This window comes from Inquilinus sp. OTU3971, from assembly GCF_038440215.1.
This window is the reverse complement of sequence record NZ_JASATH010000017.1, coordinates 1-54,260: the sequence shown is the minus strand read 5'-3', so window position 1 is coordinate 54,260 and position 54,260 is coordinate 1. Positions and strand designations below refer to the sequence as shown.

Here is a 54,260-nt window from a genome sequence, read left to right as displayed (position 1 = left end):
CGGGGGTCGGGCGCATCGCCATGGCGGTGCCGGCGCCGGACGGGGTGCTGAACCCGCTGGTGCTGGCCGCGGCGGAGCGCGCCGGGGTGACCGAGATCTGGCGCGTCGGCGGCGCCCAGGCGGTGGCGGCCCTGGCCTACGGCACCGCCAGCATCCGCCCGGTCGACAAGATCACCGGCCCGGGCAACGCCTATGTCGCCGAGGCCAAGCGCCAGGTCTTCGGCGCCGTCGGCATCGACATGATCGCCGGCCCGTCCGAGATCCTGGTGGTGGCCGATGCCGGAAACGACCCGGAGTGGATCGCGGTCGACCTGTTGTCCCAGGCCGAGCACGACACCCATGCCCAGTCGGTGCTGATCACCGACGACGCGGCCTTCGCCGACGCCGTGACCGCGGCGGTCGACCGGGTGCTGGCGCGGTTGCCGAAGGCGGAGATCGCCGGCGCCAGCTGGCGCGGTCAGGGCGGCGTGATCGTGGTCGGCTCGCTCGACGATGCGGTGCCGCTGATCGACCGGCTGGCGCCGGAGCATCTCGAGCTCGCCGTCGCCGACCCGGACCGCATCGCCGACCGGGTCCGCCATGCCGGGGCGATCTTCCTCGGCCGCCATGCGCCAGAGGCGGTCGGTGACTATGTGGCCGGGCCGAACCATGTGCTGCCGACCGCGCGAAGCGCCCGCTTCGCCAGCGGCCTCAGCGTCTTCGACTTCGTCAAGCGCACCACGCTGGTGCGCTGCGACGCCGCCGGCCTCGCCAGGATCGGGCCGGCCGCGGTGCGCCTGGCCCGCGCCGAAGGGCTGGAGGCGCACGCGCTGTCGATCGCCCAGCGGCTGAAGGGATGAGCGGCGCGGCCGGGGACGCGGAGAAGAGTGGGGCGGAGGAGGGGCGCCTCGTCGAGGTCGTGATCGACGAGAGCGCCGCCGTCCGCCGTTCGCCGGAGGTGGCGCATGAGCGCCGGGTCGCGATCCACGACCTGATCGAGCAGAACAGCTTCCGCCTGGTCCAGGGGCCCGCCGGCCCCTACCGCCTGCGCCTGCGCATGGAGGAGAACCGGCTGATCTTCGAGATCACCAGCGGGCAGGAGGGCGAGCCCGAGCGGGTGGCGCTGCCGGTGCAGCCGTTCCGCCGGATCATCAAGGACTATTTCCTGGTCTGCGAGACCTATTACGCCGCGATCAAGACCGCGCCGCCGTCCAGGATCGAGGCGATCGACATGGGCCGGCGTGGGCTGCATGACGAGGGCTCGGTCATGCTCGGCGAGAGGCTGGCCGACCGGATCGCGATCGACCACCAGACGGCGCGGCGGCTGTTCACGCTGCTATGCGTCCTGCAGATCCGCGGGTGAGCGATGGCGGGGCCGACCAGCGTCCTCTTCGCCTGCACCCAGAACGCGATCCGCTCGGCCATGGCCGAGGCGATCCTGAAGCATGTGGCGGGGTCGCGCATCTTCGTCGACAGCGTCGGGGTGCGGCCGGACGAGCTGGACCCCTTCGCCGTCGCGGTGATGAAGGAGATCGGCATCGATCTCAGCCGCCACCGGCCGAAGGGCTTCGACGACCTCGAGGACGACAATTTCGACCTGGTGATCTCGCTGTCGCCCGAAGCCCAGCACCGGGCGGTGGAGATGACCCGCACCACCGCCTGCGACCTGGAATTCTGGAACACCTTCGACCCGACCGCGATCGAGGGCAACCGCGAGACCCGGATGGCCGCCTTCCGCCAGGTGCGCGACCTGCTGCTGTCCCGCATCCGCGAGCGCTTCGGCGACCAGGCGCAGGAGCGGGCGTGACGGCGGGCTCTTGTGGCCCGATCTCAGGCATTCCATATTCCGACCAGACTGGTCAGGAGATCGCCCGTGGTTGCCCGCGACAAGCATGTCTCTTCGTCCGCATTGCCGGTCTGGAAGCTCGAGGACGCCAAGGCGCGATTCAGCGAGGTCGTGCGGCGTGCCCGGGAAACGGGACCGCAGCGCGTCACGGTGCATGGACAGGATGCGGTCGTGATCCTGTCGGCGGCCGACTTTGCCCGGCTGGCGCCGAAGGCGACCGTCAGCCTTGCCGCCCTGTTCGGCGAAGGGCCGTTTGCGGAAATGGACGAGTTCGAGCCGTTGCGCGAATTTTCGCCGGTGCGTGACCTGCCGTCCTTCTGATCATGGCGCGTGGCTGGCTGCTCGACACCAATGTGGTTTCCGAGCTGCGCAAAGGAGCGCGGTGCAATCGCGCGGTCCGGGGCTGGGCCGAAAGCGTGCCACCGGTAGCCTGCTATCTCAGTCGTGTGACCGCCGCCGAGATCCGGCTCGGCATCGAGCGAGTTTCCGATCCAGGCTTCCGAGCCGAGCTGGAAACATGGTTGAAGGATGGTGTCAGACTGTGGTTCGGCGATCGCATTCTTGAGATCGACGAGGAGGTCCTCCTGATCTGGCGCCGCCTGGTGCATGACGGACAGAAGGCCGGCTACACCTACGCCCAACCCGATGTGCTGATTGCGGCGACGGCGAAGGCGCATGACCTCGGTGTCGCCACCCGGAACGTCAACGACTTTCGGAATGCCGGCGTCCCTGTCTTCGATCCGTGGGCCAACAGGCCGTCCGAGACCTGACCCAACGACGAAGACATGGTGGAAACGCGGCCTGACGCCGAACAAATTTCTTGACCCGACAAGTCCGGTCGCCCACTTCTTGGGCGGATTCTCAACATGGCGAGTTTGGATGGCCAAGGAAGATTTGATCGAGTTCTCGGGCACCGTGACCGAGCTGCTCCCGAATGCGATGTTCCGGGTGAAGCTCGACAACGACCACGAAGTTCTCGCGCACACCTCGGGCAAGATGCGCAAGAACCGCATCCGGGTGCTGGCGGGTGACCGGGTCAATGTCGAGATGACCCCCTACGACCTGACCAAGGGTCGCATCACCTTCCGCTTCAAGTAACTGCCGTGCCCGATCCGGAAAGGACGGGCAGGACCGACCTGCTTGTGCTCGCCTCGGCTTCGCCGAGGCGTCTCGATTTGTTGCGCCAGATCGGCATCGTGCCGGACCAGGTCCTGCCCGCCGATCTCGACGAGACCCCGCTGAAGCGCGAGTTGCCCGGCCCGCACGCCAAGCGCCTGGCCCAGGCCAAGGCCGAGGCGATTCGGACCCTGGCGCCCGGCGCCTACATCCTGGCGGCGGACACCGTGGTCGGCTGCGGCCGGCGGATCCTGCCCAAGGCCGAGACCGATTCCGAGCTGCGGCAGTGCCTGGAGCTGCTGTCCGGCCGGCGCCACCGTGTCCATGGCGGCGTCTGCCTGATCGCGCCGGACGGCACCCTGCGCCAGCGGCTGGTGCAGAGCAGCGTGATCTTCAAGCGCCTGACCCCGGACGAGATCGACGCCTATGTCGCCTCGGGCGAGGGCCGCGGCAAGGCCGGCGGCTACGCCATTCAGGGGCGGGCGGCGGCGCTGATCCGCGCCATCGAAGGCTCCTATTCCAACATCGTCGGCCTGCCGCTGTTCGAGACCTCACAGCTCCTCGGCGGCGCGGGCTACCGCTGGTGAAGGCGGTCGAGATCACCGCTACGGACGGCGTGCTGCTGGCCGGCGTGGTGATCGACGGCCGCCTGACCGACTTGGCCGCCGAGCGCCTCTCGCGGCCGAGCCTGTCCGGCGCGGTGGTGCTGGCCCGGGTCGAGAAGGTCGACCGCGTGTCCGCCGCCGCCTTCCTCGACATCGGCACCGGCCGCAGCGCCTTCCTGCCGCTGCGCGGGCCGGACGCCGACTCGCTGCGCGCCGGCGCGCCGGTGATCGTCCAGATCGTCGCCGACCCCAGGGGTGAGAAGGGGGCGGAGGCGACGCGCGACGTGGCGCTGCCCGGCGCCGGGCTGATCCATCTGCCGTTCTCGTCGGCCATGGCGGTGTCGAGCCGGCTCGGGCCTGCGGCGAAGCGGGACTGGCAGCAGCGGCTCGAGGGTGGCTGGATCGTCCGCGCTGCGAGCGCCGGCATGGCGGTCGACACGGTGCTGGACGAGGCGACGCGGCTGGCACGGCGCTGGGAGGCGATCGCCGACCGCGCCGAGGCCACCCGGGCCCCGGCGCTGCTGGAGCCCGCGCCGGGCGCGGCGCGCCGGCTGATCCTCGACCATCCGGACGCCGCCCGAATCGTCGTCGACGGCGCCGCTTTGCTGCCGCCGCTGCAGCGCTGGGCGACGGCGGCGGTGCCCGAGCTCGCGCCCCGCATCGCCGCCGGCGCGGCGCCGCTGGGCGATGCCCTGGACACGCTGCTGAGCCCGACCGTGCCGCTGCCTTCCGGCGGCAGCATCACCATCGAGGCGACGCGGGCCCTGACCGCGATCGACGTCGATGGCGGCCGCGCGCCGGATCACGTCCGCGCCAACCGCGAGGCGGCGGTCGAGATCGCCCGGCAGCTGCGGCTGCGCAACATCGGCGGCACCGTGGTGGTCGACTTCATCTCGATGCGCCGCGGCGGCGACCGCGCGGCGCTGCTGAACGCCTTCCGCGGCGCGCTGGCCGACGATCCGCTGCGGGTCCAGCTCAGCGAATCCCTGTCGCCGCTGGGCCTGGCCGAGCTGGCGCGGGAGCGGCGCGGCCAGGCCCTGGCGGATGTCGTCCACACCTGATCACCAGCAGGCTTGAAGCCGCGTACCGAAGACCCGATTCTGAGAGCCATGAGCACGATCACAGAGACCAAGGGGCGCTGCCCGATCTGCCGCAAGCCGACGGTGCAGCAATACCGTCCGTTCTGCTCGCGCCGCTGCGCCGACATCGATCTCGGCCATTGGTTTTCCGAGGCTTACACGGTTCCGGCGAAGCCCGAGGACGAGGCCGAAGAAACATTGCAGCCGGATGAAGATCAGCGCTAGACAGCCGGCGTCCGGTTTCCTATAAGCACGGCCTCCGCACTGCGGAGCCAACGGCGCCCAGGTAGCTCAGTTGGTAGAGCAGGGGATTGAAAATCCCCGTGTCGGCGGTTCGACTCCGTCCCTGGGCACCATTCTCTCTTCTTCATCAAAAGCTATGGCGACGTGGCCGCAATTTCGGTCCGGCGGCCTATGCCCCCGGTGAGGGCGCGAAGAAGCAGCGGATCGCGTGGGTCGATTTGCGGCAGATCCAGTACTCGCCGTCCTCGCTGCTCTGGGCCTTGAAGCGCGGCACGAATTCGCCGGTCGAGCGGATCCGGTAGCCATCGCTGCTCTCCTCGATATCCGCGCGGGGCCAGGCCGAGCAGTCGTGGTCGCCGCAGCAATGGTTGACGGTGCCGTATTCGAGGTAGCGGCCGCGGTTGATCCAGCTGTCATGCGCCAGGGCCGCCGCGGGCTCCAGGCCGACCGCCGCCAGAATCGCCCATGCCGGCGCGCGCCGACGGTGTCGATCCCACAGGCCCATCCGTGCCCCTCCGTCCGCCGAGCGCAGACCATCCGACCAAGATACTCCGAAACATGCGCCGGCACAGCCGCAGGTGGCTGTCCGGACGAGCCGCCTCGTGCAGCAGCGGGCATGCGGCCGAAGCGGTCCGCGGCCGGCTCCGGTCGGTTATTCGGGGCCTGACCGCCTTCGTTCGGCGTCGGCAGCCGCTTACAGCCTGGCCCGCACCTGCGAGGCCAGTTCGGCGCCGTACCGGGCGAAGAACTTCTCGGCGACATAGCCCGAGCCTTCGGCCGTGAAGTGACCGTCATCCCAGAACATAAGGGTTCCGTCCTGGTCGATCCGGCACCGCGTCCCGGTGCAGAACAGCTCCTCCGGCCCGAAGAACTTCGCACCGGCGGGCTCCGCTACCGCCGCGATCAGCCGGTTGAGCTCGCCGTGATCGATCCCCTGGACCGGAGCGGAAGGGGTATCGCCGCGCATATTCTTGATGAACAGGGCGTAGGCCGGCGCGTAGAAAGTCGGCGACTGGCCGACGACGAAAACGTCGATCCCAAGCCCCTTCAGCGCGGCGATCGTGCCCGTCAGCTGGGGAATGTCCTGCCGGTCCAGCAGCTCCCATCGGGCGGACAGGATGACGTTCTTTGGCGGGCTGCGCTTGATCATCTCGAAAATGTGGTCGTTGAACGCGCCGCAGCCCGGCCAGATGTAGTTCGGCATGTTGAGGATCGGAGGGCAGGCCTGGGACGTTGCCTGGCCGACCCGCAGATGCGCCGGTGCGACGCCGCTGACCAGGCCGCTATAGAGATGTGCCCCGAAGCTGTCGCCCCAGATCAGGATGTCCGGCGCAGTCGAGCCGTAGCAATCCGCTTCCGGATACTGGGCGGCGGACTGGCTTTCGCGTCGGAAGCAGGTTCCCAGGCGGTACATGTCGGCATATGGGTAGGCGACATATTTGGCCATGATCGGGATCGCCTCGGGGAAGCGCTGCGGCAGGCCCTTGGTCAGGTAGCCGGTCATGCCGGCGGTCAGGAACAGGGCGGCTGCCGCCGTCGAGACGGTGAAGATCCACCGGCGGTTGAACCGGCTGCCCTTGCCGCGGAAGGGCTGTTCGACGTAGCGCCAGGACAAGGTGGCGGCCGCGACCGACGCGACGACGACAAGGCCGATCTCGGCGGGCGCAAGCTCGCGATTGATCGAGTATTTGACGAAGACGATGATCGGCCAGTGCCAGAGATACAGCGAGTAGGAGATCTTGCCGATGAAAACGACCGGGCTCAGCCCCAGCAGGCGCCCGCCGAGGCTGTCGCCGCCGGCGCCCGCCCAGATGATCAGCGCCGCGCCGATGCAGGGCGGGGCGGCATTCCATCCCGGGAACGGATCGGTCGAAGACAAGGTCAGCACGCTGTAGCCGATCAGGGCCAGCCCCAGCGCGGAAGCGAACTCGCGGACGCCGCGCCCGGTCGGAGCGGGGAGCACGTTCAGCGCCAGCAGGGATCCGAGCAGAAGCTCCCAGCCACGGGCCGGGAGGAGGTAGAAGGTGGCGGTCGGATGAGGGCGGACGCCCCAGATGTTGACCGCGAAGGACAGGCCGACGATGGCGAGCAGCGCCATATTGCGCGTCCGCTGCCCCGTCTTGGACAGGAGATACAGCAGGATGGGGAAGACGATGTAGAACTGCTCCTCTACCGCCAGCGACCATGTGTGGAGCAGCGGTTTGAGCTCCGACGGCGCCGCGAAATACCCCGACTCGATGTAGAACAGGATGTTCGAGGTGAACGAGACCGTGGCGACCACGGACCGCGAGAAGGCACGCAGGTCGAAGGGCAGCAGAATCGCCACGGAGACGATGATCGAAACCAGCAACATGAAGAAGAGCGCTGGAAATATCCGTCTGGCGCGGCGTTCATAAAAGCCGAGGATAAAGCCGAAGATCGAAGAGTCTCCTCGCCGGATATCGTCCGCCAGAATGGATGTGATCAAGTATCCCGATATGACGAAAAAGACGTCGACGCCGACGAAGCCGCCGCCCAGCAGGGTTATCCCAGCGTGATAGAGGACTACCGGAACGACTGCGACAGCGCGCAATCCATCGATGTCCTTCCGGTAGTCAATCGACATGGAGCACCGCAAAAACGAAAGGAGACTATCGACGCAGCTCTATCAAAGAAGCGGTCGTGGCGCCAGATTCGAGTTTCGAGATCCATGGCGCGAGGCCGGGTCCCGTGGGCGATCGGCAGGCCGGCAGGGTTCTCCGCCCGCCGGCCCGCCGTTCCGCCTCATTCCGCCGGGGCCCCGGCGGTCACGCGCCGCGGCCGCTCCAGGTCGGGCAGGAAGACGGTGAGCAGCCCGATCAGCGGCAGGAAGGCGCAGAGGCGATAGACGAAGCCGATGCTGGTCAGGTCCGCGACCTCGCCCAGCACCGCGGCGCCGATGCCGCCCATGCCGAAGGCGAAGCCGAAGAACAGGCCGGCGATCGTGCCGGTCTTGCCCGGCACCAGCTCCTGCGCATAGACGACGATGGCGGAGAAGGCCGAGGCCAGGATCAGGCCGATGATGATGCTGAGGATCACGGTGCCGGTCAGCCCTACATAGGGCATGGCCATGGTGAAGGGCAGCACGCCCAGGATCGACCCCCAGATCACGACTTTCCGGCCGAAGCGGTCGCCGATCGGGCCGCCCGCCACCGTGCCCACGGCGACGGCGCCGAGGAAGATGAACAGGTGGATCTGCGCCTGCTGCACCGACACGCCGAAGGTCTGGATCAGGTAGAAGGTGAAGTAGCTCGTCAGGCTGGCCAGGTAGATGTATTTCGAGAACACCAGCATGCCGAGGATGCCGAGCGACATCCCGACCTTGCCGCGCGACAGGGCGACCGGCGCGACGGGGCGGCGCGGCTTGGCCGCCCGGCTGCGCCGGTGCCGCTGGTACCAGGCGCCGACGCCGGTCAGCACCAGGATGGCGAGCAGGGCGGCGGCGGAGAACCAGCCGATGCTGGCCTGGCCGCGCGGCAGCACGATGAAGGCGGCGAGCAGCGGCCCGATCGCCGAGCCGATATTGCCGCCGACCTGGAACACCGACTGCGCCAGCCCGTGCCGACCGCCCGAGGCCAGCCGGGCGATGCGCGAGGATTCGGGATGGAAGACGGCGGAGCCCATGCCGACCAGCGCCGCGCCCAGCAGCAGCAGCGGGAAGGTCGGGGCCACCGAAAGCACGACCAGGCCGACCAGGGTGAAGCCCATGCCGAGCGGCAGCGAATAGGGCTGCGGCTTGCGGTCGGTGTAGAGGCCGATTGCCGGCTGCAGGATCGAGGCGGTGAGATTGAACACCAGGGTGATGAGCCCGACCTGGCCGAAATCGAGACCGAAATCCGTGGCCAGCATCGGATAGAGCGCCGGCAGCAGCGACTGCATCATGTCGTTCAGCAGATGACTGAAGCTGATCGCGGCCAGGATGGTGAACACCGTTCCGTCGGCTTCGGGCCTGCGGCCCGTGGTCAAAGTTCCGCTCGTCATTCCCGATCGTCCCGATGGCCGCTGAGCGACCACCACAGAGGCACCCGGAGGCGGGAATGCCTCCGGTTCGGGCAAAGATACGCCTTTCGCAATGCCCTGCTTTCGTGGTTTGGTCTTTTATCTTCGAGAGTGGGCCATGGTCCGCAACGCTACCCCGCCCGAATTCGAGGCCACGCCTCGCCCCGTCGTCGCCATCGGCAACGACTATCCGGCGAATTACGCGATCCTGCCGCACCGGCACCGGCGGTCGCAGCTGCTGTATGGCAGCAACGGCGTGCTGCTGGTCCGGACCGAGCAGGGACGCTGGGTGGTGCCGCCGGAGCGCGCCGTGTGGATTCCGGGCGGCATCACCCATGACGTGCAGCCGATCGGCGCGGTCAGCATGCGCAGCGTCTATGTCGAGGCCGACGCCATCCCCGGCCTGCCGGTGGAATGCCGGGTGGTCGGCGTGTCGGCGCTGATGCGCAGCCTGCTGATCGAGGCGGTCGACCTGCCGGTGGAATACGACCTCGATGGCCGCGACGGGCTGGTCATGGCGCTGATCCTGCAGGAGATCGCACGCATGCCGGTGCTGCCGCTGAACCTGCCGCTGCCGGGCCATGCGGCGCTGGCGGCGCGCTGCCGGCGGTTCCTGGAGGGGCCGACGCCGCACGACACGATCGACGACTGGTGCGGCGCGCTGGGCATGAGCCGCCGCGCCTTCACCCGGCTGTTCCGGCAGGAGACCGGATTGAGTCTCTCCGCCTGGCGACAGCAGGCCTGCCTGTTCGCGGCCCTGCCGCGGCTGGCGGCGGGCGAGGCGGTGACGACCGTGGCCCTCGACCTCGGCTATGACAGCGCCGCCGCCTTCACCACGATGTTCAAGCGCCTGCTGGGCGCGCCGCCCAGCCGCTACTTCGCGGCCGGGGCCGGCGCCTCGGGGCCGAGCCCGTAGGAGGTGACGCGCAGCGCCTCGTGGATGTCGGGGATCGCCGCCTCCGCCGCGGCGTAGCCGAGGTCGATCAACTCGGCCGCGCGGTCGAACTCGGCGGCGCCGATATGGCCGAGCCTGGGGTCGATCGCCACGTCCGGCGGCTCCGCCGCCAGGCGGATGCGGCCCATGCGGTCGAGGATGATGTTGAGCGAGGCCATCATCACCCCGAACAGGCTCGGCATGTCCGGGTCGCGTCGGAACAGCTTGCGGGCGACGCCGTTGATGCCGCCCAGCAGCATGCCGCCCGGCATCAGCTCGAGGATGTCGAAGCCGGCGATGCGGGCATAGCCGCCCTCCGGCACCCGGGTGCGGCCCATGATGTCGCCGTTGAGGTTGACCGCGATCACCACCTCGGCCCCGAGAGCGCGGCAGACCGAGACCGGCACCGGGTTGACCAGCGCCCCGTCGACCAGCATGTGGCGGCCGATGTGCCGCGGCGGGAACACGCCGGGCAGGGCATAGGAGGCCTGGAGCACCTCCGACACCCGGCCCTCGCGCAGGCAGACCTCGTGGCCGGTGAACAGGTCGACGCAGACGGCGCCGAAGGGCACGCCGAGATCCTCGACCCGCAGGTCGCCGAAGCTCTGGTCCAGGAGCCGCCCCAGCTTGCGGCCGCTGATCAGGGCGGGCAGGCCGAGGCCGAAATCGAGATAGGACACCATCCGCTTCCGGTCCAGCCCGCGGGCCCAGGCTTCGAGCATGTCGAGCCGGCCGGAGAGATGGGCGGCGCCGGCCAGGGCGCCGACCGAGGTGCCGCACACCACCTGCGGCCGGATGCCGGCGGCGTCGAGCGCCCGCAGCACCCCGATATGGGCCCAGCCGCGGGCGATGCCGCCGCCGAGCGCCAGCCCCAGGACCGGCGGGGCCGTGCCCTCGGCGTCGAGGGTCATGAGGCCCGCCGGATGCGGCCGTCGATCTTCGGCGCCACCGTCTTCATCGCGGTGACGTAGTCCATCACCACCGTCGCCATCAGCCGCGCGGCCGAGGCGTCGACCAGTACCTTGCCCTTGGTGAAGGCGGCATAGCCGTCGCCGCCGCCGGCCATGTAGTCGTTGGTGGCGACGCGGTAGACCATGGCATCGTCCAGCGGCTTGCCGTCGACCGTGACCGAGATGATGCGGCTGCCCACCGGCTTGGCCGGGTCCCAGACGAAGGCGAGGCCGGAGACCTGGGGGAAACGGCCGGCGACGGCCTCGACCTGGGACACGCCGTTCTCCAGCGCCGCGCGGATCTCGGCGCCGGTGAGTTCCAGCAGCACCGCGACGTTGCCGAAGGGCAGCTCGGTCAGGATGTCCTTGCGCGTCAGCTGGGTGCCGGCGGCGATCAGCCGGTCACCGCGGACGCCACCGCCATTGATGATGGCGATCTGCGCGCCCGTGGTGCCCCAGCGCACCCCGTCGGCGATCAGGTTGCCCATCGTCGTCTCCTCGGTGCGCACCGCGCCGCGCTGGCTGTCCAGCTCGACCGAGGTGGTGCCGATAACGATGCCCAGCGCTTCGTCCAGCGCCTTGTTGAAGGCGTCGACCTTGCCCTGGATCTCCGGGTCCGGCTCGACCCCCGCGGTCGGGCGCACCTCCCAGCTCGGCAGCACGGCGAGCACCGGCCCGTCCTTGGTGTCGCGGCTCGAAATCTCCAGCTCGACCACGCCGAGATAGTGCGAATCGTAGCCGGCTTTGAAGATCAGGACGTTGTTCTCGTAGAACATGATCGGGTCGTGGTCGTGCCCGCCCAGCACCAGGTGCAGCCCCTTGACCGACTGCGCCAGCTGCCGGTCCTGGGCGATGCCGAGATGGGTCAGCGCCACCAGGATGTTGGCGCCCTCGGCCTTCAGCGCCTCGACCGCCTGCTTCGCCGTGGCGATGATGTCGGGGAAGCTGATGTCCGGGCCGGGGCTCGACAGCACCGCCGTGTCCGGCGTCAGGATGCCGAGGAAGCCCACGGTGTAGTCGCCGACCTTGCGGGTGGCGGTGGCGACGCCGCCGCCGAACGGCTTGCCGTCCCTGCCCAGGACATTGGCGCCAAGCCAGGGGAATTTCGATTCGCCGATCCGCTGCGACGCCAGCTCCGGCCCGTAGTCGAACTCATGGTTGCCCCAGACCGCGTAGTCGACGCCGACGGCGTTGAACAGGTCGATCATCTGCGAGCCCTTGGTCAGGCCCGACATCACCGAGGGCGACAACGTGTCGCCGCCGAAGGTGGTGATGCTGTGCGGGTTCTCGGCGCGGGCCTGCTTCAGCAGGGTGGCCAGCTGGCCGAAGCCGCCCTGGCCGCGCACCGGGCCGATCTCATAGACGTCATTGACGTGCAGGAAGGTCAGGCGCAGCGGCGCGGCCGCCGCCCATCCGGGCAGCGGGGCGGCAGCGAACACGGTGGCGAGCATGACCTGGCGGCGCGACGGGCCCTGCATGGCTGGATCTCCCTCCGGATGGTCGTGCCAGAATGGACCGGCCCGCGGCCCGGTGTCATCCTCCGCCGCGTTTCAAGGCGGTGACAAGTGAGCGGATCGGATGACCCAGGACAGCTTCTATCATCCGGCCACCGCCGACACCTCTCGCACCGTGCCGAGCTACTGGGAGGACACCGCCGGCCCGGCACCCGAGGGCTGCGTGCCGCTGGCCGGCGACGAGGCCTGCGACATCGCCGTGATCGGCGGCGGCTACACCGGCCTGTCGGCGGCGCTGCACCTGGCCCGCGACCTCGGTGTCGACGTCCGGGTGCTGGAGGCGGGGCCGATCGGCTGGGGCGCCTCCGGCCGCAACGGCGGCTTCAACTGCGTCGGCGCCGCCAAGCTGTCCGGCCCGGCGATGCTGAAGCGGGTCGGCCGCGACGAGGTCCGCCGCTACTACGCCGCCCAGGTCGAGGCGACCGAGCTGGTGGCGGCGCTGGCCCGGGACGAGGCCATCGAGCTCGACCGCCAGGGCGACGGCGTCATCAGCGTCGCCCATAAGCCGAGCCGGGTGCGCGAGCTGGAGGAGGATGCGCGTTGGGACCGCGAGGTCTCCGGCCTGACCTCGACGCTGTGGAGCCGGGACGAGCTGCGCGAGCGCGGCCATGCCGGGCCGGAGGCGCATGGCGCGCTGCACCATGCCGCCGGATTCGGCCTGCATCCGCTGAAATACCATCGCGGCCTGACCCGCGCCGCCCTGGCGCGCGGGGCGAGGATCCATGACCGCAGCCGCGTCACCGGCTGGCAGCGGGAGGGCGGCGGGCACCGGCTGGTCACGCCGGGCGGCTCGCTGCGGACGAAGCGGGTGCTGATCGCCACCAACGGCTACACCACCGACGGGCTGCATCCGTATCTGGCGGGCACCTTCCTGCCGGCCCTGTCCAACATCGTCGTCACCCGGCCGCTGACCGAGGTGGAGCGCACCGCCCAGGGCTGGACCACCGGGACGCCGCTGTCCGACACCCGCAACCTGCTGTTCTACTTCCGGCTGCTGACGGACGGGCGCCTGCTGCTGGGCGCCCGCGGCGGCACCTGGGGCAGCCCGGAGGCGTCGGCGCAGTATCGGCGCTGGCTGGAGGGCCGGATCGGCATCGCCTATCCCGCCTGGCGCGGCGTCGAGACCACGCATTTCTGGTCCGGCCTGGTGTGTCTGTCGGCCAATCTGACGCCCATGCTGGGGCAGGTGCCGGACGATCCCGGCGTCTGGTACGCCCTGGCCTATCACGGCAACGGGGTGGCCAGCGCCGGCTGGGCCGGCCGTGCCGTCGCCCATGCCATGACCGGCGGCCCGGTGCCGGGTGTCGGCATCCCGGCGCTGATGGCGACGCCGCCGACGCGCTTCCCGCTCGGCGCCCACCGGCGCTGGCTGCTGAAGGCCGCGTACCTCAAATTCATGATCCAGGACGCCCTCTGAGAGCCTGGGCTCTGACGCCGGGGCCGCCCCGCATTCTCGGCATTTGGCGATGCCGCCGGCCGGACCGTAGCCTGCCTGCGGAGTAGCCAGCGGAGTGACGCCGTGAAGATCCTGACGCTGCAGAACAACGACATCTCGCCATCCGGCGCGATCGGCGCGGCGATCGCCGAGGCCGGTGGGGCCGAGGAGGTGCGGTTCCCGGAGCATGGCGACGCCCTGCCGGCGGACGCCTCCGGCCATGACGGGCTGCTGGTGCTGGGCGGCGTCCAGCATGCGGCCGACGATGTCGCGCATCCGCATCTGCCGGCGCAGATGGCGGTGATCCGCGCCTTCGCCGAGGCCGGCAAGCCGGTGCTGGGCATCTGCCTCGGCGGCCAGCTGCTGGCCCGCGCTTTGGGCGGGACGGTGCGCCGCCACCACACGCCGGAGGTCGGCTTCACCGCGATCGAGGCGACCGAAGCGGCCGCGGCCGATCCGCTGCTGCGCGGCCTCGGGCCCCTGCCGCGGCTGATGCACTGGCATTACGACACCTTCGACCTGCCGCAGGGGGCGACGCTGCTGGCGACCAACGCGGTGTGCCAGAACCAGGCCTTCACCGCCGGCCCGGGCCTGTACGGGCTGCAATTCCATATCGAGGTCACGGACCACATCGTCGAAGGCTGGGTCGATGCCTTCTCGGAGTGGACGCGCGACCAGTTTCCGGACTTCTTCGCCAGCTATCGCGACCAGCTGACCAACGAGCTGCCGGCCTCGGCCCGGTTCGCCCGCCAGCTCGGGCTGCGCTGGATGGAGATGGTGCGGGCCGCGCGGGCGGAGGCCCAGCGGGCGGCCTGACGAGGAGGGTGGCGATGACCTTCGACGATGTCTGCGCCATTGCCCTGGCCTGGCCCGGCGTCGAACGGTCGACCTCCTACGGCACGCCGGCGCTGAAGGTGAAGGGCAAGCTGCTGACCCGGCTGCGCGAGGATGGCGAGACGCTGGTGGTGCCGGGCGTCGGCTCCGACGAGCGCGAGATGCTGATCGAGGCCGAGCCCGAGGTGTTCCACGTCACCCCGCATTACCAGGACTGGCCGATCGTGCTGATGCGCCTGCCGAAGGCCGACCCGCGGGCGGTCGAAGCCCTGCTGCTCCGGCGCTGGCGCGAGGCCGCGCCGAAGCGGCTGGTCAAGGAGTTCGACGCGGCGAAGGGTTGAGGTGCCGAAGGGCGGGACCGCCTTGCGCGTCGCGGCTTCCAGCGCCGGCCGGAGACCGCCGCCGCGTGGCACGGGCGCAGCGTCGACAATCTCGGCGGCGTGCGCTGGAGAACCAGTGATGTCGCTCAGTCTCGGTCGGTCGTGAAGCGGTGGACGGTTGTCGACTTGTAGACGTCACCGGGCTTCAGGACGGTCGAGGGGAATTCCGGATGGTTGGGTGAGTCTGGGAAATGCTGGGTCTCCAGGCAGAAACCGTCCGACTGGCGGTACATCCCGCCGCTCGTGCCCACGAGTGACGCGTCGAGGAAATTGCCGGTATAGAACTGGATGCCGGGCTCGGTCGTCGAGATTTCCATGACGCGGCCCGTCGTCGGCTCGCGGACCCGGGCAGCCAGACTCAGCGCCCCGACACTCGGCTTGTCGAGCACCCAGTTGTGGTCGTAGCCGCGCCCGAACACGAGCTGCTGGTCGTCGTTGCGGATGCGGGCGCCGATCGGAGTTGGGATGGTGAAGTCCATCGGCCCGCCGGCGACCTTGGCGATCTCGCCAGTGGGAATGAGGGTCGCGTCGACAGGGGTGACGGCCGAGGCGTTGAGCATGAGCTCGTGGTCGAGAATGCTGCCCGAGCCCTCGCCCGCAAGATTGAAATAGGTGTGGTTGGTGAGATTGACGATCGTCGGCTTGTCGGTCGTTGCCTCGTAGTCGATCCTGAGCTCGCTGTTGCCGGTCACCATGTAGGTCACCTTGGCGGTCAGCGTCCCCGGATAGCCCTCCTCTCCATCGGGGCTGGTGTAGGTCAGTTCGAGGCCGACGCCATCCGCACCCTGAATCTCCTTCGCCTTCCAGACCTTCTTGTCGAAGCCCGCGAGGCCGCCGTGAAGCGCATTCGGCCCATTGTTCGCGGCCAGCTTGTAGGTCTGGCCGTCGAGCATGAAGGCACCCTTGGCGATGCGGTTGGCATAGCGCCCGGTGATGGTGCCGAAATAGGGGTTCTTGGTGAGATAGTCGTCGAGCTTGGCGAAGCCCAGCGCGATGTTGCCCAGCTTGCCGTCCCGGTCGGGAACATTGATCGCATGGACGATCCCGCCGTAGGTGAGGATATTGACACTCATCTTGCCGTTGGTGAGCGTGTAGAGTTCGACCGCCGCGCCGTCTGGCGTCGTGCCGAACGGCTTTTTCTCGATCGACGCCGCCAGCGCATGCGGGCTGGCCATGAGACCTCCGAGCAGAACCGCCAGGGCCAGTGGCCCGGCAATGAATTTCGTATGCATGGTCTCGCTCCTAGGTGGCTCTTTGCCTGCCGCCTCAACCCGCCCCGGCGCCCGGGTCAGTCGGGCGGCGGTTGGTCGCGGTTCCCGCGAGTGGACGTCCCGCGCGACATAGCCGGGCGCAGCAGAGTCCGCCGATCGCGCCCAGCCCGGAGCCTAGGGCCGCGGCCCCGACCACTGTCGCCGCGCCGAGCAGCAACTTGATGGGAAACCAGACCAGCCTCATGGCGACGAGTGTCGCATGATCGCAATTGCAGTGGCAACGCTTGAGCCTAGACTCCTTTTCCCATCAGGCTTGCCTCATTGCCCTCCTGGTTCGGCAATGAACAAGCAGTCCGATGGGCAGGCCTCGCCTGGACGCAAGTGAGGTCGAAACGGAAAATAGTCGCACAATAGGGGGTGGCGACAAGAATGGATCGTAGGCATCCGGGAGGCGCGCTCGGCAGCATCGTTGCAGATCTCCAGCCAGCCGTTGCTGGTGTAGCGCGTCAGCGCCGCCAAGCGCGTGGTGGAATAGCGGATCGCCACGGCGAGCTTGCCCTTGGCGCTGGTCCGCGCCAGCGCGTCGTCGAACAGCCGGCGCAAGGCCGCGAGGATCACTTTCGTGGTGCGCCCCCAAACGCCTCGCCAGACATCCCTCCACTTTGTGAGTCAGACATTCAGATGTCGGACGCCTCCGAACATCTTTTGTAAGGACTCCGGAGTGGGCAGTGCAGATTTACAGTTATGACGAACCTCCCAGACACATTCATATCGCACTATTGTGATGTTGCCACTGGACTTCCCTCCCATAAATCGCATGTCTATTCCTGGAGTGGCGAGCAGGGAGAACCGATCTCGTCGGATGGCGGCTGCCGGTCCGACATGACCGTGTCCGGTCTGCAGGCTGTCCTCCATTCACCTCGGCTCGCCCGGCTCCGTGACGCCTAGCGGCACTCCTCATTCAGGCGGAGGGAATTCAGCATGGCTGCCATCACTGGAACCCCAGGTGACGATAACCTTCTGGGCACGGATGACGACGATACGATCGTCGGTCAGGCAGGCGACGACATCCTTCAGGGTCTCGGGGGCGCCGACATGTTCAATGGCGGGCCCGGCACAGACACGGTGGTCTCCTCCTCTTCGCCTGGTGCCGTCACGATCGACTTGGCCACCGGCGTTGGAAGAGGGAGCGATGCTGAAGGAGATATCTATGTCGGCATCGAAAATGTGAATGGCGGCAGCTTGAACGACACCGTGATCGGCGGCCCCGGCAATAACACGCTCGGTGGGCTCGGTGGTAACGACACGCTCCGCGGCGGCGCAGGCCCCGACAGGCTCGACGGCGGCGGCGGCTCGGATTTCGCCAACTTCCAGGGCTCCACGGCCGCGGTGACGGTCAACCTGCTCGCCAACACCGCCTCCGGCGGCGATGCCCAGGGCGACGCGCTGACTGAGATCGAGAACCTGTACGGTTCGAGCCGGGACGACGGCCTGACCGGCAGCAACAGCCGCAACATCGTTGGCGGCGAGCTCGGCAACGACGCGATCACGGGGAACGGCGGCGACGACTCCCTCTCGGGCGAGGCTGGCAACGACAACCTCGACGGCGGCGACGGCAGCGACCGGCTCGTCGGCGGCGCCGGCGTCGACACCACCCGTGGCGGTATCGGCAATGATTCCGTCGATGCCGGCAGCGAGAACGACACCGTCTTTGGCGAAGCTGGCGACGACCTTCTCTATGGCGGCGCCGGCGACGATCAGCTCGACGGCGCCGCCGAGAACGATATTCTCGAAGGAGCGGCCGGGTCTGACACGCTGACCGGCGGCGCCGGCATCGATACCGTCAGCTACGCCGGCTCCTCCGCCGGCGTATCGGTGAACCTCGCGACCGGCGCCGTGTCCGGCGGCGATGCCGCGGGCGACACGCTCAGCGGCATCGAGCAGGCGATCGGCTCGGGCGCCGACGATACGCTGACCGGCGATGCCGGCGTCAACGCGCTGTGGGGCGGGGCCGGGAGTGACGTCCTCACCGGCGGGGTGGGGGCGGACCTGCTCAAAGGCGGTGCCGGCAATGACAGCTTCGTCTGTACCAGCATCGGCGCCAGCACCGTGGCCGCCTCGGGCAAGGACACGATCGCCGACTTCGGGACCGGCGATCGCATCGACCTGTCGGCGATCGATGCGGACGGCAACGCCGCCAACGGCGACACCGCCTTTGCCTTCGGCACCGGCAACTTCACCGGTCAGCCCGGGCAAGTGCGGGTCGTCGACTTCGGGGGCGGTCACCAGGGCCTCTATCTCGACACCACCGGAGATAAGACGCCGGATTCGATCGTCAACGTCTATTCCGACCACGCCCTGACCACGACGGATTTCGTACTCTGAGGCCGGTTGGACTATCCCGGCCGAGACAACCGGCTGCACCGCGACAGGCGCCATATGGTTCATCTCTGGCACATCACCCTCAACACGGGCGACATCCGCAGATCGCCGCGATGGGAGGTCTCCGACGCGGCACTGATGGGGGGCGTGCCCCACCTACGCAAAGCGCTTACGAGGCATCAGCCCGGCAGCATCCGGCGCAGCACGCCGTCGCGCAGCGCGTAGTGATGGATCAGCGCCGCGGCGGCGTGCAGACCGGCCAGGGCGATGATGGTCCAGGCGACGGTGTCGTGCAGCCCGCCGATCGTCTGCGCCAGGTCATGGTCGGGCGCGAAGGCCGGCGGCACGTCGAACAGGCCGAAGAACTGGAACGGCTCGCCCTGCGCCCAGCGGAACAGGAAGCCGAGCGTCGCCTGCGCCGCCAGCAGCGCGTAGAGGGCCAGATGGGCTGCACTGGCCGCCCAGTGCAGCAGGCCGGCGTTCGCCGGCGGCAGGCGCCGTCCCGCGCTGCCGCGCCAGAGCAGGCGTGTGACCAGCACGGCGGCCAGCAGGATGCCGAGGGAGATGTGGAGCGATTGGCCGGCTTTGCGGATGTCGCGCGGGACGAAGCCCCAGCCCTCGGCCAGCAGGAAGAGCGTGACCACCAGCCCGGCGGTCAGCCAGTGCAGGGCGATGGTGGTCCGGTCGTATCGGCTCGCCGTCTGGTCGGTCTGCGCCGCGATTGCGGCGGCCGGCAGGATCGTCATCTGGTTGCTCGTGGCTGTGTCTGAGGTAGGCCCTGGGCCTCCGAGCCTGTTCGTCTATACAGCCAGCAGAGATACGATCAATAAGTAAGACAATTCGACGCAGCGCACAGCGTCACAGCCGCGCCATCAGCATGGCGAAGCGGGTCAGGCCTTCCGGCCAGGGGCCGTGGCCGCTGGCACCGTCGAGGCCGCCGGCGTCGCCGGCATCGACGAACTGGCTGCCCCAGGCAGCCGCGAGGTCGTCGGCCACGGCCAGGGCGCAGCGCGGGTCGCTGGCGCTGGCGACCAGCAGGGACGGGAAGGGCAGCGGGTCGCGCGGCACGTCCTCGTAGCCGGGCGCGCCGGCCGGGTCCGCCGGCGCCACCAGCAGCGCCCCGGCGACGCGGCCGTTCAGCCGCGCGGCGGCAAAGGCGACGGCCAGCACGCCCAGGCCGTGGGCGATCAGCACGACCGGCTTGTCGGCGGCGTCGACCGCGGCGGCCAGGGCCTCGACCCGGCTGTCCCGGTCCGCGGGGTCGTCGGCGCTGCCGACCCAGCGCGCGGTCTTGAGCCGCGACTGCCAGCGCGACTGCCAATGGCTCTCGTCCGGCGAGGCCAGGCCTGGGACCATGAGGATGTGGGCGTCGGAGGATTTCATCGATCTGCTGCAGTGCCGGGCGGAGAAAAACCTAAGTGTGCCCGACGCCGTCCGGGGTCAAGCGCCCGCCTTGTCCAGCGCCGCGGCGAGGGCCCGGAACGGCAGCTCGACGCAGTCGTGCCGGCTGCGCACGGCGCGGACCGGGGTGAAGATCTCCAATTCCGGCCAGGGCGGAGCCGCGCCCTCGCGCAGCATCGGCTTGATCGCAGCGGCCGTCTGGCGCAGCGCCGCCGGGGCCTGGCCGATCGCCTGCTCGGCGATCAGCGCGGCCGATGCCTCGCACAGCACGCAGCCGCGCACCAGATGGCCCAGCGTCGCCACCTTGCCGTCCACCAGGGTCAGGTCGATGGTCACCCGGTCGCCGCAGAGAGGGTTGTCGATCATCGCCGACCCGTCCGGCTCGGGCAGGCGTCCGGCGCCGGTCGCGGCCCGCGCCTTCTGCAGGATCGCCTGGTCGTAGAGGGCATCGATCATCGCGTCGGTACCTTGGCGGCGGTCAGGGTCGACAGCGTCTCGGGCGTGTCGACGTCGAACAGCACGGCGGTGTCGCCGGCCTCGATCTCGACCATCTCGTCGGCATGCTCGCCGATCAGGTGGCGGGCGCCGACATCGCCGGCGACCGACGCCATGGCCGGGAAGAAGCGGCGGTCCCACAGCACCGGGTTGCCGCGCTTGCCCTGATGGGTCGGCACCACGATCGAGCGGCCCTCCGTCGGCGCGTAGGCGGCGACCAGGCGCTCGATCAACCGCGGGCTGATCCGCGGCATGTCGCCGAGGCAGACCAGCGCGGCGTCGGTCTCGTGCGGCAGCGCCGCCAGTCCGGCGGCGAGGGAGGTGCTGAGGCCCTCGGCATAGCGCGGATTGGCGGTGAAGGTGACCGGCCGGTCGGCCAGCGCCGCCTCGACCTGCTCGCGCTCATGGCCGGTGACGACGACGACCGGGCCGATGCCCTTGGTGGCCAGCACGGCGTCGACCGCATGCGCCAGCATCGGCTTGCCCTCGACCGGGGCCAGCAGCTTGTTCAGCTCGCCCATGCGGCGCGACTGGCCGGCGGCCAGCACGACCACGCCGACATTCGGCGCATGTGGCATGCCATTGCCGTCGGCGGCGCGGTCGCGGGGCAGGGGGCGGCTGGGGATCTCGGCCAGCAGGCCGCCGACGCCCATCGCCATGACATCGAGGCGGGTGACGGTGAGTCCCGCCGCGATGCGCTGCAGCACCCAGTCGAAGCCGTTCAGCTTGGGCGAGCGGGCGCAACCGGGCAGGCCCAGCACCGGCATGGCGCCGATGCGGCCCATCAGGATCAGGTTGCCTGGGTCGACCGGCATGCCGAAATGCTCGACGATGCCGCCCGAGGCCTCGATTGCCGCCGGCAGCACGTCGCGCCGGTCGGTGATGGCCGAGGCGCCGGCGATCAGCAGCAGGTCGAGGCCGAGATTCTGCACCATGCGGATCTCGCTGGTCAGGGCCGGCGCCTTGTGGTCCGACCGGCGCTCGCGCGCCAGCGTGCCGCCCAGCCGGGCCAGCCGCTCCATCGTCACCTGGGCGGTCTTGTCCAGCACGCTCGGCTTGGTGGTCGGCAGCCTGGTCTGGATCAGCCCGACCTTCAGCTGCCGGTAGCGCGCCAGGCGCAGCGCCGGCCCGCGCTCCGGCAGCACCGACATCACCTCGACCAGCGACACCGCGTCGGTCGGCGCGGCGAAGGGGATGATCTTGATGGTCGCCACCATCTGCTTCGGCGCGACCTCGGCCCATTCCGGCAGGGTGGCGATGGTGATCGATTCGTCCAGCCGGTTCAGCCGGTCGATCCGCTCGCGGTCGATCACCACGATACCGGCCCCCTCGGCATAGAGGTTCACCCGGCCGGTGAAGGCGGCGCTGGCGCTCAGCCCAGGCCCCTGCACGGCGGCGGCGACCCGCTCGGCCGCCTGGTCCTCATGGATGTCGCCGCGCTCCAGCCGCGCCGCCTGCACCTCCTCGACGCCGGCGGCCTTGAGCGCCGCGATGTCGGCCTCGCTCAGCCGCCGGCCCTTGCGGAACAGCGTGCCGGCAGCGGCGACGGTGTGGGCCAGGATGGCGCCTGCGGCCTCGGCGACAGGCAGGGAGCCGAAGATCACGCGGGGGCCTTTCCGTGCGGTCCGGCGCCGTGCAGCACCGCGATCATCTGCGCCATCACCGAGATCGCGATCTCGGCCGGGGAGACGGCGCCGAGGGCAAGGCCGGCTGGCCCGTGGATCCGGGCCAGCGCGTTGGCGCCGTGGCCGCGCGCGGTCAGCCGCTCGATCCGCCCGGCATGCGTCTTACGGCTGCCGAGCGCGGCGATGTAGAAGGCCGGGGAGCGCAGCGCCACGTCGAGCGCCGGGTCGTCCAGCTTGGGGTCGTGGGTCAGGGTGACGACCGCGGTGCGGCCATCCGGCTTCAGCGCGGCGAGGCCGTCATCCGGCCATTCGGTGCTGACCTTGACGCCCGGGAAGCGTTCGTCCGAGGCGAAGGCGCGGCGCGGGTCGATCACGGTGACGTCGTAGCCGGCCAGCGCCGCCATCGGCGCCAACGCCTGGGCGATGTGGACGGCGCCGATGATCGCCAGCCGCAGTGGCGGCACGAAGGCCTGGATGAACAACTTGCCGTCCGCGGCGGTGCGGCTGCGATTGTGCCGGACCGCCTCCTCGATCGCGCTCTGCAGCGTCTTGTCGACCGGCAGGTCGCCCAGCACCGTGTCGTCGACCACCAGGGCCTGGGCGCCGCTGGCCAGATCGGTGACCAGCGCGGCGGTCCGGTGCCCGGCCCGGGCCGCCTGCAGCGCATCGAGGATCTCGCGCTTCACGACAGCCGCTCGACGAAGACCTGGACCTTGCCGCCGCAGGCCAGGCCGACGTCCCAGGCCTGCTGGTCGGTGACGCCGAAATCGAGCAGGCGCGGCTTGCCGTCCTGCATCACCTCCAACGCCTCGCGCACCACGGCGCCCTCGATGCAGCCGCCGGAGACCGAGCCCTGCATCCGGCCGTCGCCGTCGATCACCAGCTGGCTGCCGGCCGGGCGGGGCGAGGAGCCCCAGGTCGAGACCACGGTGGCCAGCGCCACCGGGCGACCTTCGGCGGCCCATGCCGAGGCCTGGGCCAGCACATCGTCATGATCGGTCATTGCACCATCTCCTGCTGGGCGGCAGCAAGATGCCGCCACCTGGCCATGCGCCGGTCGCCGCGCATCGGGTCCTCGGCCAGCACATCCACCAGCGCGGCCAGGCTGGCCAGGCTGTGGACCGGTCGGAACTCGTCGACATGCGGCATCATGGCGCGCGCCCCCATAGATCTTGGCGCATAGCCGTCCCAACGCAACAGGGGGTTCAGCCAGATCAGCCGGCGGCAGCTTCGATGCAGCCGGTCGATCTCGTCCTCCAGCCGGTCGCCGGCGTCGCGATCAAGCCCGTCGGTGATCAGGATCACCACTGCGCCCTGGCCCAGCACGCGGCGGCCCCAGACCCGATTGAACTCGGCCAGGCAGGCGCCGATGCGGGTGCCGCCGCCCCAGTCCAGCGCCGCCCGGCCGACGCGGTCGAGCGCGTCGTCGACGTCGCGGCGGCGCAGCTGCCGGGTGATGTTGGTCAGCCGGGTGCCGAAGACGAAGCTGTGCACCCGGTCGCGCTCGGTCGTCACCGCATGCAGGAAATGCAGCAGCATGCGCGAATACTGGCTCATCGAGCCGGAGATGTCGCACAGCACCACCAGCGGCGGCGGGCGTTTGCGGCGGATGCGCCGTGCCAGGTCGATGGAATGGCCGCCGGCGCGCAGCGACTGGCGCAAGGTCTGGCGCATGTCGACCAGCGGCGTCGAATGGTGCGGGGCATAGCGCCGGGTCGGCACGTCGCGCACCGGCAGGCGGAAGCGCGCGATGGCGGCTCGGGCGCGGGCCAGCTCCTCGGCGCTCATCTGCTCGAAATCCTTGTGCTGCAGCTTCTCGCGCTCGGAGAAGGTCAGGCTGGCGTCGACCTCCAGCTCCGGCGGTTCCTCGGCATCGTCGGGCGCCTCGCCGCGGCCGGGCTGGTTGCGGTCGGCGAAGGCCTCGGCGACCCGACGGTTGACCGCGCGCTCCTCCTCCTTGCCGGTGCGAATCTGCGGCAGCATCAGCGTCATGGCGCGCTTCAGCATGTCCGGGTTGCGCCAGAACAGGTGGAAGGCCTGGTCGAAGATCTCGCGCTGGTCGCGCCGGTTCACCAGGGTCGCATGCAGCGCCCAGTAGACATCCTGCCGGCTGGCGATGCCGACCGTCTCCAGCGCCTCCAGCGCCGCCAGGGTGCGGCCGGGCCCGACCGGCAGGCCGGCAGCCCGCAAGGCACGACAGAACTGCATGACGTTGAGGGCGAGGCGGCCGCTCTCCGCCGGGGCGGGATCAGCCATGGCGGCCGCTCCACTCCTCGGCGATCAGGGCGTAGACGACGTCGTCGCACCATTCGCCCTTGGCCCAGATCGAGCGCCGGAAATACGCCTCGCGCCGGAAGCCCAGCCGCTCGAACAGGGCGATCGAGCGGGTGTTTCGCGGGTCGATCGACGCCTGCAGCCGGTGCCGGGCCTCCTCCGTGAACAGGCGGCGGATCAGCGCGTCCAGCGCCTCGGTGGCATGGCCGCGCCCCTGGGCGCCCCCGGCGAAGGTGACGCCCAGCTCGACCAGCCGCGGCTCCCCGGCCAGGACGTGGATGCCGATGTCGCCGAGCAGCCGGTCGTCCGTCCGGCCGGCCACGGCGATCTGGAACCACTGCCCCGGCAGGCCGTAGGAGGCCACCTCCATCCCGGCGACGAAGGCCTCGGCCTCCTCCCGGCTGCAGCCGTCCCAGCCCTGCCAGCGCGCGACCTCTGGATCGTCGCGATAGGCGCGGAACGCCCCGGCATCCCGCGCCGCGATGCGCCGCAGGACCAGGCGGTCGGTCCGGATCGGGGCGAAGCCGCCGTCGCTCATACCGGCATGGTCACCGCGGCGGCAGCCGCGGCGTTGATCTCTGCCCGCATCTCCGACAGCAGACGTGCCGCCTCGGCGCCCTGGATACGCTCGATGTCGTCCTGGTACTTCAGGATGGTGCCGAGCGTGTCGCGCACCACGTCGGGGTCCAGCTCCAGCACGTCCAGCTCGGTCAGCGCCTGCGCCCAGTCCAGCGTCTCGGCCACGCCCGGATGCTTGAACAGGTCCATCCGGCGCAGCTTCTGGACGAAGGCGACGATCTGGGCGCTCAGCGCCTCCGGCGTGCCCGGGGCCTTGGCGTGCAGGATGGCGCGCTCGCGCTCCGCATTCGGATAGTCGACCCAATGGTAGAAGCAGCGGCGCTTCAGCGCGTCGTGGATCTCGCGGGTGCGGTTCGAGGTGACGATGACGATCGGCGGCTCGGCGGCCCTGATGGTGCCGAGCTCCGGGATCGTCACCTGGAAGTCGGATAGCACCTCCAGCAGGAAGGCCTCGAACGGCTCGTCGGTGCGGTCCAGCTCGTCGATCAGCAGCACCGCCGGGCCGGCGACATCCGGCTCCAGCGCCTGCAGCAGCGGCCGGCGGATCAGGAAGCGCTCGGCGAAGATGTCGCTCGCCAGCTGGTCGCGGTCCTGCACGCCGCCGGCCTCGGCCAGGCGGATCTCCAGCATCTGGCGCTGGTAGTTCCACTCATAGACCGCGGCGGCGATGTCGAGCCCTTCATAGCATTGCAGCCGCACCAGGCGGCGGCCCAGCGTCGCCGCCAGCACCTTGGCGATCTCGGTCTTGCCGACCCCGGCCTCGCCCTCCAGGAACAGCGGCCGCTTCAGCCGCAGGGCCAGGAACAGCGCGGTCGCCAGCGGCCGGTCGGCGACATAGTCGCCGCGCGACAACAGGGCGAGGGTCTCCTCGACGGAGGCAGGCAGAGCGTTCATCGGACGAATCCCAATTTTCCGGCAGGATACGGGCATGGACGGGCAGGGGCCAGTGCCACCGCTGCCGCGGGGCGTCACGCGGTTGTCATCGACCCGTCGTCAATTCGTCGCCGCCAGCATGGTTCCTTCCGCGGTCTCGAAGAGGAGAGAGACCGATGATCGACACTGCCTTCGCGATCCGCCGCCGGACGCTGGTCGGCGGCCTGGCCGCCGCGGCCGCGCTGACCCGCGCAAGGACCGTCGACGCCGCCGTGCTGCCGGCCGCGCCCGAGGGGGCCGACCTGGCCCGGAACGCCGCCTATTGGGACGAGGTGCGCAAGCTCTATGCGGTGACCGGCGAGATCACCAATCTGGAGAACGGCTACTGGGGCATCATGGCCGAGCCGGTGCGTCGCGAGTATCTGCGCCTGACCGACATGGTGAACCGCGACAATTCCTTCTATGCCCGGGCCAAGTCGGGCGCGGATCTGGAGAAGGTGCGCCAGGCCGTGGCCGCGGCGGTCGGCGCGGCGCCGGAGGAGATCGCCCTGACCCGTGGCGCCACGGAGGCGCTGCAGCTGCTGATCGGCAACTACAACCGGCTGCAGCCGGGCGATACGGTGATCTATTCCGACCTCGACTATGATTCGATGCAGTATGCGATGAACGCGCTGAAGGCCCGGCGCGGCGTCGAGGTGGTGAAGTTCGCGCTGCCGGAGCCGGCGACGCGCTAGGCCGTGCTGGACGCCTATGCGCAGGTCCTCGCCGCCAACCCCAAGGCCCGTCTGCTGCTGCTGACCCACATCAGCCACCGCACCGGGCTGGTGATGCCGATCGCCGAGATCGCGGCCATGGCCAAGGCGCGCGGCGTCGACGTGGTCGTCGACGCCGCCCATTCCTGGGGGCAGATGGACTTCCAGGTGACCGACCTGGGCGCAGATTTCGTCGGCTTCAACCTGCACAAATGGATCGGCGCGCCGCTCGGCGTCGGCTTCCTCTACATCCGGAAGAACCGGATCGCCGACATCGACCGCGACATGGGCGACGAGGACTGGCCGGAGGCCGATATCCGCTCCCGCGTGCACACCGGCACGGTGAACTTCGCCGCCATGCTGACGGTGCCGCAGGCGATCGCCCTGCACCAGGAGATCGGCGCCGCGCGGAAGCAGGCGCGGCTGCGCTATCTGCGCGACTACTGGGTGTCCCGGGTGAAGGGCTTCAAGGATCTCCAGATCCTGACCCCGGACGAGCCCGGCAGCTATGGCGCCATCACCTCGTTCCGCCTGGCGGGCCGGATCGACAAGGCGGCCAACGATGCGATCGTGGCGACGCTGCGCGACAGCCATGGCGTGCTGACGGTGCGGCGGGCCGGCGTTGCCGCCGGTCAGTGCATCCGGGTGACACCGGCTCTGTTCACGCGGGAGGCCGACCTGGACAGGCTGGTGCGGGCGCTGGCGGCGGTGACCGGCTCGACGGCCGGGTAGGTCCAGGTGCTAGACTGGTCGGCATGACTGACTTGAAGAACCGGGCGGCCCTGGTCACCGGCGGCTCACGCGGCATTGGCAAGGCGGTCGCCCTGGCGCTGGCCGGGGCCGGGGCGGCGGTTGCCGTGAACTATCGCGAGCGCGGCCAGGAGGCGGAGGCCGTCGCCGAAGCCATCCGAGCAAGCGGTGGCCGCGCCGCCGCTTTCGGTGCCGACGTCTCGCTCCGCGCCGCCGTGCAAGGCATGATCCGCGACGTGGAGGACCGCCTCGGCCCGATCGACATCCTGGTCAACAATGCCGGCATGGCGTCGGTGCGCGGCCTCGACGACATCACGGAAGACGATTTTGACCGCGCCATCGCGGTCAACCTGAAATCCGCCTTTCTCTGCAGCCAGGCCGTCCTGCCGGGCATGCGGGCGCGGCGCTGGGGCCGGGTCGTCAACATCTCCTCGATCGGCGCGCGCATCGGCTCCGGCTCGGTCAGCATCGCCTATGCCGCCGCCAAGGCCGGGCTGGAAGGCCTGACGCGCGGCTATGCCCTGCGGCTGGCGCCGGAGGGCGTCACGGTCAACGCCGTGGCACCGGGCCTGGTCGACACCGAGATGGGCCAGCCGCTGATCGAGGCGGGAGTTGCCGCCCGCATCCCGGTCGGGCGCAGCGGCACGGCGGACGAGATCGCCCGGGCGGTCATGCTGCTGGTCGACAACGGCTACATCACCGGCCAGACGGTCGCGGTCAACGGCGGCTCGCTGTTCTCCTGAGGCGGGCTACGCCGCGTCCGGGATCCTCTCGCCGCGCAGCTCGGCGGCCGGGGTGAACAGCTCCTGCGGCTGCGCCACGCCGCGCAGCCGGCGACTGCCGGCGGAAACGAGGCGCACCGGGCTCAGCTCGGCGAAGCGGGCCGAGGTCAGGATCCGCCGGCCGACCAGCTTGGTCATCTGCTCGATCCGGGCCGCGCGGTTCACCTCCGGCCCGACCACGGTGAAGTCGAGCCGGTCGGGCGCGCCGATATTGCCGAAGATCACCTCGCCGACATGCAGCGCGATCCCCGCGTCGATCGCGTCCAGCCCCTCGGTGCGGCGGCGGTCGTTCATGGCGTCGAGGCCGGCGAAGGCGTCCAGCGCGCCGATCAGACCGCGGGCACAGGCCTCCTCCGCCGCCTCGCCGTCGCCGAGGCGGAAGATGGCGAGGATGCCGTCGCCCATGAACTTCAGCACCTCGCCGCCGGCGCCGTGCACCGCGCCGACGACGATGGTGAAGTACTCGTTCATCAGCTGCAGCAGCGCGTCGCGCGGCGTCGCCTCGGCCCGGGCGGTGAAGCCGCGCATGTCGCAGAACAGGATCACGGCCTCGAGCGACCGGGCGCCGCCGCGGACCACCTCGCCCTCCAGGATCCGCCGGCTGGCCTCGCGCCCGACATAGGTCTCGAGCAGGTGGGCCATCTTCTGCCGGTCGATCATGATCTCGCAGACGGCGCCGAGCGCGGGCAGGATGCGCTGCACCAAGGCGATCTGGTCGGCCGAGAATCCGTCCGGATGGTCCGAGACCATGCTGAAGCCGGTGGTCCGCGGCTCGTCGGTGCCGAAGCGCATCGGCATCAGCACATAGTCCGCCGCGCCCTGGTCGTGCAGCTCCCGCAGCAGGGGGAATTCCAGATCCGCCTCGGGGCCGACCAGCCGCCGGCGCACCATCCGGCCGGTGCGGTGCAACAGCCCCATCGGGCTGTTGTGATAGATCGGACCGTCCGCCCGCTCACGCTCAAACCGGATCTCGCGCACTTGGCCCAACGCCGGCCGCCATTCATAGGACGCCGAGCTGATCAGGGGGTGGAATTGCGGCAGCAGGAAGCTCAGCCGCCACAGCGGGAACCCGGCCCGGACCAGGCGCTGGGCCAGCTCCTGCAGCACCGGGGCCGGCGAGGGCAGGGCGCGCGCCGGCCCGAGCAGCCAGCAGATGATCTCGTCGGGATCGAGCATCAGTTCAGGATGGGATATGAGCGAGATTTCGGGAAGGGGGCAGAGCAGGCTTTAGATGTCCGCCGTCTTCAGGATGGCGATCCGATCTCACCGGCCGCTGCCTGACCGCTTCACCCGATGTCACGCTGCCGGCGCATCCGACGCTTGAAGGCTGCGGCGTCGAGGGGTGCGGGTTCCCCGCTTGCGACACCCTCCGTGATTGCGGTTTGCATCGCGGCGACCGCTTCTGTTCGCTCCCGATCCTTGCGGATCAGTTCCTGGATGTAATCACTGACATTCCCATAGCGGCCGCTCTCGGCCTGTCTTTCAGCCCATGCCTTCACGGCGTCCGGTAGGGACACATTGATTGTGGCCATGGCGCCCTCACGCGGTGACCCCGTCAGGATATGACAACGGCCTGCCCCCGTCTCCCGGAGACAGGCCGTCCATCGGGAGCACGAGGATCAGCCGGCGGCCTGGACCGCCCGCTTGGCCATCACCTTGACCAGATGGGCCCGGTATTCGGCCGAGCCGTGGATGTCGCCGTTCATGCCGCCGGGATCGACCGACAGCCCGTCCAGCGCCGCCGCGGAGAAATTGCCGGCCAGCGCCTGCTCGGCCTCGGCCCAGCGGAACACCCCGTCCGACCCGGCGCCGGTGACCGCGACGCGGATGCCGCCCGCGGTCTTCGCCACGAACACCCCGACCATGGCGTAGCGGCTGGCCGGGTTGTCGAACTTGATGTAGGCCGCCTTCTCCGGCTTCGGGAAGTGGATCGCGGTGATCAGCTCGTCTTCCGCCAGCGCCGTGGTGAACAGGCCCTGGAAATAGTCGTCGGCTGCGATCTCGCGCTTGGTGGTGCGCACCGTGGCGCCGAGCGCCAGCACCGCCGCGGGATAGTCGGCGCTGGGATCGTTGTTGGCGACCGAGCCGCCGAGGGTGCCGCGGTTGCGGACCTGGGCGTCGCCGATGTCGCCGGCCAGGGTGGCGAGGGCGGGGATCACCCGCTGCACCACGTCCGAAGCCGCAACCGCCGCATGGGTGGTCATGGCGCCGATGGTCAGGCCACCATTCTCCTCCTTGATCCCCTTCAGCTCGGCCGCGCCGCCGAGGTCGACGACGTCGGAGGGCGAGGCCAGGCGCTGCTTCAGCGTCGGGATCAGGGTCATGCCGCCGGCCAGGAACTTGCCGTCCGAGGCGGCGGTCAGCTTGGCCACCGCGTCGGCCGCGGAGGAGGCCTTGTGGTAGTTGAAGGCATACATGGTCGTCTCCTCACTCGGCGGCCAAAGCGGGGGTGTGGATCGCCCGCCACACCCGCTCCGGCGTCGCCGGCATGTTCATGTCGCGGCCGATCGCATCGGTGATCGCGTTCATCAGCGCCGGCGGCGACGCGATCGCCCCGGCCTCGCCGCAGCCCTTCACCCCGAGCGGGTTGGAGGGGTTGACGGTCTCGATCATGCCGACCTTGAAGCTCGGCAGGTCGTCCGCCCGCGGCATGCAGTAATCCATGAAGGATCCGGTCAGGAGCTGCCCGGTCTCCGGGTCGTAGGCGCAGTTCTCCATCAGCGCCTGGCCGATGCCCTGGGCCAGACCGCCATGGACCTGGCCTTCGACGATCATCGGGTTGATCACCCGCCCGAAATCGTCGACCGCCGAATAATTGGCGATGGTGACGACGCCGGTGTCGGGGTCGATCTCGACCTCGCAGATCTGGGTGCCGGCCGGGAAGGTGAAGTTGATCGGGTCGTAGAAGGCGCTCTCCTCCAGCCCCGGCTCCACCCCCGCGGGATAGTTGTGCGGGACATAGGCGGCGAAAGCGACCTCCTGGATCGTCTTCGCCCGATCGGTGCCGGCCACTGTGAACTTGCCATCCTTGAACTCGATGTCGGCCTCGGCCGCCTCGAGCTGGTGGGCGGCGATCTTCTTGCCCTTGGCGATGATCTTCTCCGCCGCCTTGACAATGGCGGAGCCGCCGACGGCGAGCGAGCGCGAGCCGTAGGTGCCCATGCCGAACGGCGTCTTGTCGGTGTCGCCATGCACGACCTCGACCTGGTCGGCCGGCACGCCGAGATAGCTCGACATCAGCTGGGCGAAGGTCGTCTCGTGACCCTGGCCGTGGCTGTGGCTGCCGGTGTGGACGGTGACGTTGCCGGTCGGGTTGAACCGGATCTTGGCCGATTCCCACAAGCCGACGCCGGCGCCCAGCGACCCGACCGCGGCCGACGGCGCGATGCCACAGGCCTCGATGTAGCTGGAGAGGCCGATGCCGCGCAGCTTGCCACGGCTGGCGCTCTCGGCCTTGCGGGCCGGGAAGCCGGCATAGTCGGCCAGCTTCAGGGCCGCCTCCAGCGCCTGGGGATAGTCGCCGCAATCATAGGTCATGATCACCGGCGTCTGGTACGGGTACTGGTTCGGCTGGACGAAGTTGCGGCGGCGGATCTCCGCCGGGTCCAGCTTCATCTCGCGCGCCGCCAGCTCGACGATGTGCTCGATGACATAGGTCGCCTCCGGCCGCCCGGCGCCGCGATAGGCGTCGACCGGCGCGGTGTTGGTGTAGACCCCGTCGACCTCGCAATAGATCGCCGGGATGGCGTACTGGCCCGACAGCAGCGGCGCGTAGAGGAAGGTCGGCACGCAGCTGGCGAAGGTGGACAGATAGGCGCCGAGATTGGCCGTGGTGTGCACGCGCAGGGCCAGAAACTTGCCGTCCTGGTCCAGCGCCAGCTCGGCATGGGTGACGTGGTCGCGGCCATGCGCGTCGGCCAGGAAGCTCTCGCTGCGCTCACCGGTCCACTTCACCGGCCGGCCGACCTTCTTGGCCGCCCAGACGCAGACCGTCTCCTCGGCATAGATGAAGATCTTCGAGCCGAAGCCGCCGCCGACATCGGGCGCGATCACCCGCAGCTTGTGCTCCGGCGCGATGCCGATGAAGGCGGACAGCACCAGCCGGGCCACATGCGGGTTCTGGCTGGTGGTGTAGAGGGTGAAGCTGTCCGAGCCGCGGTCGTATTCGCCGATCGCCGCCCGCGGCTCCATCGCGTTCGGGATCAGCCGGTTGTTCTGCAGGTCCAGCTTGGTGACATGGGCGGCACGGGCGAAGGCGGCCTCGACATCGGCCTTGTTGCCCAGCTCCCACTCATAGACCGTGTTGCCCGGGATGTCGTCATGCACCAGGGAGGCGGCGCTGCGGGCGCTGTCGGTGGCGACGACGGCCGGCAGCTCTTCGTAGTCGACCTCGATCTTCTCGGCCGCGTCCTTGGCCTGGTCCTTGGTCTCGGCGATCACCACCGCGACATGGTCGCCGACATAGCGGACCTTGCCCTGGGCCAGGGCCGGGTGCGGCCCGGCCTTCATCGGCTCGCCGTTCTTCGACTTGACCAGCCAGCCGCAGATCAGCCCACCGACCTTGTCCTTCGCCAGGTCGTCGCCGGTGAACACCGCCAGCACGCCGGGCGCCGCCTGGGCCGCGCTGGTGTCGATGCCGCGGATCCGGGCATGCGCCACCGGCGAGCGCAGGAAATAGGCATGCGCCTGGCCGTGGCGGTTGATGTCGTCGGTGTAGTGACCGTTGCCGGTCAGGAAACGATAATCCTCCTTGCGGCGCAGCGGAGCGCCGATGCCGTCGGATGCCATGACCGCGCCCCCCTCATTCGGCCGCAACGCGCTGGCCGCCGGATTTGGCGGCGCAGTCGAGAACGGCCTTGACGATGTTGTGGTAGCCGGTGCAGCGGCAGATGTTGCCTTCCAGCCAGTCACGGACCTCGTGCTCGGTCGGGTTCGGATTGGTCTGCAGCAGGTCGACCGCGCTCATCACCATGCCGGGCGTGCAGAAGCCGCATTGCAGGGCGTGATTCTCGCGGAAGGCCTCCTGCATCGGGTGCAGCGTGCCGTCGGCGGCGGCCAGGCCCTCGATCGTGGTCACCGAGCTGCCTTCGGCCTGGACGGCCAGCATGGTGCAGGACTTGACCGACCGGCCGTCGACATGGACGACGCAGGCGCCGCACTGGCTGGTGTCGCAGCCGACATGCGTCCCGGTCAATTGCAGGTGTTCGCGCAGAAGCTGGACGAGCAGTGTGCGCGGTTCGACCTGCCGCGTCACCGACCTCCCGTTCACCGTCAGGGTCACGGTGGTGGTCATCAAATCCTCCCAAGCTGGCGTCGGGCCGCCGGGCACCGGCTGCGGCTGTTGCACGCCGCTTGCAGTCCCCGATCAGGCCACCCGGAACGAAGGCTAGGTTTGGTCGGACGATCGGTCAAGCCGGCCGAGAGTACGGTTCCGCCTGCGTTACGAGCGCAGTCACAAAAACCAGTACAGCAGCACCAGCACGATCACGATCAAGGCCGTGATCCAGACCGCCGGGCTCAGGCCCCCGCGGCGCTCCTCGGCCGGGGGCGGCGGGGCGGGGCGGGGCGGCGGCGCGACAGCAGGCGCGGGCTTCGGCGCCGGCCCGGCCGCGGGCACCGACCCGGCCGCGGGCACCGGCTGCGGCGCCGGAATCGGCTCGGCGGTGGCGAAGCTCGGGGCCTCGGCTGGGCTCGGCGGCGTCACCACCGTTTCGGCCGGGACCGGAATCGGCACCGGGATCTCGGTCGCGGCCGCTGGAGTCGGGGCCGGCGCGGAGGCCGTGGCGGCGTCGCCGGCGCGCTGCTGCATCTCGGCGGCGAAGCGGGTGAAGAAGTCGTCGGCCATCTTCTTGGCGGTGCCGTCGATCAGCCGGGCGCCGAGCTGGGCCAGCTTGCCGCCGATATTGGCCTTCACGGCGTATTGCAGCAGGGTGCCGTCGCCATCCTCGACCAGCTTGACGTCGGCGCCGCCCTTGGCGAATCCGGCGGCGCCGCCCTTGCCCTCGCCGGAGATGGTGTAGCTCTCGGGCGGGTTCAGGTTGGACAGGGTGACCTGGCCGCCGAAGCTGGCCTTGACCGGCCCGACCTTGGCGGTGACGGTCGCCGTCATCTCGGTCGGCGAGGTCTTCTCCAGCGTGTCGCAGCCGGGAATCGACCGGCGCAGCACCTCGGGGTCGTTCAACCCCTCCCAGACCACCGACCGCGGCGCCGCGATCCGATGCTCGCCCGTCATCTCCATGGCACGATTCCTTGTCGTCTCGAGCCGGCCGGCTCCGTCCTGTCGAAGCTAGTGCGGCCCACCGGCCGCGACAACCCTACCTTGGAGGCGTGACGATCAGGTCGCCCGGAAAGGGTTGGCCGCCCACGTCTCGATCGCCATACTCCGGCCGCCTGAAGCGGGAACGAAGAAGGGGTATTCATGCCGGTGACTCGACAGGCCCGCCGCTGCGTGGGAGGCGCGGCGGGAGCGCTAGCCCTCTTGTCGATCGCACCGGCTCGCGCGGCCACGGAGGGCGCCCCGCATCTGGATGGATCGGGGCTCGGCCTGGCCTGGATCATCCCCTTTGTCGGCATCCTGCTGTCGATCGCGCTGTTCCCGCTGGTCCGGCCGCATTTCTGGCACCACCATTTCGGCAAGGTCGCGGCCTTCTGGGCTCTGGCCTTCCTGGTGCCCTTCGCGGCGGTCCATGGCGCCGAGCTGGCGCTGTACGAGGTGCTGACCGTCGCGCTCACCGAGTACCTGCCCTTCATCATCCTGCTGGCGGCGCTGTTCGTCGTCGCCGGCGGGGTACGGCTGAAGGGCACGCTGGTGGGCACGCCCGCGGTCAATCTCGGCATTCTTTTCGTCGGCACCGCGATCGCCAGCTGGATGGGCACCACCGGCGCCTGCATGCTGCTGATCCGGCCGCTGCTGCGCGCCAATGAGAACCGGCGCTACCGTGTCCACACGGTGGTGTTCTTCATCTTCCTGGTCGGCAATATCGGCGGCGCGCTAACGCCGCTGGGGGACCCGCCGCTGTTCCTCGGCTTCCTGCAGGGCGTGTCGTTCTTCTGGCCGACGGGGCACTTGCTGCTGCCGATGCTGGTCTGCGCAGCGATCCTGCTGGCGCTCTATTTCGCCATCGACACCGTGCTGTTCAGGCGCGAGCACGCGCTGCGCGAGGTGCCGCCGGAGCCGCGCGTGCCGTTCGGCCTGGAGGGCGGGATCAACCTGCTGCTGCTCGTCGGAATCATCGGCGCCGTGCTGCTGAGCGGCGTCTGGAAGCCGGGCATCGCGCTGACCCTGTATCACGTGCCGGTGCAGCTGGAGAATCTGGCCCGCGACCTGGCTCTGCTGGCGATCATCGGCTTGTCTTGGGTGCTGACCAGCCGGGACAGCCGGCGGCTGAACGACTTCAACTGGTTCCCGATCGTCGAGGTCGGCAAGCTGTTCGCCGCGATCTTCGTCACCATCGTGCCGGCGATCGCGATCCTGCGGGCCGGGCGCGACGGGGCGCTGGCCGATCTGGTCGACCTCGTCGGGGGCACCGGCGAGCCGAACAACCTGGCCTATTTCTGGCTGACCGGGGCCCTGTCCAGCTTCCTCGACAACGCGCCGACCTATCTCGTCTTCTTCAACATGGCCGGGGCCGACGCGCAGCACCTGATGGGGCCGCTGGCGACGACGCTGGGCGCCATCTCCGCCGGCGCCGTGTTCATGGGCGCCAACACCTATATCGGCAACGCGCCGAACTTCATGGTGCGCTCGATCGCGCAGGAGCGCGGCGTCGCCATGCCCAGCTTCTTCGGCTACATGGCCTGGTCCTGCGGCATCCTGCTGCCGCTGTTCGCGCTGGTGTCGCTGTTCTTCTACGCGGGGCCATAGGACAGCGGCGAGGCACGCGATGTATGACTACGACGCCCAGTACCGGCGCCTGCGGACGGCGGGAAAGCCCGGATGGGCCGGCGATCATTGCGAGCGCGCGGCAGCTAGGATGAGCGAGACGCTGGATCGGCTCGAGCGCGAGGGCGGCCTGCCAGCGCCGCCGGCCCGGATGCTCGAGCTTGGTTGCGGCAACGGGCTGTCCTCGTTTCTGCTGGCCGGAAAGGGGTACGAGGTCCACGGCATCGATATCGCCGGGACTGCCGTGGCCTGGGCGCGGGAGCGGTTTGCAGCGGCAGGACTCCTCGGATTATTCCATCAGGGTACCGTCTGCCGCATGCCCATCTTCACTGACGGCTCCTTCGACATCGTGTTCGACGGCAGCTGCCTGCACTGCCTGATCGGTGGTGACCGGGGCCTTTGCCTCGCCGAGATCCGCCGCATCCTGCAGCCCGATGGCGCGTTTGTCGTCAGCACCATGTGCGGAGAGCCCCGCTCCGACGACGCCCGGGCTCGCTTCGATCCGCAGATGTACTGCCTCATGCGGGACGGTCGTCCCTACCGGACTCTGAAGTCCCTGGCAGCGATCGAGATCGAGCTTGCGGAAGCGGGGTTCGCCGTCCGGGACCGCAGCGTGCGCGTCAACCCGTGGTGGGACCACGCCACGCTGGTCTGTGGCCGGGCCGGCTAGCCCGCCGGCCCCACATAGCCGAGATAATCGGCGATCTCCGGCAGCGGCGGGCGGGTCAGCAGCTCGGTCGCCGGGCCGGTGGCGGCAATGCGGCCATCCTCGATGAAGGCGGCCTGCACATCGATGCCGGGCAGGGCGTCGAGCTGGTGGCTGACCATCAGCACGGTCAAACCGCGCTCCTGCCGCAGCCGGTCGACCAGTTGCACCATCTCGCGCCGCTGCGCCGGGCCCAGCGCGGCGAAGGGCTCGTCCAGCAGCAGGATCGGGCGGTCGCGCACCAGGCTGCGGGCCAAAGCGACGCGCTGGCGCTCGCCGCCGGACAGCTCGGCCGGCCGGCGCGCCTCCAGCCCCGACAGGTCGACATGGGCCAGAGCCTCTTGCACCCGCGCCGTCTCGGCCGGGCTCAGCCGCCCGGGGTGCAGGCCCAGGGCCACGTTCTTCGCCGCCGTGAGATGCGGGAACAGGTTGTGGTCCTGGAACAGGGTGGTGACGGGCCGGGCCGCCGGCGGCAGGCCGAGCGCATCGCGCCCGAGCAGGCGCAAGCTGCCGGACAGCGGCGCCTCGAAGCCGGCGATCAGGTTCAGGAGCGTGCTCTTGCCGGCGCCGCTGGGCCCGAACAGCACGACGAAGGCGCCGGCCTCGACCGCCAGGTCGAAGCGCATCTCCATCGCCTCGTAGCGATAGGTCAGGCCCTCGATCTCAATCGCGTGTGTGGCCACCGAAGATCCTCTCGATCAGGCCGAACAGGGCCAGCCCCATCAGCACCAGCAGCAGCACGACGGTCGACGCCTCCTGCAGCCGGTAGGCGCCGAGCAGCTGCGCCACCAGCACCGGCAGGGTCTCGTTGCCGTCGCGGCCGAACAGGGCGGGGGCGCCGAGGTCGCCGAAGGCCAGGCCCGCCGCGATCGCCATGGCGAAGCCGGCCGGCCGGCGCAGCAGCGGCCATTCCACCAGCCTGAGGCGTGCCCAGCCGGACAGGCCGAGGCTGTCGGCCAGCCTGCCATGGCGGTGCTGGGCCAGCTCGGCGGCGCCGACCAGCAGGCGCAGCACGAAGGGCAGGGCCATCAGCGCGTTGATCACGGCGATGATCGGCAGCGCCCAGCGCCGCAGGTCGGCGGTGCCGAGCAGCATGACGAACAGGCCGGCGCCGAGCGCCAGCGGCGGCACCACCAGCACCACCGTGCCGCTCAGCTCGAACAACCGCGCCAGACGGCGCCGCCGGCGGCCGATGCGCAGCACGGCGATGCTGTGCGCCAGGGCCCAGCCCAGCACCAAAGCGAGCGTGGCGGCACCGAGGGCCACGGCCAGGCTGCGCCCGGCGGCGTGCCACAAGGCGGCGCTGGACAGGATCGGCTTGCCGATGCCGCCCAGGCCTTCGACCAGGATCGCCACCAGCGGCAGCAGCACGAAGCCGGCGGCCAGGACCAGCGCGGCGGTGTCGATCACTCGGGCCGCTGCCGTGTGTCCATCACCGCGCAGCACCGGGCGGCCGATTCCGCCCTCATCGGCGACCCGGCCGGTCAGCCGCATTGCCGCCAGCACCAAGAGGGCGCAGAGGGCGACCTGCAGCAGCGACAGGGCGACGGCGCGGCCGGGATCGAAGTCGAAGCGCAGCGCCTGGTAGATCGCGATCTCGATGGTGGCCGAGGCCGGGCCGCCGCCGAGCGTCAGGACCACGGCGAAGCTGGTGAAGCACAGCAGGAAAACCAGGGCAGCGAGGCCGGGCAGCTGGCGCCGCAGCATCGGCCATTCGACCAGCCGGAACAGGTCGGCGCCGCGCAGCCCCAGCATCGAGGCCAGGCGCCAGCTCTCGGCCGGGATCGTGCCCCAGGCCGCGAGCAGGACGCGCACGGCGAAGGGCATGTTGAAGAACACATGCGCCAGCAGGATGCCGGTCAGGCCGTAGATGTTGGGGCGGATGGTCAGCCCCAGCGCCGCGAACAGGTCGGCGAGCAGGCCGGACCGGCCGAATACGGTGAGGATGCCGAAGGCGCCGGCCACCGCCGGCACGATCATCGGCAGGCCGAACAGGCGCAGCAGCAGGGTGCGGCCGGGGAAGCGTCGGCGCGACAGGGCGCGGGCCACCGGGATGGCGATGGCGACGCTGATCACGGCCGACAGCCCGGCCTGCAGCGCGGTGAAGCGCAGCACCGACCAGAGATAGGGGTCGGCCCAGACGGACAGCAGGTCGAACTCGGACGCGGCGCGGAAGAGGCCGGTCGCCGCGGTGGCGATCAGCGCCAGGATGGCGAGCAGGGCCAGCAGGCCGGGAAGAGAGCTCATCCGGAGGGATCGGCGGACACGTCCGGCGCCGGCTTCCCCCTCACCCGAAATCGCAATGCGATTTCGACCTCTCCCCAAGGAGAGGAGAAAGGGGCGGCGCTCGGTTTCCCTCTCCTCGGGGAGAGGGAGGGGCCCGCCGCGTTGGCGGCGGGAGGGTGAGGAGGTGGCTCGGCCCAAGGGCTCTGTCTTACTTGCTGGTCGCCTGCAGCCATTCGGCGATCCAGGCGGCGCGGTTGGCCGCGACCTCCTCCGGCGGATACAGCAGGGCCTTGTCCGGGGTCGGCAGGGCCTTGTAGGCGTCGGGCAGGCCAGCCTTCGGCGTCACCGCCGGATACATCCATTGGGTGGTCGGCAGCAGGTCCTGGAACGCCGGGCTCAGCATGAAGGCGAGGAACTTGTCGGCCAGCTCGGGATGCTGCGACGAGGCCAGCTTGGCCGCGACCTCGACCTGCAGGTAGTTGCCCTCGCTGAACACCGCGGCGCCGACATTGCTGTCGTTCTCCGCGATCACGTGATAGGGCGGCGAGGTCAGGTAGCTGAAGGTCATCGGCACTTCGCCCTTGCGGAACAGGCCGTAGCTCTCGCTCCAGCCCGGGGTGACGGTGAGGATGCGCGGCTTCAGCTTCGCCCAGGCCTCGGGTGCCTTGTCGCCATAGACTTGCTTCACCCACAGCAATAGCCCGAGGCCCGGCGTGCTGGTGCGCGGGTCCTGGATGGTCAGCTCGAGGTCGCTGGCCTCGACCAGGTCGTGCAGGCTCTGCGGCGGGTTCGGCACCTTGGTCTTGTCGTAGACGAAGGCGAAGTAGCTCCAGTCGAAAGGCACGAAGACCGGGTCGGTCCAGGCCACCGGCAGCGACAGCCCGTCGAGCTTTTGGCCATGCGGCGCAAACAGGCCGGTCGCGGTGGCCTCGGCGGTCAGGTTGGTGTCGAGACCCAGCACCACGTCGGCCTGGCTCGACTTGCCCTCCAGCTTCAGCCGCGACAGCAGGGCGACGCCGTCCTCGACCGAGGTGAACTCGACCGTGCAGCCGCATTCGGCCTCGAAGGCCTTCTTCACCTGCGGCCCCGGCCCCCATTCGGCGGTGAAGGATTCATAGGTGTAGACCTTGAGCACCGGGGTCTCGGCCGCAGCCGGGCCGGCAACGGCGGAGGTCAGGGCCGTCAGCAGGACGGCGGCAAACAGGCGCATCGCGTTTCCTCCGCAGGGTCGAAGCGGGGCGGAGCGAGGGATGTGCCGATGCCTGAGGCGTCGTCTCTCGCTCCCTCCGCCGGCATGACCCGGATCAGGTTCGTCGGGTTGACGCTGACGCGCCTCTCAGCCCCGTTCGGGCACCCCGGCAAGACGCGCGCATCATCGTGGCGCGCTCTGTCTGTGTCAACGAGGTGACAGGCCCCCTGCGGCAAGGCTCCTGGTGACACCGGCCTCGCGACGGGGTAAAATTACACAATTAACGATAACTGGAGGTAAAAAATGGCCGGACCGCTCGCGATTGGTGAGGACGCGCCCGATTTCGAAGTCGAGACCACCGAGGGGCGGATCCGCTTCCACGACTGGCTCGGCTCGTCCTGGGGCGTGCTGTTCTCCCACCCCAAGGACTTCACCCCGGTGTGCACCACCGAGCTCGGCGCCGTGGCCAAGCTGAAGCCGGAGTTCGACCGCCGCGACGTCAAGGTGATCGGCCTCAGCGCCGACCCGGTCGACCGGCATGAGAGCTGGGCCCAGGACATCAAGGAAACCCAGGGTTACGCCCCAAACTTCCCGGTGATCGCCGATTCCGAGCTCGTCGTCTCCAAGCTCTACGGCATGCTGCCGGCCGATGCCGGCACCACCTCGGAGGGCCGCACCGCGGTCAACAACCAGACCGTGCGCAACGTCTACGTCGTCGGGCCGGACAAGAAGATCAAGCTGGTGATCTCCTACCCGATGACCACCGGCCGCAACTTCGACGAGGTGCTGCGGGTGATCGATTCGCTGCAGTTGACCGCCAAGCACAAGGTGGCGACGCCGGCCGACTGGAAGAACGGCGAGGACGTCATCATCGTCACCTCGGTCTCGGACGAGGAGGCCAAGCAGAAGTTCCCGGCCGGCTTCAAGACGCTGAAGCCTTACCTGCGCACCGTTGCACAGCCCAAGGACTGAGGCCGATCCGCAACGCCCCGGGCCCGACAGGGTCCGGGGATTGTCCACAAACTCTATGGCAGCTATCAGCGCTCGGTGGCTCGTTCAAACGCTTTCGCTTGGCCAATTCCGACCCTCGCCCAGTGCCTTGAACGCGTTTCGGATTGCTTCAGCTCGCTTGCGCAGGAAGGCTTGGTAGTCCGATCGGATTTTGCTCTCGCGTTCTGCGGCGGCCTCGATTTGTGCGTATCCACCGACCTTTAACTCATCAAAGGGCACCATGTGAGACCGCAGCCGATCGCGGACCACTGCCTCGCCAAGATCGGCTCGATCGACCCTTTCCGAAAGGTATTTCAAAGGTTCCTTGGCGGAAATGTTTCGGTTGGTGTTCATTGTGATCAAAATGCAGTTGAGTGCACGGCTTCGTTCCCATCCGGGAAGTTGGCCGTCATCGCGAAGAAGAGAGTCCGGGAAGAGGTGATGATATTCCCGGTTCGCTAGTCGCTGGCGCGTGGCTTGATTGCCGTCAGCAATGTCGAATGCGCCAGCCTTGATCGACGCAGCCAAGATAGCGCGCGCAAGAGTCTCTTTGCGTTTTGGCCATCCGGCCTGGATCAATTCGTCGATGGTCGGCAGCGGATAGTCGGTCTCGTTGAAGACCGGTACGGCATTCCGCAATCCGCAGCCGAGAAAGAAGTCCCGGAGGGCGCGATAGTCCTGAAGCGATCGCGTGGAAGAGGCGTTCTCATATCGAGCCGTGATGAAGGACCGCCATACATACGATCGTATCGCCGCTCTTGCGTTGCCGTATTCGTCAAGCTCTCTCGGTAGATACTTATACAGCGCTGCTAGGACCGGCATTATAGTCACGGTCGGAAGACGTTGGTCATCAAAGACGCATTCTTCCTCCAGGACCTGGACCGCCCACTTGATGCCGTCCGCGATCTCGTCCCATGTAGAGTCAATGTCCGTAAGGTCGAGCTGGAAGAAACTGGCTTGGGCCGGAACCCGGTCTGCCCTCAATGCAGCGGTTTGAAGCGCAATTTGCTCAGGTGAGACGTAGCTTTCCAACGCAGGGCACTTCTCCCGCAGATCTATCATGAGGGCATGCATCGACTTGCCGGTGCGCGCCTCAAATTGCGCGACGATGACGTCGAAAGCATTGAGCGGCACAGCGGACGTGTTCATCTTTACGAACACGTCCAACGCCGTAGGAGGCTTCGTTCCGACATCCAATACGAGCATCGGCAAATTGAAGCGCTTCATCTTGTCTTGCAGATCGCGAAGCGCGCCCTCCAAATTCCTGCTCGCCTGCAGGTCGCCATTCACGGCTTGATCGCACCACTGCTGCCGAACAGCGGAAATATCCGATGGCTGGAGCAGTGATACGGGAGCCATGCCGCGCGAATATACCTCAACGGTGTCATCCGCCCAAACTGGGAACCGGCGCTGATCCTTGTTTAGCCACCGCTTGACTCGGACAATGCGCGACGGCGTGACACCATCTTCGTCGGGTTGCGGCTCCTTGAGCTGAACGAAGAATGTCACGTCGGGATATAGATCATGAAGGCTGCGCCATAACGCCGTAAGTCGCTGTTGGCCATCGAGCAGATGTTCGGTGCATCGCTCAACAGGATCAGGGGCACCTGCGAGAGGCCGCGTAACGAATGGCTCCTTCTCACCAATTTCTAGAACGAGGGTTGAGCCGACCGGCAATTCCCGCAAGATCGAATCTATGAGAGCTGCGACGTTCTCATACTCCCAGGCTTCAAGGCGCTGGAAGCGAGGTAGTCGCAACTGGCCGGTTCGAATCCGATTGAACCATGTCTCGATAGTCCGATCTCTTGCCTGCATCCCCAACCCCCAATAGCTCAGAAAAATGAAATGTCCTTCCCAATCAGGGCGGCGCCGTTGCGATCCGTCCAGCAGAACCGCACGGAAGTCGCGCTATGGCGCCGGCCGTCTCAATCTCGGCGCCCATTGAGTTATCGCTCGTGCCGGGGCACCTCCGAAAAATCAATACACATATGAAGTATGATATTTGCCACTAAATCATCGGCTCAACAAATCCTTCGCCATCATCATGTGCACGCCCTTGCAGCCGTTCACGGTCTGGGTGATGCGCAGGTCGCCGGCCAGGCTGCACAGGGTGTAGGCGTCGTAGCGCGACAGGCCGGCGGTCTCGCCGAGCAGCACGATCATGTCGCGCAGCGCCATCTCGGCGCAGCGGTCGAGGTCCGGGTCCATCCCCATGGTGATGTGGTGGGTCGGGGTCTCGGCGCGGGGATAGGCGAAGCTCAGGTCGTCGCGGACGATCAGCTGGAAGGTGCCCCGCAGCGCCGTCTCGATCGCGGTGATGCAGACCTCGCCGTCGCCCTGCGCGCCGTGGCCGTCGCCGCAGGAGAACAGGGCGCCGTCGTTGAACACCGGCAGATAGAGCGTGGTGCCGGCGACCAGCTCCTTGTTGTCGATGTTGCCGGCATTGGCGCGCGGCTGGATCGAGCTGATCCGGCCCCAGCCCTTCGGCGGCGCCACGCCCATGACGCCGAAGAAGGGCTTGAGCGGCAGATCCAGCCCCCAGGGCAGGCGGGCGGTGCCGCGCTCGGCGTCGAGCGGGATGTTGAGGAGGCGCGACTCCTCGAAATCATAGGGCAGGGTGCCGGCCAGCGGCCGGATCACGTTGTAGCCCCAGTCCTGGCGCAGCGCGACGTCGAGAATCCGCACCTCCAGCACCCGGCCGGGCCGGGCGCCACGGACCGCGACCGGGCCGGTCAGGATATGGCCGGGCGTCGAGCGGTCGCAGCGCTGATGGATCTCGTGGATCTCGGGCGGGATGTGGAAATCGCCCTTCGGCAGCACCTCCGGCCCGCCATTGACAGTGTCGATCACGACCGTGTCGCCGCTGTCGACCGTCAGCACCGGCTCCCGCGCGGCGTCGAAATAGCCCCAGGCACAGGTGTCGGCCGACGCGGGCACATGGTGTCGCGGCATGATCATTCCCTCCGGTGGCGCCAACACGCTCGGCCGTTTCGGCGCCCCGTTCAAGCCCCGAGGGAACGGCTCAGCCCTTCACGGCGCCGGCGGTCAGCCCCTGGACGAGATAGCGCTGGATCACGGCGAAGAAGATGCAGACCGGGATCAGCGCCAGCACCGAGGCCGCGGTCATCTGCCCCCAGTCGACGCCGAACTTGGCGACGAAGGTCAAGAGGCCGACGGCGAAGGTCTTCTGGCTGTCGGAGTTGATCAGCATCAGCGCGAACAGCAGCTCGCTCCAGGCCGCGGTGAAGACGAAGCCCAGCGTCGCGCCCATGCCCGGCAGGGTCAGCGGCAGCACCACCCGGCGCAGCGCCTGGAAGCGGCTGCAGCCGTCGATCATCGCCGCCTCCTCCAGGTCCTTCGGGATGGCGTCGAAGAAGGACTGCATCAGGAAGGTGGCGAAGGCGACGTTGAAGGCGCTGTAGATGACGATCAGCCCCATCAGGTTGTTGGTCAGGCCGAGCGGCGCCATCAGCCGGTAGACCGGCGGGATGATCATCACCAGCGGGAAGGTCTGGGTCAGCAGCAGCACGAACATCACCGCCGGCTTGGCCTTGAAGCGGAAGCGCGAGAAGGCGTAGCCGGAGGCCGAGGCGCAGAGCGTCACCACCGCCGCGGTGGCGATCGAGACGATGACGCTGTTCAGGAAATAGCGTGGGAAGTTGCTGGCGGTCAGCACCGAGCTGAAATTCGCCAGCGTCCATTCCGACGGCCAGAAGGTGATGCCTTCGGAGAACAAAAGCTGGGTCGGGGTGACCGAGATCTTGATCAGCCAGTACAGCGGGAACAGCGCGAACAGCAGATAGGCGCCGATGCCGAGGTAGAAGCCGGTGCCGCCGGCGAGGCGGCCGAGGGGCGAGCGTCCGACGACGGTCATGGTCTCATTGCCCCGCGAGCAGGCTCTTGCGCATCCGGATCAGGATCGCGGCGTAGAGCAGGAGGAGAAGCAGCAGCACCGTCGCCACGGCCGAGGCGTAGCCGAAATTCAGCCGCGAGAAGGCCTGGGCGAAGATGTAGGTCGACAGGATGCTGGTGGCGTTGGCCGGGCCGCCATTGGTCATCACCCAGATCAGGTCGGCGAAGGTGGCGATCCAGATCGTGCGCAGCAGTACGGTGATGGCGATGGTCGGCGCCAGGAACGGGATGGTGATCTTCGTGAAGCGCTGCCAGGCCGAGGCACCGTCGATCGCCGCCGCCTCGTAGTAGTCGCCCGGGATCGCCTGCAGCGCCGCCAGCAGGGTGATGGCGAAGAACGGGATGCCGAACCAGATGTTGGCCAGGATCGGGCCCCACATCGCCAGGTCCGGGTCGGACAGGATGTTCAGCGGCTCCGGCAGCAGCCCGAGATCGGCCATCCAGTAGGGCAGGGGCCCGACCACCGGGTTGAACAGCCAGGCGAAGACCAGGCCGGACAGGAAGGTCGGTACCGCCCAGGGCAGGAACACCAGCGCCTGGGTCAGCCGCTTCCCCGGGAAGTCCCGGTTCAGCAGCAAAGCCAGGCCGAGGCCACCGAAGAACTGGAACACCAGGCTGCCGACGGTCCACCACACGGTGTTCTTCAGCGCCCGCCAGAAGTTCGGGTCGCCGAGCAGCGTCTCGAAGTTCTTCAGCCCGATCCAGGTGCTTTTCCCGAACGGCCCGAAATTCTGGAAGGCATAGGACAGCCCGACGATCAGCGGCACCAGCATGCTGAGCGTCAGGAGGATGATGGCCGGGCTGAGATAGAGCCAGGGCTCCAGCGCATTGCCCAGCGCGCGGCGGAAAGATCCCGGGCGGGCGCCCGGGATCGCATGGGTCACGGTCATGTGAGCCGTCTTGTCCATTCATCGTCAGCCCGGGCGCAGCGCAGCACGAAGTGATGCGCTGCAGAACCGGGATCTCGCCGGAGCCGCGCTGAGATCCCGTGTCTGCGCAGCAGCACTTCGTGCCGCAGCGCGCACGGGATGACGGCCAGCGCTCCGACGGCAGGTATCACTTCTTGCCGGCCAGGAACTTCTGCTGCGCGGCGGTGAGGTAGTCCGCCCACTCCTTGGCGACGTCGGCGGCCGGCTCCTGGCCCAGCAGGGCCTCCTGGAAGCTCTGCACCGACATCACGTCGAAGAAATAGCCGAACTCCTCGAGATGGGCCGGCCACGGGATCGGCTGCCACCGCGGGTCGTTCAGCTCCTGGAACCAGCCGGCATAGCGCTCGCCAGCGAAATGCTCGTCCTGCTCGGCGCCCTTGTGGATCGGCAGCACGCCGACGAACTTGGCCCATTCCTTGTTCTGGACGCTGTCGAGCAGGAAGGACATCAGCTTCCAGCTCTCCTCCTTGTGCTCGCTGTTGGCGAACATCGACCAGCCGGCATAGCCGATCGAGGGATAGGCGTGGCCACCGGGCCCGAGCGGCATCGGCGCCACCGCGAAATCCTCGGGCTTCATGTGGTCGAGGATGCCGATCATGGCGTCCGGATCATTGTCCAGCATCGCGCAGGTGCCGGAGTAGAAGCCGGTGACGGTCTCGTTGAAGCCCCAGTTCAGGCTGTCCTTCGGCGCGCCGCCGGCCTTGTACAGGTCGACCAGGAACTGCATGCCCTTGGCCGCGTCGGCGTCGCCGAGGGTCGAGGTGCCGTCGTCGTTGAAGAACTTGCCCTTGCCGTCCATGGTCAGCATGAAGAAGGCGGTGCCGCCGGTGCCGCCCTTGCCGCCGCGCAGGCAGTAGCCGGTCTTGCCGCCGCCCAGCGCCGCGATCTTCTTCGACACATCCATGAACTCGTCGAGCGTCTTCGGCGGCGCCGCGACACCGGCCTCCTGGAACAGCTTCTTGTTCCAGTACAGGCCGCGCAGATAGAAGCCGTAGGGCACCATGTAGGGGGTGTCGTTCACGGTCTTCGAGAACTGCACCGCCCGGTCGCCCAGGGTCTTGGCCTCATCCCATTTGGCGATGTAGGGGCCGAGGTCCTCGAGCTGGCCGTTGTTGGCGTAGAGCGACATCCAGCGCTCCGGCATCTCGGCGATGTCCGGGGTCTCGCCGGCCTGGACCATGGTCAGGAATTTTTCGAACGCCTCGCCCCAGGGCAGCGAGACGATCTCGACATGGACGCCGGGGTTGGCGGCCTCGAACTTGGCGATCTGGCCCTTCAGGAACTCGGTGCGCTGTGGGCTGGTGATGACCTCGACCAGCTTGAGGTTGGTGTCGGCCAGCGCCGGGCCGGCGAAGGCGATGGCGGCCAGACCGGCCAGGAGCAACAGACGTTTCATTTTTGCCTCCCTGTTTACAGAACGAAGATCAGTTCACGGAAGTATCGAGGGCGCGGGCGAGATCGGCCCACAGGTCCTCGGTGTCCTCGAGCCCCACGGCGAGCCGGACGATGCGCTGGGTGACCCCGAAATCGGCCATCGAGTTCGGCCCCTGCGCCTGGCGCAGCGAGGCGCGGGCCGGGACCACCAGGCTCTCATGCCCGCCCCAGCTGACGCCGAGCTTGAACAGCTTCAGCGCGTCGACCAGGCGTGGCACGTCGACCTGCTCCTCGACCTCGAAGGAGAACAGGCCGCTGTGGCCGGTCAGCGTGGCGCCGCCGGGGTGGTTGGAGAAGGCCGGGTGTAGCACCCGGGTGACCAGCGGATGGTCGGCCAGGCGGCGGGCGATGGTCAGGCCGCTCTCCTGGTGCTGGCGCATGCGCAGCGGCAGGGTGCGCATGCCGCGGATCAGCAGCCAGGCCTCGAAGGGCGACAGCTTGCCGCCGAGATAGGGGTGGGTCAGGTCGTTGACCCGGGCCAGGCGCTCGGCCGACCCGGCGATCACCCCGGCCACCGTGTCGCTGTGCCCCGACAGGTATTTCGAGGCCGAGTGCACCACCAGGTCGACGCCGTGCCTGATCGGCTGCTGGAACAGCGGCGTGGCCCAGGAATTGTCGATGATCGTGGCCACGCCCTGCGCCTTGGCCAGGGCCGCCAGCCGCCCGATCTCCTGCAGCTCGAACATCATCGAGGTCGGGTTCTCGAGATACAGCAGCTTGGCCCCGGGCAGCGCCGCCTCGACCGCGGCCGGGTCGCTCGCGTCGACATACTCCACCGTGATGCCGAGCCGCGGCAGCAGCTTCTCGAACAGTCGGTAGGCATCGCCATAGACATGGCGGGTGCACAGGATGCGGTCGCCGGACCCGGCGATGCTGAGCACCGCGGCGCTGATCGCCGCCATGCCGCTGGCGGTGCCGCGCGCCGCCTCGGCCCCCTCCAGCGCCGCCACCTTGCGCTCGAACTCCTGCACCGTCGGGTTGTCGCCGCGGGAATAGACCGGGCGCTTCACCTGGCCGGAGAACGCCGCCTCCATCTCCGCATAGCTGGCGAAGGTGAACAGCGAGGTCTGGTAGATCGGCGGCACCACCGCGCCCGCGGGGAAACTGTCGTCATGCGCCAGGGTCGTGGCGGCCGCATAGGCGTCGGGCATTGGGAAATCGTCGGTCATCGGGTCCGTCTGCGGTCGGCGTCTCGGATGTCCTCATCGACCATGTCGATGATGGTCAGCGCGGCGTTGCGCGCGGCGTCCGGGTCGCGCCGGACGATCGCGTCATACATCACGCGGTGATAGGGGAAGGTGCGCCCGGCGAAATCCGGCATGTCCAGCGGGTTCTCCCAGAAGCGGTGGAAGGCGTCCCGCATGGTCGCCAGGATCTGCCCGAAGATCGGGTTCTCGGTGGCGCGGAAGATCGACTGGTGGAACTCCCAGTCCTGCTCGGGCGCGTCGCCGTACTTCGTGTGATGCGCTTCCATGACGTCGAGGCGGCGGCCGATCTCGGCGATCTGCTCAGGCGTCGCCCGGCGGGCGCAGATCGCCGCGGCCTCGCCCTCCAGCGCCCGGCGCACCTCCAGCGTGTGCAAGAGCGTGGCGACGTCCGAGGTGCGGTCGATGGTCAACGGCCGATGGATGCTGGCGGTCGACACCGGCACCTTCAGATAGGTGCCGCTGCCCTTGCGCATCTCGACGATGCCCAGCCCTTCCCAGCGCTTCAACGCCTCGCGCACGGTGGAGCGGCTGACCTGCAGCTGCTCCGCCAGGTCGCGCTCCGGCGGCAGCCTTTCGCCGGGCTTGATGCCGGTGCGCTCGACATGCTCCGCGATCGCCGCCAAGGCCGCCTCGTCACGCGTCGGCGTGCGGATCGGCGACAGGGAGGAGCGAAGGCGGGTGGACATCGAGGGGCGGCAGTGTCTGCGCAGTGGATCGGCAAAATTGGTCTGACATCCCGACCACTTTGAGCGAATGCATTGAATGCCGTCAATATCGGTTTGTCGCCGCGCCGCCCGCGGGTACAAATCGCAACATCGTTGCGAGGTGGTCCGAGATGCGCGTGCGGTCATGGGGCTGGATCGGGGTCGTCTGGACCCTGCTGTCCTGTGGGGCCGCAGCCGCGGCGCAGGACGAGACGGTCGAGCAGGCGGTGTGCCGGCTGATCGAGCAGTCCGCCGCCGCCGAGAACCTGCCGCTGGAGTTCTTCACCCGGCTGATCTGGAAGGAGAGCCGGTTCCGGCCGCGCGCGGTCAGCCCGAAGGGGGCGCAGGGCGTGGCCCAGTTCATGCCCGGCACGGCCAAGATGCGCGACCTGGCGGATCCGTTCGACCCGGAGACGGCGTTGCCCGCCTCCGCCGCCTTCCTGGCCGAGCTGCGCGACCAGTTCGGCAATCTCGGCCTCGCCGCCGCCGGCTACAATGCCGGCCCGAACCGGGTCGTGAGCTGGGTCGGCGGCCGCGGCTTCCTGCCGCTGGAGACCGAGGACTATGTGCTGTTCGTCACCAAGCGCCCGGCCGACGAATGGGTGCCGAAGGCGGATGGCAGCGTGCCGACCTTCGACGGCATCCCGAAGCCCTGCCTGGAGATCCTGGCGTCGCTGAGGACCGAGGCGGACCGGGACGAGCTGGTGTCGCCGACCGCGCCCTGGCATGTCCAGATCGCCGGCAACTTCTCCAAGGGCCGGGCGCTGGCCTCGTACAACCGCGTCCGCCGGCGCTTCCCGCAGCTGATGGCGGAGATCCAGCCGATGATCGTCGGCACGCGGATGCTCAGCATGGGGACGCGGCGCTTCTACCGGGTCAGCGTGCCGGCCCAGAGCCGGGCCGAGGGCAACCAGTTCTGCACCCGCCTGCGCCGGGCCGGCGGCGCCTGCATCGTGCTGCGGAACTGAGCGGGGCTTGAAGAAGCCACGTTTCGCGCCGATCCTCACTCCACTGCCTGCGAGGAGGATGCCATGCGTTTCCCGAAATGCCTGATCGTGATCGGCCTGGCCGCGTCGGTCGCGTCGTGCCAGTTCGACAGCGCGCCGAACACGATCGGCGGGGCGGCCGCCGGCGGTTTGGCCGGGGCCGGCATCGGCGCCCTGGTCAGCGGCGGCAACCGGGGCACGGGCGCCCTGATCGGCGCCGGCGTCGGCGCGCTCGCCGGCGGCGCCATCGGCAACTACATGGACCGACAGCAGGCCGATCTGCGGCGCAACCTAGCCGGCACCGGCATCGATGTCACCCGCCGTGGCGACAACCTGATCGTGGACATCCCGGGCGACGTCACCTTCGCCACCGATTCCGCGACCATCAAGCCGGCATTCTACGGCCCGCTCGACAGCGTCGCGGCGACGCTGAACCAGTACACCAACACCTATATCGACGTGGTCGGCCACACCGACAACACCGGCTCGGCCGAGTACAATCAGCGGCTGTCGGAGGCGCGGGCGCGCTCGGTCGCCGACTACATCTCCTCGCGCGGGGTCTATCCGCCGCGGATCAACATCGGCGGCGCCGGCGAGGCCCAGCCGATCGCCACCAACGCCACCGCCGCTGGGCGGCAGGAGAACCGGCGGGTGGCGCTGACGATCCGGCCGAACGGCCAGTAACCCGGAGAGGGTTTCTTCGACCAAAGGCGGAGACGGTACGCGACGGGTTCCCAACCCGAAGCATGGCGCGTTAGGCTCATTGCCGGACATAAGATCCGCAACGGGAGGAACGGCCATGCAGCTGAGTCGCGACGACCTTTTGCGTGCCTATCGACAGATGCGCCTGATCCGGGAGTTCGAGGATCGGGTCCATCTCGAATTCGCCACCGGCGACATTCCTGGTTTCGTCCATCTCTATGCCGGTGAGGAGGCCAGCGCCGTCGGCGTCTGCCTGCACCTGACCGACCGCGATTCGATCGCCAGCACCCATCGCGGCCACGGCCACTGCATCGCCAAGGACTGCGATCCGGGGGCGATGATGAAGGAGATCTACGGCCGCAGGGACGGGCTGTGCGGCGGCAAGGGCGGGTCGATGCACATCGCCGACCTGTCTAAGGGCATGATGGGCGCCAACGGCATCGTCGGCGGCGGCCCGCCCTTGATCTGCGGCGCCGCGCTGGCGGCCAAGACGCTGGGCACCGGCGGCGTCGCCGTGTCCTTCACCGGCGACGGCGGCTCGAACCAGGGCACCACCTGCGAGGCGCTGAACCTGGCGACGGTCTGGAAGCTGCCGGCGATCTTCGTGTTCGAGAACAACGGCTATGCCGAGGCGACCTCGAGCAAATACTCGGTCAGCTGCAAGGACATCGTCGAACGGGCCCAGGCCTTCGGCATGCCCGGAATCATGGTCGACGGCCACGACTTCTTCGCGGTGTGGGAGGCCGCGCGGGAGGCCATCGAACGGGCGCGGTCGGGCGGCGGCCCGACCCTGATCGAGGTCAAGCTGAACCGCTACTACGGCCATTTCGAGGGCGACGCCCAGACTTACCGCGCCCCCGGCGAGGTCGACGCCATCCGGGCCCAGCGAGACAGCCTCGACCTGTTCCGCAACCGGGTCACCGAGGCCGGGCTGCTGGATGTTGCGCAGATGGAGGCCATCGACGCCGAGATCAGGCAGGCGATCGACCGCGCCGTGGTCGACGCCAAGGCCGCTGCGGTGCCGGGGCCGGCCGATCTTTTGACCGACGTCTACGTCTCGTATTGAGGGGGGCAGGGCATGAGCAGAAAGAGCTTCCGCCAGGCGGTCAACGAGGCGCTGGCGCAGGAGATGCGGCGCGACCCGCGCGTGATCCTGATGGGCGAGGATATCTCCGGCGGCTCCGGCGCGCCGGGCGAGCAGGACGCCTGGGGCGGGCCGCTCGGCGTCACCAAGGGCCTGTACAAGGAGTTCGGGCCTGCCCGTGTGCTCGACACGCCGATCACCGAAAGCGCCTTCATCGGTGCCGCGGCCGGCGCGGCGGCCAGCGGGCTGCGCCCCGTCGCCGAGCTGATGTTCGTCGACTTCATGGGCGTCTGCTTCGACCAGATCTTCAACCAGGCGGCCAAGTTCCGCTACATGTTCGGCGGCAAGGCGGTGACGCCGCTGACCATCCGCACCATGTACGGCGCCGGCTTCCGCGCCGCGGCCCAGCACAGCCAGTGCCTGTACCCGGTGTTCACCCATATCCCGGGGCTGAAATGCGTCATCCCGTCCTCGCCCTATGAGGCGAAGGGACTGCTGATCCAGGCGATCCGCGACGACGACCCGGTGATCTTCTTCGAGCACAAGGTGCTGTACGACATGGAGGAGGAGGTGCCGGACGAGCCCTACACCATCCCCTTCGGCGAGGCCAACCTGGTGCGCGAGGGCGAGGACGTCACCATCGTCGCCATCGGCCGCATGGTGCAGATGGCCAAGGCGGCGGCCGAGGCGCTGGCCAAGGAGGGCATCGACTGCACCATCATCGACCCGCGCACGACCTCGCCGCTGGACATGGACACGATCCTGGAGAGCGTGGAGGAGACCGGAAGGCTGGTGGTGGTGGACGAGGCCAGCCCGCGCTGCAACGTCGCCACCGACATCTCGGCCCAGGTGGCGGACCAGGCCTTCGGCGCGCTGAAGGCGCCGATCAAGATGGTGTCGCCGCCGCATGTGCCGGTGCCGTTCTCGGCGGCGCTGGAGGATCTGTACATCCCGAACGCCGACAAGGCGGCGGCGGCGGTGCGCACGGTGATGGGCGCGCCGGACCGGCGGGAGGCTGCCGAATGACCGGGACCATCCACCCGATCACCATGCCGAAATGGGGCCTGGCGATGACCGAGGGCCTGCTCGCCGCCTGGACGGCGGAGGAGGGGGCGCGGATCGAGCCGGGCACGGAGATCGTCGACATCGAGACCAGCAAGATCACCAACGCGCTGGAATCGACGGTCGCCGGCACGCTGCGCCGGCGGGTGGCCGAGGAGGGGCAGACCCTGCCGGTCGGCGCCCTGCTCGGCGTCGTGGTCGAGGGCGAGGTCGACGACGGCGAGCTCGACCGCTTCATCACGGCTTTCCAGGCGGAAGCTGCGGCGGCTGCCGAAAGCGCCGCCCCGCCGCCCGAGCCCAAGATCGTGCAGGCCGGCGGCCGGCCGGTCCGGGTGCTGGTGACGGGCGAGGGCGACGGCACGCCGGTGGTCCTGATCCACGGCTTCGGCGGCGACCTCAACAACTGGCTGTTCACCCAGCCGGCGCTGACCGGCCGCCCGGTGCACGCCATCGACCTGCCGGGCCATGGCGGCTCCGGCAAGGAGGTCGGCGCCGGCGATATCGCCGCGCTGTCCGCGGCGGTGCTGGCCTATCTCGACGCTGCCGGCATCGCCAGGGCGCATCTGGTCGGCCATTCCATGGGCGGGGCGGTGGCGCTGTCCCTGGCGCTGGACGCGCCGGACCGGGTGGCGTCGGCGACGCTGATCGCCCCGGCCGGCCTCGGGGCCGAGATCAATAGCGGCTACATCGACGGCTTCATCGGCGCGCAGAAGCGCAAGGACCTGAAGCCGCATCTCGAGGCGCTGTTCGCCGATCCCGAGCTGGTCACCCGCGACCTGGTTGAGGACGTGCTCAAGTACAAGCGCCTGGACGGGGTCGAGGCGGCGCTGAAGACGATCGCCGGCGCCTTCTTCCCCGGCGGCCGTCAGGCGGTGTCGCTGCGTGACCGGATCGGCGGCGCGAAAGTGCCGATCCAGGTGATCTGGGGCACCGCCGACGCGATCGTGCCGGCCGCCCATACCGACGGGCTGCCAACCGCGATCCCGGTGTACCGCTTCGACGGCAAGGGCCACATGGTCCATATGGAGGCGGCCGCCGAGGTGAACCGGCTGATCGAGGCGTTCATCCAGGACAGGTAGGTTGGGTTCGCGACAGCGAACCCGACATCGCATGGCCGGATCATGGAGGGAGTGCTGGGGTGGGCGCGGGGGGCCCCCCCCGCACGCGGCCGGCCAGAGCGGGGGTTTTGT

54 protein-coding genes, 1 tRNA gene, 2 pseudogenes and 1 riboswitch (1 of these 58 running past the window's edge) are annotated in these 54,260 nt (G+C 69.0%); of the genes and pseudogenes, 25 read left to right on the top strand and 32 right to left on the bottom strand.

Features of this window, described 5'->3' with window-relative positions:
• The 10 genes from hisD to AAHM41_RS06710 form a co-directional block, all read left to right on the top strand.
• Window positions 1-839, top strand: the 3' portion of a protein-coding gene (gene hisD / locus AAHM41_RS06755) for a histidinol dehydrogenase (protein WP_342235753.1). The gene continues 454 nt to the left of window position 1, outside the view; only the last 839 of its 1,293 coding nucleotides appear in the window; its start codon lies off the left edge, out of view; the stop codon is at window positions 837-839.
• The gene (locus AAHM41_RS06750; RefSeq protein WP_342235752.1) at window positions 836-1,342 is read left to right on the top strand and encodes a UPF0262 family protein; all 507 of its coding nucleotides are present in this window, start codon (window positions 836-838) and stop codon (window positions 1,340-1,342) included. Before hisD ends, AAHM41_RS06750 begins: the two co-directional genes overlap by 4 nt.
• Before the next feature lie 3 nt (window positions 1,343-1,345).
• Window positions 1,346-1,786 carry an arsenate reductase ArsC gene (locus AAHM41_RS06745; RefSeq protein ID WP_342235751.1) on the top strand — a complete coding sequence of 147 codons (441 nt, stop codon included), beginning with the start codon at window positions 1,346-1,348 and terminating at the stop codon, window positions 1,784-1,786.
• Between the two features lie 66 nt (window positions 1,787-1,852).
• Window positions 1,853-2,146 (top strand): type II toxin-antitoxin system Phd/YefM family antitoxin, encoded by a 294-nt coding sequence (locus tag AAHM41_RS06740; protein WP_342235750.1) that lies wholly within the window; start codon window positions 1,853-1,855, stop codon window positions 2,144-2,146.
• Window positions 2,147-2,148: 2 nt separating this feature from the next.
• A complete protein-coding gene (locus tag AAHM41_RS06735) occupies window positions 2,149-2,595 on the top strand; it encodes a type II toxin-antitoxin system VapC family toxin (RefSeq protein WP_342235749.1) in 447 nt (148 codons plus the stop codon).
• Window positions 2,596-2,704: 109 nt separating this feature from the next.
• Window positions 2,705-2,923, top strand: coding sequence for a translation initiation factor IF-1 (gene infA / locus AAHM41_RS06730; RefSeq protein WP_026870679.1), 219 nt, complete (start codon window positions 2,705-2,707; stop codon window positions 2,921-2,923).
• Window positions 2,924-2,928: 5 nt separating this feature from the next.
• On the top strand, window positions 2,929-3,528 hold the full coding sequence (locus AAHM41_RS06725; protein WP_446719433.1) for a Maf family protein: 600 nt from the start codon (window positions 2,929-2,931) through the stop codon (window positions 3,526-3,528).
• Window positions 3,525-4,607 (top strand): ribonuclease E/G, encoded by a 1,083-nt coding sequence (locus tag AAHM41_RS06720; RefSeq protein WP_342235748.1) that lies wholly within the window; start codon window positions 3,525-3,527, stop codon window positions 4,605-4,607. The genes AAHM41_RS06725 and AAHM41_RS06720 overlap by 4 nt, the downstream gene beginning before the upstream one ends.
• Before the next feature lie 48 nt (window positions 4,608-4,655).
• Window positions 4,656-4,850 (top strand): DNA gyrase inhibitor YacG, encoded by a 195-nt coding sequence (locus AAHM41_RS06715; protein WP_342235747.1) that lies wholly within the window; start codon window positions 4,656-4,658, stop codon window positions 4,848-4,850.
• A gap of 55 nt (window positions 4,851-4,905) precedes the next feature.
• Window positions 4,906-4,981, top strand: a tRNA-Phe gene (locus AAHM41_RS06710).
• 56 nt (window positions 4,982-5,037) lie between these two features.
• Here the strand turns inward: AAHM41_RS06710 and AAHM41_RS06705 are convergent.
• From AAHM41_RS06705 to AAHM41_RS06695, 3 genes are all read right to left on the bottom strand, one after another.
• Complete coding sequence (locus AAHM41_RS06705; RefSeq protein WP_342235746.1) at window positions 5,038-5,373, bottom strand: hypothetical protein; 336 nt, start codon at window positions 5,371-5,373, stop codon at window positions 5,038-5,040.
• Window positions 5,374-5,562: 189 nt separating this feature from the next.
• Entirely contained in the window at window positions 5,563-7,473 is a 1,911-nt protein-coding gene (locus AAHM41_RS06700; RefSeq protein ID WP_342235745.1) for an acyltransferase family protein, read from the bottom strand.
• A 158-nt stretch (window positions 7,474-7,631) separates the two neighbouring features.
• Window positions 7,632-8,867, bottom strand: coding sequence for an MFS transporter (locus AAHM41_RS06695; RefSeq protein WP_342235744.1), 1,236 nt, complete (start codon window positions 8,865-8,867; stop codon window positions 7,632-7,634).
• Between the two features lie 136 nt (window positions 8,868-9,003).
• Between AAHM41_RS06695 and AAHM41_RS06690 the strand changes: the two genes are divergently transcribed.
• Window positions 9,004-9,801, top strand: coding sequence for an AraC family transcriptional regulator (locus tag AAHM41_RS06690; protein ID WP_342235743.1), 798 nt, complete (start codon window positions 9,004-9,006; stop codon window positions 9,799-9,801).
• Here the strand turns inward: AAHM41_RS06690 and AAHM41_RS06685 are convergent.
• Complete coding sequence (locus AAHM41_RS06685; protein ID WP_342235742.1) at window positions 9,759-10,730, bottom strand: patatin-like phospholipase family protein; 972 nt, start codon at window positions 10,728-10,730, stop codon at window positions 9,759-9,761. The two genes, AAHM41_RS06690 and AAHM41_RS06685, sit on opposite strands and share 43 nt — an antisense overlap.
• A complete protein-coding gene (locus AAHM41_RS06680) occupies window positions 10,727-12,247 on the bottom strand; it encodes a bifunctional metallophosphatase/5'-nucleotidase (protein WP_342235741.1) in 1,521 nt (506 codons plus the stop codon). The genes AAHM41_RS06685 and AAHM41_RS06680 overlap by 4 nt, the downstream gene beginning before the upstream one ends.
• Window positions 12,248-12,347: 100 nt before the next feature.
• Between AAHM41_RS06680 and AAHM41_RS06675 the strand changes: the two genes are divergently transcribed.
• The 3 genes from AAHM41_RS06675 to AAHM41_RS06665 all read left to right on the top strand — a co-directional run bounded on the left by AAHM41_RS06675 (window position 12,348) and on the right by AAHM41_RS06665 (window position 14,893).
• Window positions 12,348-13,700, top strand: a complete 1,353-nt coding sequence (locus AAHM41_RS06675; RefSeq protein ID WP_342235740.1) for an NAD(P)/FAD-dependent oxidoreductase — start codon at window positions 12,348-12,350, stop codon at window positions 13,698-13,700.
• 102 nt (window positions 13,701-13,802) lie between these two features.
• Complete coding sequence (locus tag AAHM41_RS06670; protein ID WP_342235739.1) at window positions 13,803-14,534, top strand: type 1 glutamine amidotransferase; 732 nt, start codon at window positions 13,803-13,805, stop codon at window positions 14,532-14,534.
• Window positions 14,535-14,548: 14 nt separating this feature from the next.
• The gene (locus tag AAHM41_RS06665) at window positions 14,549-14,893 is read left to right on the top strand and encodes an MmcQ/YjbR family DNA-binding protein (RefSeq protein WP_342235738.1); all 345 of its coding nucleotides are present in this window, start codon (window positions 14,549-14,551) and stop codon (window positions 14,891-14,893) included.
• 125 nt (window positions 14,894-15,018) lie between these two features.
• Here AAHM41_RS06665 and AAHM41_RS06660 read toward each other — a convergent pair whose 3' ends face one another.
• Together AAHM41_RS06660 and AAHM41_RS40595 are read right to left on the bottom strand one after the other, a co-directional pair.
• Window positions 15,019-16,164 carry an aldose epimerase family protein gene (locus AAHM41_RS06660; RefSeq protein ID WP_342235737.1) on the bottom strand — a complete coding sequence of 382 codons (1,146 nt, stop codon included), beginning with the start codon at window positions 16,162-16,164 and terminating at the stop codon, window positions 15,019-15,021.
• Window positions 16,165-16,461: 297 nt separating this feature from the next.
• Window positions 16,462-16,767: pseudogene (locus AAHM41_RS40595) on the bottom strand (IS66 family transposase); the annotation flags it as partial.
• Between the two features lie 357 nt (window positions 16,768-17,124).
• Here AAHM41_RS40595 and AAHM41_RS06650 point away from each other — a divergent pair.
• Window positions 17,125-18,528 (top strand): calcium-binding protein, encoded by a 1,404-nt coding sequence (locus tag AAHM41_RS06650; RefSeq protein WP_342235736.1) that lies wholly within the window; start codon window positions 17,125-17,127, stop codon window positions 18,526-18,528.
• 176 nt (window positions 18,529-18,704) lie between these two features.
• Here the strand turns inward: AAHM41_RS06650 and AAHM41_RS06645 are convergent, their stop codons facing one another.
• The 9 genes from AAHM41_RS06645 to AAHM41_RS06605 all read right to left on the bottom strand — a co-directional run bounded on the left by AAHM41_RS06645 (window position 18,705) and on the right by AAHM41_RS06605 (window position 25,793).
• The gene (locus AAHM41_RS06645; protein WP_342235735.1) at window positions 18,705-19,271 is read right to left on the bottom strand and encodes a cytochrome b; all 567 of its coding nucleotides are present in this window, start codon (window positions 19,269-19,271) and stop codon (window positions 18,705-18,707) included.
• Between the two features lie 112 nt (window positions 19,272-19,383).
• A complete protein-coding gene (locus AAHM41_RS06640) occupies window positions 19,384-19,908 on the bottom strand; it encodes an RBBP9/YdeN family alpha/beta hydrolase (protein ID WP_342235734.1) in 525 nt (174 codons plus the stop codon).
• Between the two features lie 57 nt (window positions 19,909-19,965).
• A complete protein-coding gene (locus AAHM41_RS06635) occupies window positions 19,966-20,382 on the bottom strand; it encodes an iron-sulfur cluster assembly scaffold protein (protein WP_342235733.1) in 417 nt (138 codons plus the stop codon).
• The gene (locus tag AAHM41_RS06630; RefSeq protein ID WP_342235732.1) at window positions 20,379-22,025 is read right to left on the bottom strand and encodes a molybdopterin-binding/glycosyltransferase family 2 protein; all 1,647 of its coding nucleotides are present in this window, start codon (window positions 22,023-22,025) and stop codon (window positions 20,379-20,381) included. Before AAHM41_RS06630 ends, AAHM41_RS06635 begins: the two co-directional genes overlap by 4 nt.
• Complete coding sequence (locus AAHM41_RS06625) at window positions 22,022-22,732, bottom strand: XdhC family protein (RefSeq protein WP_342235731.1); 711 nt, start codon at window positions 22,730-22,732, stop codon at window positions 22,022-22,024. Before AAHM41_RS06625 ends, AAHM41_RS06630 begins: the two co-directional genes overlap by 4 nt.
• Window positions 22,729-23,049: an XdhC family protein gene (locus AAHM41_RS06620; protein WP_342235730.1), complete on the bottom strand. Its 321-nt coding sequence runs from the start codon at window positions 23,047-23,049 to the stop codon at window positions 22,729-22,731. The genes AAHM41_RS06625 and AAHM41_RS06620 overlap by 4 nt, the downstream gene beginning before the upstream one ends.
• Window positions 23,046-24,302 carry a vWA domain-containing protein gene (locus AAHM41_RS06615; protein ID WP_342235729.1) on the bottom strand — a complete coding sequence of 419 codons (1,257 nt, stop codon included), beginning with the start codon at window positions 24,300-24,302 and terminating at the stop codon, window positions 23,046-23,048. Before AAHM41_RS06615 ends, AAHM41_RS06620 begins: the two co-directional genes overlap by 4 nt.
• Window positions 24,295-24,858: a GNAT family N-acetyltransferase gene (locus AAHM41_RS06610; protein WP_342235728.1), complete on the bottom strand. Its 564-nt coding sequence runs from the start codon at window positions 24,856-24,858 to the stop codon at window positions 24,295-24,297. Before AAHM41_RS06610 ends, AAHM41_RS06615 begins: the two co-directional genes overlap by 8 nt.
• Entirely contained in the window at window positions 24,855-25,793 is a 939-nt protein-coding gene (locus AAHM41_RS06605) for an AAA family ATPase (protein ID WP_342235727.1), read from the bottom strand. Before AAHM41_RS06605 ends, AAHM41_RS06610 begins: the two co-directional genes overlap by 4 nt.
• A gap of 155 nt (window positions 25,794-25,948) precedes the next feature.
• Here AAHM41_RS06605 and AAHM41_RS06600 point away from each other — a divergent pair.
• Window positions 25,949-27,256, top strand: a pseudogene (locus AAHM41_RS06600) (aminotransferase class V-fold PLP-dependent enzyme).
• A 23-nt stretch (window positions 27,257-27,279) separates the two neighbouring features.
• Entirely contained in the window at window positions 27,280-28,017 is a 738-nt protein-coding gene (locus AAHM41_RS06595; protein ID WP_342235726.1) for an SDR family NAD(P)-dependent oxidoreductase, read from the top strand.
• Window positions 28,018-28,023: 6 nt separating this feature from the next.
• On the opposite strand, the gene AAHM41_RS06590 is transcribed toward AAHM41_RS06595, so the two are convergent.
• From AAHM41_RS06590 to AAHM41_RS06565, 6 genes are all read right to left on the bottom strand, one after another.
• Entirely contained in the window at window positions 28,024-29,232 is a 1,209-nt protein-coding gene (locus AAHM41_RS06590; protein ID WP_342235725.1) for an adenylate/guanylate cyclase domain-containing protein, read from the bottom strand.
• Window positions 29,233-29,342: 110 nt separating this feature from the next.
• On the bottom strand, window positions 29,343-29,588 hold the full coding sequence (locus tag AAHM41_RS06585) for a type II toxin-antitoxin system ParD family antitoxin (RefSeq protein WP_342235724.1): 246 nt from the start codon (window positions 29,586-29,588) through the stop codon (window positions 29,343-29,345).
• Window positions 29,589-29,675: 87 nt separating this feature from the next.
• Window positions 29,676-30,473 (bottom strand): FAD binding domain-containing protein, encoded by a 798-nt coding sequence (locus tag AAHM41_RS06580; RefSeq protein WP_342235723.1) that lies wholly within the window; start codon window positions 30,471-30,473, stop codon window positions 29,676-29,678.
• 10 nt (window positions 30,474-30,483) lie between these two features.
• Window positions 30,484-32,844 (bottom strand): xanthine dehydrogenase family protein molybdopterin-binding subunit, encoded by a 2,361-nt coding sequence (locus tag AAHM41_RS06575; RefSeq protein WP_342235722.1) that lies wholly within the window; start codon window positions 32,842-32,844, stop codon window positions 30,484-30,486.
• A gap of 13 nt (window positions 32,845-32,857) precedes the next feature.
• On the bottom strand, window positions 32,858-33,349 hold the full coding sequence (locus tag AAHM41_RS06570; protein ID WP_342235721.1) for a (2Fe-2S)-binding protein: 492 nt from the start codon (window positions 33,347-33,349) through the stop codon (window positions 32,858-32,860).
• Window positions 33,350-33,508: 159 nt separating this feature from the next.
• Entirely contained in the window at window positions 33,509-34,294 is a 786-nt protein-coding gene (locus AAHM41_RS06565) for an SRPBCC family protein (protein WP_342235720.1), read from the bottom strand.
• 240 nt (window positions 34,295-34,534) lie between these two features.
• Here AAHM41_RS06565 and AAHM41_RS06560 point away from each other — a divergent pair, with 240 nt between their 5' ends.
• Together AAHM41_RS06560 and AAHM41_RS06555 are read left to right on the top strand one after the other, a co-directional pair.
• A complete protein-coding gene (locus AAHM41_RS06560) occupies window positions 34,535-35,920 on the top strand; it encodes a sodium:proton antiporter (protein WP_342235719.1) in 1,386 nt (461 codons plus the stop codon).
• 19 nt (window positions 35,921-35,939) lie between these two features.
• Window positions 35,940-36,608 (top strand): class I SAM-dependent methyltransferase, encoded by a 669-nt coding sequence (locus AAHM41_RS06555; RefSeq protein WP_342235718.1) that lies wholly within the window; start codon window positions 35,940-35,942, stop codon window positions 36,606-36,608.
• Here AAHM41_RS06555 and thiQ read toward each other — a convergent pair.
• From thiQ to thiB, 3 genes are all read right to left on the bottom strand, one after another.
• Entirely contained in the window at window positions 36,605-37,327 is a 723-nt protein-coding gene (gene thiQ, locus AAHM41_RS06550; RefSeq protein WP_342235717.1) for a thiamine ABC transporter ATP-binding protein, read from the bottom strand. The two genes, AAHM41_RS06555 and thiQ, sit on opposite strands and share 4 nt — an antisense overlap.
• Entirely contained in the window at window positions 37,308-38,891 is a 1,584-nt protein-coding gene (gene thiP / locus AAHM41_RS06545) for a thiamine/thiamine pyrophosphate ABC transporter permease (protein ID WP_342235716.1), read from the bottom strand. The genes thiQ and thiP overlap by 20 nt, the downstream gene beginning before the upstream one ends.
• 187 nt (window positions 38,892-39,078) lie before the next feature.
• Window positions 39,079-40,080: a thiamine ABC transporter substrate binding subunit gene (gene thiB, locus AAHM41_RS06540; RefSeq protein ID WP_342235715.1), complete on the bottom strand. Its 1,002-nt coding sequence runs from the start codon at window positions 40,078-40,080 to the stop codon at window positions 39,079-39,081.
• Window positions 40,081-40,134: 54 nt separating this feature from the next.
• Window positions 40,135-40,238, bottom strand: a riboswitch (TPP riboswitch).
• Window positions 40,239-40,362: 124 nt separating this feature from the next.
• On the opposite strand from thiB, the gene AAHM41_RS06535 reads away from it, so the two are divergent.
• Complete coding sequence (locus AAHM41_RS06535; RefSeq protein ID WP_342235714.1) at window positions 40,363-41,031, top strand: peroxiredoxin; 669 nt, start codon at window positions 40,363-40,365, stop codon at window positions 41,029-41,031.
• An 84-nt stretch (window positions 41,032-41,115) separates the two neighbouring features.
• Here AAHM41_RS06535 and AAHM41_RS06530 read toward each other — a convergent pair whose 3' ends face one another.
• The 7 genes from AAHM41_RS06530 to AAHM41_RS06500 form a co-directional block, all read right to left on the bottom strand.
• A complete protein-coding gene (locus tag AAHM41_RS06530) occupies window positions 41,116-42,864 on the bottom strand; it encodes a GmrSD restriction endonuclease domain-containing protein (protein WP_342235713.1) in 1,749 nt (582 codons plus the stop codon).
• Window positions 42,865-43,062: 198 nt separating this feature from the next.
• Window positions 43,063-44,001 (bottom strand): acetamidase/formamidase family protein, encoded by a 939-nt coding sequence (locus tag AAHM41_RS06525; protein WP_342235712.1) that lies wholly within the window; start codon window positions 43,999-44,001, stop codon window positions 43,063-43,065.
• Between the two features lie 70 nt (window positions 44,002-44,071).
• The gene (locus AAHM41_RS06520) at window positions 44,072-44,923 is read right to left on the bottom strand and encodes a carbohydrate ABC transporter permease (RefSeq protein ID WP_342235711.1); all 852 of its coding nucleotides are present in this window, start codon (window positions 44,921-44,923) and stop codon (window positions 44,072-44,074) included.
• Between the two features lie 4 nt (window positions 44,924-44,927).
• The gene (locus AAHM41_RS06515; protein WP_342235710.1) at window positions 44,928-45,869 is read right to left on the bottom strand and encodes a carbohydrate ABC transporter permease; all 942 of its coding nucleotides are present in this window, start codon (window positions 45,867-45,869) and stop codon (window positions 44,928-44,930) included.
• Between the two features lie 148 nt (window positions 45,870-46,017).
• Window positions 46,018-47,286, bottom strand: a complete 1,269-nt coding sequence (locus tag AAHM41_RS06510; protein WP_342235709.1) for an ABC transporter substrate-binding protein — start codon at window positions 47,284-47,286, stop codon at window positions 46,018-46,020.
• 28 nt (window positions 47,287-47,314) lie between these two features.
• Window positions 47,315-48,493, bottom strand: a complete 1,179-nt coding sequence (locus AAHM41_RS06505) for a PLP-dependent transferase (RefSeq protein WP_342235708.1) — start codon at window positions 48,491-48,493, stop codon at window positions 47,315-47,317.
• Window positions 48,490-49,218 (bottom strand): FadR/GntR family transcriptional regulator, encoded by a 729-nt coding sequence (locus tag AAHM41_RS06500; protein ID WP_342235707.1) that lies wholly within the window; start codon window positions 49,216-49,218, stop codon window positions 48,490-48,492. The genes AAHM41_RS06505 and AAHM41_RS06500 overlap by 4 nt, the downstream gene beginning before the upstream one ends.
• 149 nt (window positions 49,219-49,367) lie before the next feature.
• Here AAHM41_RS06500 and AAHM41_RS06495 point away from each other — a divergent pair, with 149 nt between their 5' ends.
• The 5 genes from AAHM41_RS06495 (at window position 49,368) to AAHM41_RS06475 (ending at window position 54,149) form a co-directional block, all read left to right on the top strand.
• Window positions 49,368-50,204 carry a lytic transglycosylase domain-containing protein gene (locus tag AAHM41_RS06495; protein WP_342235706.1) on the top strand — a complete coding sequence of 279 codons (837 nt, stop codon included), beginning with the start codon at window positions 49,368-49,370 and terminating at the stop codon, window positions 50,202-50,204.
• Between the two features lie 63 nt (window positions 50,205-50,267).
• A complete protein-coding gene (locus AAHM41_RS06490) occupies window positions 50,268-50,906 on the top strand; it encodes an OmpA family protein (protein WP_342235705.1) in 639 nt (212 codons plus the stop codon).
• Between the two features lie 115 nt (window positions 50,907-51,021).
• On the top strand, window positions 51,022-51,990 hold the full coding sequence (locus AAHM41_RS06485) for a thiamine pyrophosphate-dependent dehydrogenase E1 component subunit alpha (protein WP_342235704.1): 969 nt from the start codon (window positions 51,022-51,024) through the stop codon (window positions 51,988-51,990).
• Between the two features lie 12 nt (window positions 51,991-52,002).
• Window positions 52,003-53,034 (top strand): alpha-ketoacid dehydrogenase subunit beta, encoded by a 1,032-nt coding sequence (locus AAHM41_RS06480; protein ID WP_342235703.1) that lies wholly within the window; start codon window positions 52,003-52,005, stop codon window positions 53,032-53,034.
• Window positions 53,031-54,149: an acetoin dehydrogenase dihydrolipoyllysine-residue acetyltransferase subunit gene (locus AAHM41_RS06475; protein WP_342235702.1), complete on the top strand. Its 1,119-nt coding sequence runs from the start codon at window positions 53,031-53,033 to the stop codon at window positions 54,147-54,149. The genes AAHM41_RS06480 and AAHM41_RS06475 overlap by 4 nt, the downstream gene beginning before the upstream one ends.
• The last annotated feature ends 111 nt before the right edge of the window (window positions 54,150-54,260 follow it).

What these genes read in the sequence shown, in the direction of transcription:
- AAHM41_RS06750 (WP_342235752.1), top strand. Translation starts at nt 836, where the DNA reads ATGAGCGGCGCGGCCGGGGACGCGGAGAAGAGTGGGGCGGAGGAGGGG.
- AAHM41_RS06745 (WP_342235751.1), top strand. Translation starts at nt 1,346, where the DNA reads ATGGCGGGGCCGACCAGCGTCCTCTTCGCCTGCACCCAGAACGCGATC.
- AAHM41_RS06735 (WP_342235749.1), top strand. Translation starts at nt 2,149, where the DNA reads ATGGCGCGTGGCTGGCTGCTCGACACCAATGTGGTTTCCGAGCTGCGC.
- infA (WP_026870679.1), top strand. Translation starts at nt 2,705, where the DNA reads ATGGCCAAGGAAGATTTGATCGAGTTCTCGGGCACCGTGACCGAGCTG.
- AAHM41_RS06715 (WP_342235747.1), top strand. Translation starts at nt 4,656, where the DNA reads ATGAGCACGATCACAGAGACCAAGGGGCGCTGCCCGATCTGCCGCAAG.
- AAHM41_RS06705 (WP_342235746.1), bottom strand. Translation starts at nt 5,373, where the DNA reads ATGGGCCTGTGGGATCGACACCGTCGGCGCGCGCCGGCATGGGCGATT.
- AAHM41_RS06700 (WP_342235745.1), bottom strand. Translation starts at nt 7,473, where the DNA reads ATGTCGATTGACTACCGGAAGGACATCGATGGATTGCGCGCTGTCGCA.
- AAHM41_RS06695 (WP_342235744.1), bottom strand. Translation starts at nt 8,867, where the DNA reads ATGACGAGCGGAACTTTGACCACGGGCCGCAGGCCCGAAGCCGACGGA.
- AAHM41_RS06690 (WP_342235743.1), top strand. Translation starts at nt 9,004, where the DNA reads ATGGTCCGCAACGCTACCCCGCCCGAATTCGAGGCCACGCCTCGCCCC.
- AAHM41_RS06685 (WP_342235742.1), bottom strand. Translation starts at nt 10,730, where the DNA reads ATGACCCTCGACGCCGAGGGCACGGCCCCGCCGGTCCTGGGGCTGGCG.
- AAHM41_RS06680 (WP_342235741.1), bottom strand. Translation starts at nt 12,247, where the DNA reads ATGCAGGGCCCGTCGCGCCGCCAGGTCATGCTCGCCACCGTGTTCGCT.
- AAHM41_RS06675 (WP_342235740.1), top strand. Translation starts at nt 12,348, where the DNA reads ATGACCCAGGACAGCTTCTATCATCCGGCCACCGCCGACACCTCTCGC.
- AAHM41_RS06665 (WP_342235738.1), top strand. Translation starts at nt 14,549, where the DNA reads ATGACCTTCGACGATGTCTGCGCCATTGCCCTGGCCTGGCCCGGCGTC.
- AAHM41_RS06660 (WP_342235737.1), bottom strand. Translation starts at nt 16,164, where the DNA reads ATGCATACGAAATTCATTGCCGGGCCACTGGCCCTGGCGGTTCTGCTC.
- AAHM41_RS06650 (WP_342235736.1), top strand. Translation starts at nt 17,125, where the DNA reads ATGGCTGCCATCACTGGAACCCCAGGTGACGATAACCTTCTGGGCACG.
- AAHM41_RS06645 (WP_342235735.1), bottom strand. Translation starts at nt 19,271, where the DNA reads ATGACGATCCTGCCGGCCGCCGCAATCGCGGCGCAGACCGACCAGACG.
- AAHM41_RS06640 (WP_342235734.1), bottom strand. Translation starts at nt 19,908, where the DNA reads ATGAAATCCTCCGACGCCCACATCCTCATGGTCCCAGGCCTGGCCTCG.
- AAHM41_RS06635 (WP_342235733.1), bottom strand. Translation starts at nt 20,382, where the DNA reads ATGATCGATGCCCTCTACGACCAGGCGATCCTGCAGAAGGCGCGGGCC.
- AAHM41_RS06620 (WP_342235730.1), bottom strand. Translation starts at nt 23,049, where the DNA reads ATGACCGATCATGACGATGTGCTGGCCCAGGCCTCGGCATGGGCCGCC.
- AAHM41_RS06615 (WP_342235729.1), bottom strand. Translation starts at nt 24,302, where the DNA reads ATGGCTGATCCCGCCCCGGCGGAGAGCGGCCGCCTCGCCCTCAACGTC.
- AAHM41_RS06610 (WP_342235728.1), bottom strand. Translation starts at nt 24,858, where the DNA reads ATGAGCGACGGCGGCTTCGCCCCGATCCGGACCGACCGCCTGGTCCTG.
- AAHM41_RS06605 (WP_342235727.1), bottom strand. Translation starts at nt 25,793, where the DNA reads ATGAACGCTCTGCCTGCCTCCGTCGAGGAGACCCTCGCCCTGTTGTCG.
- AAHM41_RS06595 (WP_342235726.1), top strand. Translation starts at nt 27,280, where the DNA reads ATGACTGACTTGAAGAACCGGGCGGCCCTGGTCACCGGCGGCTCACGC.
- AAHM41_RS06590 (WP_342235725.1), bottom strand. Translation starts at nt 29,232, where the DNA reads ATGCTCGATCCCGACGAGATCATCTGCTGGCTGCTCGGGCCGGCGCGC.
- AAHM41_RS06585 (WP_342235724.1), bottom strand. Translation starts at nt 29,588, where the DNA reads ATGGCCACAATCAATGTGTCCCTACCGGACGCCGTGAAGGCATGGGCT.
- AAHM41_RS06580 (WP_342235723.1), bottom strand. Translation starts at nt 30,473, where the DNA reads ATGTATGCCTTCAACTACCACAAGGCCTCCTCCGCGGCCGACGCGGTG.
- AAHM41_RS06575 (WP_342235722.1), bottom strand. Translation starts at nt 32,844, where the DNA reads ATGGCATCCGACGGCATCGGCGCTCCGCTGCGCCGCAAGGAGGATTAT.
- AAHM41_RS06570 (WP_342235721.1), bottom strand. Translation starts at nt 33,349, where the DNA reads ATGACCACCACCGTGACCCTGACGGTGAACGGGAGGTCGGTGACGCGG.
- AAHM41_RS06565 (WP_342235720.1), bottom strand. Translation starts at nt 34,294, where the DNA reads ATGGAGATGACGGGCGAGCATCGGATCGCGGCGCCGCGGTCGGTGGTC.
- AAHM41_RS06555 (WP_342235718.1), top strand. Translation starts at nt 35,940, where the DNA reads ATGTATGACTACGACGCCCAGTACCGGCGCCTGCGGACGGCGGGAAAG.
- thiP (WP_342235716.1), bottom strand. Translation starts at nt 38,891, where the DNA reads ATGAGCTCTCTTCCCGGCCTGCTGGCCCTGCTCGCCATCCTGGCGCTG.
- thiB (WP_342235715.1), bottom strand. Translation starts at nt 40,080, where the DNA reads ATGCGCCTGTTTGCCGCCGTCCTGCTGACGGCCCTGACCTCCGCCGTT.
- AAHM41_RS06535 (WP_342235714.1), top strand. Translation starts at nt 40,363, where the DNA reads ATGGCCGGACCGCTCGCGATTGGTGAGGACGCGCCCGATTTCGAAGTC.
- AAHM41_RS06530 (WP_342235713.1), bottom strand. Translation starts at nt 42,864, where the DNA reads ATGCAGGCAAGAGATCGGACTATCGAGACATGGTTCAATCGGATTCGA.
- AAHM41_RS06525 (WP_342235712.1), bottom strand. Translation starts at nt 44,001, where the DNA reads ATGCCGCGACACCATGTGCCCGCGTCGGCCGACACCTGTGCCTGGGGC.
- AAHM41_RS06520 (WP_342235711.1), bottom strand. Translation starts at nt 44,923, where the DNA reads ATGACCGTCGTCGGACGCTCGCCCCTCGGCCGCCTCGCCGGCGGCACC.
- AAHM41_RS06515 (WP_342235710.1), bottom strand. Translation starts at nt 45,869, where the DNA reads ATGGACAAGACGGCTCACATGACCGTGACCCATGCGATCCCGGGCGCC.
- AAHM41_RS06510 (WP_342235709.1), bottom strand. Translation starts at nt 47,286, where the DNA reads ATGAAACGTCTGTTGCTCCTGGCCGGTCTGGCCGCCATCGCCTTCGCC.
- AAHM41_RS06505 (WP_342235708.1), bottom strand. Translation starts at nt 48,493, where the DNA reads ATGACCGACGATTTCCCAATGCCCGACGCCTATGCGGCCGCCACGACC.
- AAHM41_RS06500 (WP_342235707.1), bottom strand. Translation starts at nt 49,218, where the DNA reads ATGTCCACCCGCCTTCGCTCCTCCCTGTCGCCGATCCGCACGCCGACG.
- AAHM41_RS06495 (WP_342235706.1), top strand. Translation starts at nt 49,368, where the DNA reads ATGCGCGTGCGGTCATGGGGCTGGATCGGGGTCGTCTGGACCCTGCTG.
- AAHM41_RS06490 (WP_342235705.1), top strand. Translation starts at nt 50,268, where the DNA reads ATGCGTTTCCCGAAATGCCTGATCGTGATCGGCCTGGCCGCGTCGGTC.
- AAHM41_RS06485 (WP_342235704.1), top strand. Translation starts at nt 51,022, where the DNA reads ATGCAGCTGAGTCGCGACGACCTTTTGCGTGCCTATCGACAGATGCGC.
- AAHM41_RS06480 (WP_342235703.1), top strand. Translation starts at nt 52,003, where the DNA reads ATGAGCAGAAAGAGCTTCCGCCAGGCGGTCAACGAGGCGCTGGCGCAG.
- AAHM41_RS06475 (WP_342235702.1), top strand. Translation starts at nt 53,031, where the DNA reads ATGACCGGGACCATCCACCCGATCACCATGCCGAAATGGGGCCTGGCG.